58 protein-coding genes and 1 pseudogene (2 of these 59 cut by a window edge) are annotated in these 54604 nt (G+C 66.3%); 28 read left to right on the top strand and 31 right to left on the bottom strand.

Annotated features, from left to right (window positions below):
* The 5 genes in view from MRS60_RS22195 to MRS60_RS22175 are tightly spaced (at most 46 nt apart) and all read left to right on the top strand, a layout consistent with a single transcriptional unit that may run on beyond the window.
* Nucleotides 1-287: the final stretch of a sugar ABC transporter ATP-binding protein gene (locus tag MRS60_RS22195; protein ID WP_034180980.1), read on the top strand. Its footprint begins 1234 nt before the window's first position; only the last 287 of its 1521 coding nucleotides appear in the window; its start codon lies beyond the left edge, outside the window; its stop codon occupies nucleotides 285-287.
* Entirely contained in the window at nucleotides 274-1287 is a 1014-nt protein-coding gene (locus MRS60_RS22190; RefSeq protein ID WP_027789502.1) for an ABC transporter permease, read from the top strand. The genes MRS60_RS22195 and MRS60_RS22190 overlap by 14 nt, the downstream gene beginning before the upstream one ends.
* A 46-nt stretch (nucleotides 1288-1333) precedes the next feature.
* Nucleotides 1334-2422 carry an alcohol dehydrogenase catalytic domain-containing protein gene (locus tag MRS60_RS22185; RefSeq protein WP_243566695.1) on the top strand — a complete coding sequence of 363 codons (1089 nt, stop codon included), beginning with the start codon at nucleotides 1334-1336 and terminating at the stop codon, nucleotides 2420-2422.
* Nucleotides 2423-2451: 29 nt separating this feature from the next.
* The gene (locus MRS60_RS22180) at nucleotides 2452-3999 is read left to right on the top strand and encodes an FGGY-family carbohydrate kinase (RefSeq protein ID WP_243566694.1); all 1548 of its coding nucleotides are present in this window, start codon (nucleotides 2452-2454) and stop codon (nucleotides 3997-3999) included.
* Nucleotides 3996-4760 carry an SDR family oxidoreductase gene (locus tag MRS60_RS22175; RefSeq protein ID WP_243566693.1) on the top strand — a complete coding sequence of 255 codons (765 nt, stop codon included), beginning with the start codon at nucleotides 3996-3998 and terminating at the stop codon, nucleotides 4758-4760. The genes MRS60_RS22180 and MRS60_RS22175 overlap by 4 nt, the downstream gene beginning before the upstream one ends.
* Before the next feature lie 81 nt (nucleotides 4761-4841).
* On the opposite strand, the gene MRS60_RS22170 is transcribed toward MRS60_RS22175, so the two are convergent.
* From MRS60_RS22170 to MRS60_RS22150, 5 genes are all read right to left on the bottom strand, one after another.
* Nucleotides 4842-4985 carry a hypothetical protein gene (locus tag MRS60_RS22170; RefSeq protein WP_165948077.1) on the bottom strand — a complete coding sequence of 48 codons (144 nt, stop codon included), beginning with the start codon at nucleotides 4983-4985 and terminating at the stop codon, nucleotides 4842-4844.
* A gap of 195 nt (nucleotides 4986-5180) precedes the next feature.
* Entirely contained in the window at nucleotides 5181-5765 is a 585-nt protein-coding gene (locus MRS60_RS22165) for a nucleotidyltransferase family protein (protein ID WP_034180482.1), read from the bottom strand.
* A gap of 102 nt (nucleotides 5766-5867) precedes the next feature.
* Nucleotides 5868-6056 carry a M15 family metallopeptidase gene (locus tag MRS60_RS22160; protein ID WP_105392661.1) on the bottom strand — a complete coding sequence of 63 codons (189 nt, stop codon included), beginning with the start codon at nucleotides 6054-6056 and terminating at the stop codon, nucleotides 5868-5870.
* A 107-nt stretch (nucleotides 6057-6163) separates the two neighbouring features.
* Complete coding sequence (locus tag MRS60_RS22155; RefSeq protein ID WP_034180978.1) at nucleotides 6164-6559, bottom strand: type II toxin-antitoxin system VapC family toxin; 396 nt, start codon at nucleotides 6557-6559, stop codon at nucleotides 6164-6166.
* Nucleotides 6556-6795 carry a type II toxin-antitoxin system Phd/YefM family antitoxin gene (locus MRS60_RS22150; protein ID WP_034180481.1) on the bottom strand — a complete coding sequence of 80 codons (240 nt, stop codon included), beginning with the start codon at nucleotides 6793-6795 and terminating at the stop codon, nucleotides 6556-6558. Before MRS60_RS22150 ends, MRS60_RS22155 begins: the two co-directional genes overlap by 4 nt.
* Nucleotides 6796-7000: 205 nt before the next feature.
* On the opposite strand from MRS60_RS22150, the gene MRS60_RS22145 reads away from it, so the two are divergent.
* Nucleotides 7001-7423, top strand: a complete 423-nt coding sequence (locus tag MRS60_RS22145; protein WP_034180480.1) for an amino acid-binding protein — start codon at nucleotides 7001-7003, stop codon at nucleotides 7421-7423.
* 81 nt (nucleotides 7424-7504) lie between these two features.
* Here the strand turns inward: MRS60_RS22145 and MRS60_RS22140 are convergent, their stop codons facing one another.
* From MRS60_RS22140 to MRS60_RS22130, 3 genes are read right to left on the bottom strand one after another with little or no spacing between them, the layout of a single operon-like run.
* The gene (locus tag MRS60_RS22140) at nucleotides 7505-8188 is read right to left on the bottom strand and encodes a Fe2+-dependent dioxygenase (RefSeq protein ID WP_243566692.1); all 684 of its coding nucleotides are present in this window, start codon (nucleotides 8186-8188) and stop codon (nucleotides 7505-7507) included.
* Entirely contained in the window at nucleotides 8185-8940 is a 756-nt protein-coding gene (locus MRS60_RS22135; protein WP_243566691.1) for a tetratricopeptide repeat protein, read from the bottom strand. The genes MRS60_RS22140 and MRS60_RS22135 overlap by 4 nt, the downstream gene beginning before the upstream one ends.
* 3 nt (nucleotides 8941-8943) lie before the next feature.
* Entirely contained in the window at nucleotides 8944-11184 is a 2241-nt protein-coding gene (locus tag MRS60_RS22130) for a TonB-dependent receptor (RefSeq protein ID WP_243566690.1), read from the bottom strand.
* A 310-nt stretch (nucleotides 11185-11494) separates the two neighbouring features.
* On the opposite strand from MRS60_RS22130, the gene MRS60_RS22125 reads away from it, so the two are divergent.
* Entirely contained in the window at nucleotides 11495-11734 is a 240-nt protein-coding gene (locus MRS60_RS22125; protein ID WP_034180974.1) for a FitA-like ribbon-helix-helix domain-containing protein, read from the top strand.
* Nucleotides 11731-12150, top strand: coding sequence for a PIN domain-containing protein (locus tag MRS60_RS22120; protein WP_243566689.1), 420 nt, complete (start codon nucleotides 11731-11733; stop codon nucleotides 12148-12150). The genes MRS60_RS22125 and MRS60_RS22120 overlap by 4 nt, the downstream gene beginning before the upstream one ends.
* A 132-nt stretch (nucleotides 12151-12282) precedes the next feature.
* Here MRS60_RS22120 and MRS60_RS22115 read toward each other — a convergent pair whose 3' ends face one another.
* Nucleotides 12283-13578: an aspartate carbamoyltransferase gene (locus tag MRS60_RS22115; protein ID WP_034180473.1), complete on the bottom strand. Its 1296-nt coding sequence runs from the start codon at nucleotides 13576-13578 to the stop codon at nucleotides 12283-12285.
* A gap of 233 nt (nucleotides 13579-13811) precedes the next feature.
* On the opposite strand from MRS60_RS22115, the gene MRS60_RS22110 reads away from it, so the two are divergent.
* Complete coding sequence (locus tag MRS60_RS22110) at nucleotides 13812-13946, top strand: entericidin A/B family lipoprotein (protein WP_021158165.1); 135 nt, start codon at nucleotides 13812-13814, stop codon at nucleotides 13944-13946.
* 378 nt (nucleotides 13947-14324) lie between these two features.
* On the opposite strand, the gene MRS60_RS22105 is transcribed toward MRS60_RS22110, so the two are convergent.
* From MRS60_RS22105 to MRS60_RS22070, 9 genes are all read right to left on the bottom strand, one after another.
* Nucleotides 14325-15179: a restriction endonuclease gene (locus MRS60_RS22105; protein WP_243566688.1), complete on the bottom strand. Its 855-nt coding sequence runs from the start codon at nucleotides 15177-15179 to the stop codon at nucleotides 14325-14327.
* Nucleotides 15180-15470: 291 nt separating this feature from the next.
* Nucleotides 15471-15788 carry a DUF2326 domain-containing protein gene (locus MRS60_RS35200; protein WP_432207859.1) on the bottom strand — a complete coding sequence of 106 codons (318 nt, stop codon included), beginning with the start codon at nucleotides 15786-15788 and terminating at the stop codon, nucleotides 15471-15473.
* The gene (locus MRS60_RS22100) at nucleotides 15671-16510 is read right to left on the bottom strand and encodes a hypothetical protein (protein ID WP_243566687.1); all 840 of its coding nucleotides are present in this window, start codon (nucleotides 16508-16510) and stop codon (nucleotides 15671-15673) included. Before MRS60_RS22100 ends, MRS60_RS35200 begins: the two co-directional genes overlap by 118 nt.
* Nucleotides 16507-17085 (bottom strand): hypothetical protein, encoded by a 579-nt coding sequence (locus MRS60_RS22095; RefSeq protein ID WP_243566686.1) that lies wholly within the window; start codon nucleotides 17083-17085, stop codon nucleotides 16507-16509. The genes MRS60_RS22100 and MRS60_RS22095 overlap by 4 nt, the downstream gene beginning before the upstream one ends.
* On the bottom strand, nucleotides 17075-17248 hold the full coding sequence (locus MRS60_RS35195) for an ABC-three component system middle component 7 (RefSeq protein ID WP_432207858.1): 174 nt from the start codon (nucleotides 17246-17248) through the stop codon (nucleotides 17075-17077). The genes MRS60_RS22095 and MRS60_RS35195 overlap by 11 nt, the downstream gene beginning before the upstream one ends.
* Nucleotides 17249-17282: 34 nt before the next feature.
* Complete coding sequence (locus MRS60_RS22090) at nucleotides 17283-18062, bottom strand: ABC-three component system protein (protein ID WP_243566685.1); 780 nt, start codon at nucleotides 18060-18062, stop codon at nucleotides 17283-17285.
* Between the two features lie 646 nt (nucleotides 18063-18708).
* A complete protein-coding gene (locus MRS60_RS22085; protein ID WP_217587805.1) occupies nucleotides 18709-19281 on the bottom strand; it encodes a permease in 573 nt (190 codons plus the stop codon).
* A gap of 197 nt (nucleotides 19282-19478) precedes the next feature.
* Entirely contained in the window at nucleotides 19479-20453 is a 975-nt protein-coding gene (locus tag MRS60_RS22080; RefSeq protein ID WP_243566684.1) for a DMT family transporter, read from the bottom strand.
* A 291-nt stretch (nucleotides 20454-20744) separates the two neighbouring features.
* The gene (locus MRS60_RS22070) at nucleotides 20745-21539 is read right to left on the bottom strand and encodes an AraC family transcriptional regulator (protein ID WP_131946927.1); all 795 of its coding nucleotides are present in this window, start codon (nucleotides 21537-21539) and stop codon (nucleotides 20745-20747) included.
* A gap of 119 nt (nucleotides 21540-21658) precedes the next feature.
* Between MRS60_RS22070 and MRS60_RS22065 the strand changes: the two genes are divergently transcribed.
* The gene (locus MRS60_RS22065; protein ID WP_432207848.1) at nucleotides 21659-22543 is read left to right on the top strand and encodes a MoaF C-terminal domain-containing protein; all 885 of its coding nucleotides are present in this window, start codon (nucleotides 21659-21661) and stop codon (nucleotides 22541-22543) included.
* Nucleotides 22540-23349 (top strand): SDR family oxidoreductase, encoded by an 810-nt coding sequence (locus tag MRS60_RS22060; protein WP_243566683.1) that lies wholly within the window; start codon nucleotides 22540-22542, stop codon nucleotides 23347-23349. Before MRS60_RS22065 ends, MRS60_RS22060 begins: the two co-directional genes overlap by 4 nt.
* 98 nt (nucleotides 23350-23447) lie before the next feature.
* Here the strand turns inward: MRS60_RS22060 and MRS60_RS22055 are convergent, their stop codons facing one another.
* Nucleotides 23448-24155, bottom strand: a complete 708-nt coding sequence (locus MRS60_RS22055; protein ID WP_243566682.1) for a dihydrodipicolinate reductase C-terminal domain-containing protein — start codon at nucleotides 24153-24155, stop codon at nucleotides 23448-23450.
* Between the two features lie 160 nt (nucleotides 24156-24315).
* On the opposite strand from MRS60_RS22055, the gene MRS60_RS34970 reads away from it, so the two are divergent.
* From MRS60_RS34970 to creD, 5 genes are all read left to right on the top strand, one after another.
* Nucleotides 24316-24438 carry a hypothetical protein gene (locus tag MRS60_RS34970; RefSeq protein ID WP_279388975.1) on the top strand — a complete coding sequence of 41 codons (123 nt, stop codon included), beginning with the start codon at nucleotides 24316-24318 and terminating at the stop codon, nucleotides 24436-24438.
* Between the two features lie 106 nt (nucleotides 24439-24544).
* Nucleotides 24545-25258, top strand: coding sequence for an SDR family NAD(P)-dependent oxidoreductase (locus MRS60_RS22050; RefSeq protein ID WP_243566681.1), 714 nt, complete (start codon nucleotides 24545-24547; stop codon nucleotides 25256-25258).
* Between the two features lie 94 nt (nucleotides 25259-25352).
* Nucleotides 25353-26063: a two-component system response regulator CreB gene (creB, locus tag MRS60_RS22045; RefSeq protein ID WP_243566680.1), complete on the top strand. Its 711-nt coding sequence runs from the start codon at nucleotides 25353-25355 to the stop codon at nucleotides 26061-26063.
* A gap of 14 nt (nucleotides 26064-26077) precedes the next feature.
* On the top strand, nucleotides 26078-27529 hold the full coding sequence (gene creC / locus MRS60_RS22040) for a two-component system sensor histidine kinase CreC (protein WP_034180465.1): 1452 nt from the start codon (nucleotides 26078-26080) through the stop codon (nucleotides 27527-27529).
* A gap of 103 nt (nucleotides 27530-27632) precedes the next feature.
* Nucleotides 27633-29024, top strand: coding sequence for a cell envelope integrity protein CreD (creD, locus tag MRS60_RS22035; protein WP_243566679.1), 1392 nt, complete (start codon nucleotides 27633-27635; stop codon nucleotides 29022-29024).
* Nucleotides 29025-29097: 73 nt separating this feature from the next.
* On the opposite strand, the pseudogene MRS60_RS22030 reads toward creD, so the two are convergent.
* Nucleotides 29098-29333 (bottom strand): annotated as a pseudogene (locus MRS60_RS22030) (Rid family hydrolase); the annotation flags it as partial.
* Between the two features lie 76 nt (nucleotides 29334-29409).
* On the opposite strand from MRS60_RS22030, the gene MRS60_RS22025 reads away from it, so the two are divergent.
* Entirely contained in the window at nucleotides 29410-29616 is a 207-nt protein-coding gene (locus tag MRS60_RS22025; protein WP_034180463.1) for an oxidoreductase-like domain-containing protein, read from the top strand.
* Between the two features lie 75 nt (nucleotides 29617-29691).
* On the opposite strand, the gene MRS60_RS22020 is transcribed toward MRS60_RS22025, so the two are convergent.
* Nucleotides 29692-31152, bottom strand: coding sequence for an MFS transporter (locus tag MRS60_RS22020; protein ID WP_243566678.1), 1461 nt, complete (start codon nucleotides 31150-31152; stop codon nucleotides 29692-29694).
* 147 nt (nucleotides 31153-31299) lie between these two features.
* On the opposite strand from MRS60_RS22020, the gene MRS60_RS22015 reads away from it, so the two are divergent.
* Nucleotides 31300-32172, top strand: a complete 873-nt coding sequence (locus tag MRS60_RS22015; protein ID WP_243566677.1) for a LysR family transcriptional regulator — start codon at nucleotides 31300-31302, stop codon at nucleotides 32170-32172.
* A 65-nt stretch (nucleotides 32173-32237) separates the two neighbouring features.
* Entirely contained in the window at nucleotides 32238-32558 is a 321-nt protein-coding gene (locus tag MRS60_RS22010) for a DUF7660 family protein (protein ID WP_152865561.1), read from the top strand.
* Nucleotides 32559-32582: 24 nt separating this feature from the next.
* Here the strand turns inward: MRS60_RS22010 and MRS60_RS22005 are convergent, their stop codons facing one another.
* The gene (locus MRS60_RS22005) at nucleotides 32583-33485 is read right to left on the bottom strand and encodes a LysR family transcriptional regulator (RefSeq protein WP_243566676.1); all 903 of its coding nucleotides are present in this window, start codon (nucleotides 33483-33485) and stop codon (nucleotides 32583-32585) included.
* Between the two features lie 98 nt (nucleotides 33486-33583).
* Here MRS60_RS22005 and MRS60_RS22000 point away from each other — a divergent pair, with 98 nt between their 5' ends.
* Nucleotides 33584-34564 (top strand): NAD-dependent epimerase/dehydratase family protein, encoded by a 981-nt coding sequence (locus MRS60_RS22000; RefSeq protein WP_243566675.1) that lies wholly within the window; start codon nucleotides 33584-33586, stop codon nucleotides 34562-34564.
* A gap of 98 nt (nucleotides 34565-34662) precedes the next feature.
* Here MRS60_RS22000 and MRS60_RS21995 read toward each other — a convergent pair whose 3' ends face one another.
* From MRS60_RS21995 to MRS60_RS21975, 5 genes are all read right to left on the bottom strand, one after another.
* Nucleotides 34663-35364 carry a DUF2848 domain-containing protein gene (locus MRS60_RS21995; RefSeq protein WP_243566674.1) on the bottom strand — a complete coding sequence of 234 codons (702 nt, stop codon included), beginning with the start codon at nucleotides 35362-35364 and terminating at the stop codon, nucleotides 34663-34665.
* A gap of 49 nt (nucleotides 35365-35413) precedes the next feature.
* Nucleotides 35414-36721 (bottom strand): MFS transporter, encoded by a 1308-nt coding sequence (locus MRS60_RS21990; protein WP_105392637.1) that lies wholly within the window; start codon nucleotides 36719-36721, stop codon nucleotides 35414-35416.
* A gap of 95 nt (nucleotides 36722-36816) precedes the next feature.
* Nucleotides 36817-37509 (bottom strand): DUF4286 family protein, encoded by a 693-nt coding sequence (locus MRS60_RS21985; RefSeq protein ID WP_243566673.1) that lies wholly within the window; start codon nucleotides 37507-37509, stop codon nucleotides 36817-36819.
* Between the two features lie 100 nt (nucleotides 37510-37609).
* Nucleotides 37610-38656 (bottom strand): LysR family transcriptional regulator, encoded by a 1047-nt coding sequence (locus tag MRS60_RS21980; protein ID WP_243566672.1) that lies wholly within the window; start codon nucleotides 38654-38656, stop codon nucleotides 37610-37612.
* 185 nt (nucleotides 38657-38841) lie between these two features.
* Nucleotides 38842-39633, bottom strand: coding sequence for an SDR family NAD(P)-dependent oxidoreductase (locus tag MRS60_RS21975; RefSeq protein ID WP_243566671.1), 792 nt, complete (start codon nucleotides 39631-39633; stop codon nucleotides 38842-38844).
* 383 nt (nucleotides 39634-40016) lie between these two features.
* Between MRS60_RS21975 and ypfJ the strand changes: the two genes are divergently transcribed.
* The 8 genes from ypfJ (at nucleotide 40017) to MRS60_RS21935 (ending at nucleotide 49585) form a co-directional block, all read left to right on the top strand.
* Nucleotides 40017-40898 carry a KPN_02809 family neutral zinc metallopeptidase gene (ypfJ, locus tag MRS60_RS21970; protein ID WP_217587786.1) on the top strand — a complete coding sequence of 294 codons (882 nt, stop codon included), beginning with the start codon at nucleotides 40017-40019 and terminating at the stop codon, nucleotides 40896-40898.
* A 157-nt stretch (nucleotides 40899-41055) separates the two neighbouring features.
* Nucleotides 41056-41796: a helix-turn-helix transcriptional regulator gene (locus tag MRS60_RS21965; RefSeq protein ID WP_243566670.1), complete on the top strand. Its 741-nt coding sequence runs from the start codon at nucleotides 41056-41058 to the stop codon at nucleotides 41794-41796.
* A gap of 164 nt (nucleotides 41797-41960) precedes the next feature.
* Nucleotides 41961-43463 (top strand): aldehyde dehydrogenase family protein, encoded by a 1503-nt coding sequence (locus tag MRS60_RS21960; protein ID WP_243566669.1) that lies wholly within the window; start codon nucleotides 41961-41963, stop codon nucleotides 43461-43463.
* A 70-nt stretch (nucleotides 43464-43533) separates the two neighbouring features.
* The gene (locus MRS60_RS21955) at nucleotides 43534-44874 is read left to right on the top strand and encodes an aspartate aminotransferase family protein (protein ID WP_243566668.1); all 1341 of its coding nucleotides are present in this window, start codon (nucleotides 43534-43536) and stop codon (nucleotides 44872-44874) included.
* A 252-nt stretch (nucleotides 44875-45126) separates the two neighbouring features.
* Nucleotides 45127-46629 (top strand): APC family permease, encoded by a 1503-nt coding sequence (locus MRS60_RS21950; protein ID WP_243566667.1) that lies wholly within the window; start codon nucleotides 45127-45129, stop codon nucleotides 46627-46629.
* Nucleotides 46626-47213 carry a DUF3156 family protein gene (locus MRS60_RS21945; protein WP_243566666.1) on the top strand — a complete coding sequence of 196 codons (588 nt, stop codon included), beginning with the start codon at nucleotides 46626-46628 and terminating at the stop codon, nucleotides 47211-47213. Before MRS60_RS21950 ends, MRS60_RS21945 begins: the two co-directional genes overlap by 4 nt.
* Before the next feature lie 68 nt (nucleotides 47214-47281).
* Nucleotides 47282-48220 carry a helix-turn-helix domain-containing protein gene (locus MRS60_RS21940; RefSeq protein ID WP_034180446.1) on the top strand — a complete coding sequence of 313 codons (939 nt, stop codon included), beginning with the start codon at nucleotides 47282-47284 and terminating at the stop codon, nucleotides 48218-48220.
* A gap of 156 nt (nucleotides 48221-48376) precedes the next feature.
* Nucleotides 48377-49585 (top strand): porin, encoded by a 1209-nt coding sequence (locus MRS60_RS21935; protein ID WP_243566665.1) that lies wholly within the window; start codon nucleotides 48377-48379, stop codon nucleotides 49583-49585.
* A 44-nt stretch (nucleotides 49586-49629) separates the two neighbouring features.
* Here the strand turns inward: MRS60_RS21935 and MRS60_RS21930 are convergent, their stop codons facing one another.
* The 4 genes from MRS60_RS21930 to MRS60_RS21915 all read right to left on the bottom strand — a co-directional run.
* Nucleotides 49630-50634 carry a fimbrial protein gene (locus MRS60_RS21930; protein ID WP_243566664.1) on the bottom strand — a complete coding sequence of 335 codons (1005 nt, stop codon included), beginning with the start codon at nucleotides 50632-50634 and terminating at the stop codon, nucleotides 49630-49632.
* Nucleotides 50635-50684: 50 nt separating this feature from the next.
* Nucleotides 50685-53306, bottom strand: a complete 2622-nt coding sequence (locus tag MRS60_RS21925; RefSeq protein ID WP_243566663.1) for a fimbria/pilus outer membrane usher protein — start codon at nucleotides 53304-53306, stop codon at nucleotides 50685-50687.
* Between the two features lie 233 nt (nucleotides 53307-53539).
* On the bottom strand, nucleotides 53540-54283 hold the full coding sequence (locus tag MRS60_RS21920) for a fimbrial biogenesis chaperone (protein ID WP_131946521.1): 744 nt from the start codon (nucleotides 54281-54283) through the stop codon (nucleotides 53540-53542).
* Nucleotides 54284-54375: 92 nt separating this feature from the next.
* Nucleotides 54376-54604: the final stretch of a fimbrial protein gene (locus MRS60_RS21915; RefSeq protein ID WP_131946522.1), read on the bottom strand. It continues 335 nt past the right edge of the window; the window shows 229 of its 564 coding nt (coding positions 336-564); its start codon lies off the right edge, out of view — the gene reads right to left on this strand; the stop codon is at nucleotides 54376-54378.

The raw sequence follows: 54604 nt of genomic DNA, 5'->3' as shown, positions 1-54604 counted from the left end.
GGCTGAACCATCACACGTCGGTGCTGATCTTCGACGAGCCGACGCGCGGCATCGACGTCGGCGCGAAAGCGGAAATCTACGGGCTGATGCGCGAACTCACCGCGCGCGGCTACGCCATCATCATGATCTCGTCCGAGCTGCCGGAAATCGTCGGCATGTGCGATCGCGTCGCCGTGTTCCGGCAGGGCCGCATCGAGGCGACACTCGAAGGCGACGAGATCGATCCCGACACGGTCATGACCCATGCCACGGCCGGCACGCGAGGAGCGACCCATGAACCTGCCTGATTCTTCTTCCACACCCTCCACGACGCTCGCGGCCAACGCCGGAAACGGCGATGCGCCGCCGCCCCGCGCGATGTGGGCGCAGTTGCGGCGCTCGACGCTGTTCTATCCGCTCGTCGGCCTCGTCGTCGTGTGCATCGCGATGATGATCGCGAGCCCGAGCTTCCTGTCCGCCGCGAACCTCGAGAACGTGCTGCGCCAGGTGTCGATCAACGCGATCATCGCGGTGGGCATGACCTGCGTGATCCTGACGGGCGGGATCGACCTGTCGGTCGGCTCGGTGATGGCGCTGTCGGGCACGCTCGCGGCCGGGCTGATGGTCGCGGGCGTCAACGCGGTCGCCGCGCTCGCGATCGGGATTGCGGTCGGCTTCGGGTTCGGCTTCCTGAACGGCGTGTTCGTCGCGTTCGCGGGGATGCCGCCGATCATCGTCACGCTCGCGACGATGGGTATCGCGCGCGGCCTCGCGCTGATCTACACGGGCGGTTATCCGATCGACGGGCTGCCCGACTGGGTTGCGTTCTTCGGCAGCGGCAAGGTGCTCGGCATCCAGGCGCCCGTGCTGATCATGCTGGTGGTCTACGCGATCGCGTGGCTGCTGCTCGATCGCATGCCGTTCGGCCGCTACGTGTATGCGATCGGCGGCAACGAGCAGGCGACGCGGCTCACCGGCGTGCGCGTCGCGCGCGTGAAGCTGATCGTCTACACGCTGGCCGGGCTCACGTCGGCGCTCGCCGCGATCGTGCTGACCGGGCGGCTGATGAGCGGGCAGCCGAACGCGGGCGTGGGCTTCGAACTCGACGCGATCGCGGCCGTCGTGATGGGCGGCACGTCGATCTCCGGCGGGCGCGGCGCGATTCTCGGCACGCTGGTCGGCGCGTTGCTGCTCGGCGTGCTCAACAACGGGCTGAACATGATCGGCGTGAACCCGTATGTGCAGAACGTGATCAAGGGCGGAATCATCCTGCTTGCGATTTATATCAGCCGTGAACGGTCGCGGTAACGCGTGATCGATCAGGCATCCGAATCATCAACGAAAGAGACAACTCATGACGACACCCGAAGCCCAGCCGCGGATGACCGCGGTCGTCTGCCACGGCCCCGAGGACTATCGCGTCGAACAGGTCGCGAAGCCGCGCCCCGGCGCGAACGAGCTCGTGATCCGCATCGCCGCGTGCGGGATCTGCGCAAGCGACTGCAAGTGCTATACGGGCGCGAAGATGTTCTGGGGCGGCCCGAACCCGTGGGTGAAGGCGCCCGTGATTCCCGGCCATGAATTTTTCGGCCATGTCGAAGCGCTCGGCGACGGCGCGGCCGAGCATTTCGGCGTGGCATTGGGCGACCGCGTGATCGCCGAGCAGATCGTGCCGTGCGGCAAGTGCCGCTATTGCAAGTCGGGGCAGTACTGGATGTGCGAAGTGCACAACATCTTCGGCTTCCAGCGCGACGTCGCCGACGGCGGGATGGCCGAATACATGCGCATTCCGCCGACCGCGATCGTCCACAGGATCCCGCTCGGCGTATCGCTCGAGGATGCCGCGATCATCGAGCCGCTGTCGTGCGCGATCCATACGGTGAATCGCGGCGACGTCCAGCTCGACGACGTCGTCGTGATCGCGGGCGCGGGCCCGCTCGGGCTGATGATGACGCAGGTCGCGCACCTGAAGACGCCGAAGAAGCTCGTCGTGATCGACCTGATCGACGAACGGCTCGAACTCGCGCGCGAGTACGGCGCCGACGTGACGATCAACCCGCGGCGCGACGATGCGCGAGAGATCGTCCGCGCGCTGACCGACGGCTACGGCTGCGACGTGTACATCGAGACGACCGGTGCGCCGGTCGGCGTGAACCAGGGGCTCGACCTGATCCGCAAGCTCGGCCGCTTCGTCGAATTCAGCGTGTTCGGCGAGGACGCGACCGTCGACTGGTCGATCATCGGCGATCGCAAGGAGCTCGACGTGCGCGGCGCGCACCTCGGGCCATACTGCTATCCGGTCGCGATCGACCTGCTAGCGCGCGGGCTCGTCACGTCGAAAGGCATCGTCACGCACGGTTTCGCGCTCGAGGACTGGGACGACGCGATCCGCGTCGCGAAATCGCCCGAATCGATCAAGGTGCTGTTGAAGCCGGCCCGTTGACGGCCGGCGTGCGCCTCACCGGAGACATCATGGAATACGTGATAGGCGTCGACATCGGCACGCAGAGCACCAAGGCGCTGCTCGTCGACCGGCACGGCACGATCGTCGCGCGGCGCTCGGCCGGCTACCAGCCCGATACGCCGCGCCCGCTGTGGGCCGAGCAATGGCCGCAGGTGTGGTTCGACGCGGTGCTCGAATGCGTCGCCGGCTGCGTGAGCGATGCGCGCGCGCAGGGCGTGCCGGCCGATGCGATCCGCGCGGTGTGCGTGAGCAGCCTGTACGGCGGCTCGGGCATTCCGGTCGACAGCGACATGCGGCCGCTCCATCCGTGCCTGATCTGGATGGACCGGCGCGCGACCGCGCAAGTCGACTGGGTCGGCGAGCACGTGAACGTCGAGCGGCTGCGCGTGATCACGGGCAACGGCGTCGACAGCTACTACGGCTTCACGAAGATGCTGTGGCTGCGCGACCAGCGGCCGGACGTGTGGGCGAACGTGCGCTATTTCCTGCCGCCGAACGCATACGTGATCTACCTGCTGACCGGCGAAGTCGCGGTCGATCACAGTTCGGCCGGCAATATCGGCGGCGTGTACGACGTCGCGCGCCGCGAGTGGTCCGACGATGCGCTCGACATGCTCGGCATTCCGGCGACGATGATGCCGGAGCGGCTCGTCGATTCGACGGAGATCGTCGGCGGGCTGCTGTCGCAATGGACCGAACAGCTCGGGCTGCCGGCCGGCACGCCCGTGGTCGCGGGCGGCGTCGATGCGGCCGTCGCGACCTTCGCGGCCGGCGCGACGCGTACCGGGCAGCATGTCGCGATGATCGGCACCAGCATGTGCTGGGGCTATGTGAGCCGGCACGTCGATGCGCGGCACGGGCTCGTCAGCATGCCGCACGTGTTCGACGGGCAGCGCGACCTGTACGTGTTCGGCGGTGCGATCACGGCCGGTGCATCGGTCGCGTGGTTTCGCGACCAGTTCTGTCATGCGGAAATCGATGCAGCACGCCTGCTGCCGCACGGCGATCCGCACGTGCTGCTCGAGGAGGCGGCCGAACGCGTGCCGGCCGGTGCCGACGGCGTGCTGTTCCTGCCGTACCTGATGGGCGAGCGCAGCCCGGTGTGGGATGCGCAGGCGAGCGGCGCGTTCGTCGGGCTGAGTCTCGCGCATACGCGGGCGCATCTTTATCGCGCGGTGCTCGAAGGCGTCGCGTTCGCGTTGCGGCACAACATCGAGGCCGGCCGCCGCGGCGCGGTGGCGCTGGACGACCGGCTGATCGTCGTCGGCGGTGCCGCGCATTCGGCGCTGTGGATGCAGATCATCGCGGACGTGACGGGCTTTCCGGTGTGGACGATCGAGCAGGATGTCGAAGCCGCGATGGGGGCGGCATTGCTCGCGGGTGTCGGGGCGGGGCTCGTGTCGCACGACGACGCACAGGGCGGTTGGGTCACGCTCGTCGAGCGCGCGCGACCCGATGCCGAACGCGCGCAAGCGTATGCGGTGCGCTTCGGGCTTTACACGGCGCTGTATCCGGCGCTCAAGCCGATCATGCACGAACTGCACACATCATCATGAAGACACGATTCGATTTCAGCGGCTCGCGGATGCTCGTCACGGGCGCATCGAGCGGCATCGGGCGCGCATGCGCGGTTGCGCTGGCGCAGGCGGGCGCGCGGGTCGTCGCGGCAGCGCGCGACATGGCCGCGCTCGATGCGCTCGCCGGCGAGACCGGGTGCGATACGTTGCGCCTCGATGTCGGCGGCGACGAACACGCGATCGATGCCGCGCTCGCCGCGCACGATGTGTTCGACGGCCTCGTCAATTGCGCGGGGATCGCGTCGCTCGAACCGGCGCTCGACGTCAGCGCCGGGCATTTCGACCGCGTGATGGCCGTCAATGCGCGCGGCGCGGCACTCGTGGCGCGGGCGGTTGCACGGAAGATGATCGTGCGCGACGGGCGGGGCGCCACGCATGCGCATGCGCGGGGCAGCATCGTCAACGTATCGAGCCAGGCCGCGCTCGTCGGCTTGCCCGCGCATCTGAGCTATTGCGCGTCGAAGGCGGCGATGGACGCGATCACGCGCGTGCTGTGCATCGAGCTCGGCCCGCACGGCATTCGTGTGAACAGCGTGAACCCGACCGTCACGCTCACGCCGATGGCGCAGTTCGCGTGGAGCGAACCGGAGAAGCGCGCGCCGATGCTGGCGGCGATTCCGCTCGGGCGATTTGCGGAGCCGGACGAGGTCGTCGAGCCGATCCTGTTCTTGCTGAGCGATGCGGCGTCGATGATCAGCGGCGTGTCGCTGCCGATCGACGGCGGGTATACGGCACGATAGGCCACGTCATGCGGTGACGAGTTGTCGCCTGCAGAGCATGACGGGAAATAGGGGCGAATGTGCGGAGCGGCCGACGTGCGGCTACACCGGGTCTTTGCTCGGCGGTCCGTCCGGTTGCTGCGGGTTGTCGTGGTGATGCCCCGGCGGCGACGACAGCGGGTCGTCTTCCGGATCGCGGTTCGGGTCGGCCGGTGGCTCGGGTGTCGGGGTCGTGTGATCGGTCATGGAGAGCTCGCGCGATGCGTGATGGCGGCGGCGCGGAGGGCGCGCCTCGTCTTCGTTATAGGCAATCGGGCGAGCGTTTGCTGCGGGATTCTTGCGGCGGCTTGTCGATCGTCGGTGAAATCCATGAATTCGCGATTGTCGACCGTCGGGCGGGATTCCGTATTGCAATGTATTGCGTGGTCCGCGCGATCGCGGTCAGCGCAGATCCTGCGGCGTGTCGACATCGCGCAGGATGCCGGGATCGTCGACGTCCAGCAGTTTCACCGGCGCGCTGGCGAACAGCGCGCGGGCGCCCGTGTCGCCGTCGAGGGCGGCGAGCGCATCGAAGTGGTGCGCGGCGAAGCCGACCGGATGGCCGCGCACGCCGCGATGCGCGGGCGCGACGATCGACGCATCGTCGGCGTCGAGCGCGCGCGTGACGGCTTCATAGGTCGATGCCGCGATCCACGGCATGTCGCCGAGCGCGACGAGCCAGCCGTTCGAATCGGGCGTGGCGCGCACGCCGGCCGCGAGGCTTGCGCCCATGCCGCGCGACGCGTCGGGCGCATAGACGACCTGGCAACCGGCTTCGTTCAGCAGGATCGCGAGTTTTTCGGCACCGGGACGCACGACGGCGATCACGTCGGCCGTGGCCGCCGCGAGACGATGGGCGGCCGCGACCGCGATCGGCGTGCCGTCGGGAAGCCGCGCGAGCAGCTTGCTCTGCAGACCGCTTGGATCGAAGCGTTGACCGAGACCGCCGGCGAGCAGGACGCCGGTGACGAGTGACGCATAGGACATCGGCGCGGGGGGAGTGAGACAGGTGCTGCGATTGTGCGGGAGCGGGCGGGGATCGGCAAGTGAGGATGTTACCGAGTCGCGCCCGTCAGGTCGGAATGACTGTCATCGCGCACCTTCGTCGAGCATGTTTTCCTCGACGGGGCCGTAAATCGCGTGCGATTCACGCTGCATGACGGCCCAATAGCGGTCGCCGAACGACCAGTGCCACCATTCGGACGGGTAATTCGTGAAGCCGGCGCCGGTCAGTGCGGCGATCAGTACGTGGCGGTTTCGTGCGGCCCGGCGGCTGATGGATGCGTTGTACCTGCAAGCTTATGGTCGATCTGGTCAGACGAAACGCCGACATGTCGGAGTTGGCGCGGGCGTGCGGTGTGGATTGGCCTGCGACTGCGAGAGGATTACCACAGCGTCTTCACATGCGCATAAGCGCGGATTTTTTCGTCGCGGGTGACGAGCGGTGCGCCGAGCCGCCGCGCGGTGGCGACGATCATCCGGTCGGCCGGATCCTTGTGGAACGTGCCGGGCAGGGCAGTGGATTTCGCGGCGATGTCGGCGTCGACGGGCACGAAGCGCATGCCGTCGATCTGTGCGACGGTGGCGAGCCACGCGTCGACATCCATCGTCAGTGCGAGACGGTCGTTGCGCACCAGCATCGCAATCTCCCACGCGGAGATCGCGGATGCCGCGAGTGAGCCTTCGCCCCGCGCGCGGTCGATCGCACTTCGCGCTTTCTTGCTGAGCGAAGGATCGCCCGCCACCCACCACACCAATGCATGCGTATCCAGCACGATCACCGCGACGCCTCCCAATCATCTTCCGCAATCGGATCGACAGGATTGTCGTAGCGCATGACCGAGCCGCGCAATATGTCCAACGGCTGAGCCTCGCGTGCGTGATACGGCCGGATCTCGAGCGTCGGCTTGCCGTGATCGGTGACGATCAGGCTTTCGCCCGACGACTCGACGAGCCGGAAGTATTCGAGTGCGCGAGCCTTGAATTCGGATTTCGAAACGGGAGCGTGCGGCATCATGATATGAGCATGGTCATTTGACGATGGTCATTTTATGGCGGTGCGGCGGAGGAAGGCAAGTCGCGAAGGCCAGGCGTCACCCGATGCATGCAAAGCGCGACAGGGGGCGTCGATGCCGGGGGCCGGAAGGCGCTGTCCGCCTTGCTCGCGCGCTTGCTGTGATCTAGATTTTTTCTATCGGGGTTCTCAGGCGGGAGGGACGGCCATGGAACTGAGCGTAGAACGTGTCGATGTCTGGGCGGCGACCATCGAGGACAAGCCGGGCGGCCTCGCGACAGTATTAAGCGCCCTGCGGACTGCCGGCGCAGACTTGCAGTTCATCGTTGCACGCCGCACATCGGAGACGCCGGGCAAGGGCGTCGTGTTTGTCGCGCCACTGCAGGGAGATGCGGTGATTCGCGCGGCCACGCAGGTGGGGTTCAGCGTCACCCCGAGCGTTCACTCCGTCCGCGTAATGGGTTTGGATCAAATGGGCATCATCGGGCAACTGGCCCAGATGCTCGCGGACGGCGCGATCAATCTCCGTGGCGTCTCGGCCGCCGTGTTGGGTTCCCAGTTCATTGCCTATTTCGCGGTCGATTCGGCGGACGATGCAGACAAGGCGATCGATCTCCTGCAGCGGGCATAAGGCGGCTGCGCTGGACGGTGGACTGGCATTGGCCGGAAGGGGGCATGCGTTTCAGGATGTTGCGGGGCGCCGCCAGATGGCTCACGCATCCGCCCACCGTCTCAGCAGGTTGTGATAGATCCCGGTGAGCGCGATCACGCCCCGGTCGTGCGCACCTTTGTCCGCGGAAAGCTGCTGAATCTGCGTATCGAGTTGAAATAGCAGCGTGCGGTCGGCGTCGTCGCGCACCATGCTCTGAATCCAGAAGAACGACGCGACGCGCTCGCCGCGCGTAACGGGCGTCACGTGATGCAGGCTCGACGCCGGATACAGCACGAGATCGCCGGCCGGCAGCTTCGCGCGATGCACGCCGTAGGTATCCTCGACACACAGCTCGCCGCCGTCGTACGCATCGGGTTCCTCGAGAAACAGCGTCGCCGACAGATCGCTGCGCACGCGGAAATCCGTGCCGCGCAGCAGCCGGATCGCGTTGTCGACGTGCGTGCCGAATGTCTCGCCGCCTTCATAGCGGTTGAACAGCGGCGGAAACACCTTGAGCGGCAGCGCCGCCGAAAAGAACAGCGGATGGCGTGCGAGCGCATCCTGGATCGCGTCGCCGACCGCGCGCGCGGCCGGTGAGCCTTCCGGCAGTTGCCGGTTGCGTTTGGCAAGCGCCGACTGCGCGCCGGACGTCGCGTTGCCGTCGACCCATTCGGCCGCATCGAGCAGGTCGCGGCATTGCGCGACCTGCGTCTTGGTCAATACGCCGGGGATATGAAGCATCATGTTGCTGATTCCATTGCATGCGGCGGCAATTGCAGCGCCGCAGAGCGAAATGCGTCGAGCGGCGACGACGCGAGATACGCGCGCATTTTCGCGATGAACGCGGGTGTTGCGGTGGCCGGCACGCGCGCGAGCCAGACGAGCGCTTCGTCGATGCGCCCGCGCTCGGCAAGCAGCCGCGCAAAGTTGAACTGGCCACGGAAGTCGCCGGCAGCGGCTGCGCGGCGATAGTGGTCGAACGCGGCATCGGTGTCGACGGATACGACCCAGCCGTCCTCGTAGAAGCCGCCGATCAGGTTGATCGATTTCGCGTGGCCGAGCGTGGCCGCGCGGCGGAACCAGTCGAGCGCGTCGGCGCGGTTCTCATCGACGCCGTTGCCGAGCGCGAGCGCCGTCGCGTAGTTGTACATGCCCCAGTCGAGCCCCGCCTGCGCGGCGAGCCGGTACCAGTACACGGCGACCGGCGCGCACGCGGCCGTACCCCAGCCGAACTCGTAGCAGCGGCCGAGCATGTTCATCGCCATCGGGTGGCCGGCCCGCGCGGCGTGCCGGAACCAGTTGAACGCGGCAGCCGGATCGCGCGCGACGCCATGGCCGTCGAGCAGGTACTGCCCGTAGACGGCCTGCGCATCGACGATGCCGTTGTCGGCCGCCGCCGCGACCCACGCGGCGGCGCGCTCGGGCGGCCCGGCCAGGATGTCGGCGAACTCGCGCGGCGATACCGACGCGAGCGCCTTCAGCGACACGGCCTCCATCGATCAGTAGCGCGCGTTCAGCGTGACGAACGCCGAGCGGCCCGGTGCGATCGATGCGTAGTGCGCCGGATACGCCTGATCGAAGTACGTGCGGTTGAACAAGTTGTTCACGTTCAGCTGCAGGTCGAGCTTCTTGTTGATCCGGTACTGCGCCATCGCATCGAAGCGCCAGTACGACGGCACGGCGCGCTGGTTCGCGGGATCGCCGAATACTTCCGACATGTAGAACGCGCCGCCGCCGACCGTGAACTTCGGCGTCACGTCGTAGTTCGACCACATCGTGAGGCTGTGCTTCGGCGTATTCGGGAAGCGGTTGCCGTTGTTCGCCGCATCCTTGCCGTTGTCGCGCAGCGCGCTCTTCATGTACGTATAGCCGCCGAACACCTGCCACTGCTTCGTGATCTGCCCTGCGACGCCGAGCTCGAGACCCTGCACGCGCTTGTTGCCGACCATCGCGTACTGGTTGTTCGGCAGCGTCACGCGCGCGTTCGTCGTGTCGATCTGGAACAGCGCGGCGGTCAGCGCGAGCTTGTCGTTCAGCACGTTCCACTTGGTGCCGAGCTCGATGCTGCGGTTCTTTTCGGGCGACATCTGGTCGGCGTTCGGGCCGACGCCGCCGCGGCCCGGCGTGAGCGACTGCGTTTCGCTGCCTTCGCCGAGCAGCATGCCGGCCGGTGTCGACGACGTCGCATACGACGCGTAGATGCTGCCGTTCTGCGCGGGCTTGAACACGAGGCCGGCCTGCCAGTTCACGAGCGTGTCGTCGCGCGTATAGGTTTTGCTGCCGTTGGCCTTGGTGTCGGTGAAACGCGTCGAGTAGTCGTCGACCCGCACGCCGGCATTGACCTGCCAGCGCGGCGTGATCTCGATCGTGTCGAAGCCGTAGATCGATTTCGTCGTGGTGCGCGCATGCGCGTAGTCGTTGTTGCGCGTGATCGAGCCGGCCCACGGATCGTTGGGATTAGGCGACCACAGGCTCGTGCAGTTGTAGCCCGACGCCGCGCCGATGCCTTGCTGGCAGATCTTGCCGTTATCCGTCGCGACCTTGTACGTGTCGCGCTTGCCCCATTCGCGCGTCAGCTCGATGCCGGTCGTGAAGCTGTGCTTGAACGGGCCGGTGCGGAATTCGCCGAACAGCTCGGTCAGGTTCGCGATGCTGTTGATCGAGCTGTTGCGGTTGTTGTTGCGCCGCCAGACCTTGCCGTTCACCACGTTGCCCTGGCTGTCGTCCGGCTGCGTCCAGATGTAGTCCTGCGTCGATTCCGTGTAACGCGTGGTGTTGCGGATCGTCAGCGACGACGTGATGTCGTGCTCGATCTTGATCGTGCTGATGTCCGACGTGGTCTTGCGGAAGTCGCGGTCGATCAGCCCGTAGAAGTTGTGGCGATCGACGTTTGCCGGGCCGTCGGTGACGCCCTTCGGGATGTTGAAGCCGTAGACGTACGGAATGCCGCCGTCCGGCATGTCGTCGGTCGACAGGTGGTAGTAGCTCGCGGTCACGCGCGTCGGCGTGCCGAGGCCGAATGCGATCGACGGTGCGACGCCCCAGCGCTCGTTGTTGACGGCGTCGCGGCCGGCGACGTCGTTGTTGTGGCTCATCAGGTTCAGGCGGAATGCGGCGTGATCGGCGAACTGCCAGTTGCCGTCGGCCGTGAAGCGGCGATAGCGGTCGGTGCCGAGGCCGGCGCTCGCGCTGGCCGTCGTGCCGAGGTGCGGGGCTTTCGTGATCAGGTTGATGCTGCCGCCGGCGCCGCCGCGGCCGCCGTACGCGCCGTCGGAACCCTTGGTGATCTCGACGCGTTCGGTGTTGAAGATCTCGCGCGTCGTGGCGCCCGTGTCGCGCATGCCGTCGACGAACATGCTGCCCTGCGTGTCGTAGCCGCGGATGAACGGACGGTCGCCGAGCGGGTTGCCGCCTTCGCCGGCGCCGAACGTGATGCCGGGCACGGTGCGCAGCGCTTCGGTCAGCGTCGACGCGCCGCTGTTCCGGATCAGTTCCTGCGGAATCACGGTGACGGATTTCGGCGTGTCGACGAGCGGCGCGGTGAATTTCGCGGAAGCGGAAAAGTCGGCCTTGTAGCTGTGCTCGGTCTTGCCCTGGATCTCGATCGGCGCGAGATGGCCTTCGGTGCTGGACGGCGGCGGCGAAGGCGGCGTGCCGTCGGCGAATGCAGGGCTCGCGGCGAGCACGCTGCACAGGGTGGTGAATTTGCCGAGCTTCAACTCGTCGGAACGGGACTTCATGATGCGCTTGGACCTCGCGATGTGGCCCCGGGGAGGTGCGCTACGGAAATGTGCATGCCGCCGGGAATTATTACGATTTGTTTTCAGCCGGCATTCTATGTAATTTTTTGTTGAATGAGAAGCGTTCTTGTTATCAATAAAAAAGCAAGTGTTGACGAATGTTACGGGGTGGATGGGCGGTGGATGATGGCCGATTGGCCAGATGTGACGGGCTAGTCGGGCCGGTTAGAGTGGCAGTGTCGTGATTCACTCGGTATGACAGCAAGGTGCTAATATGACTGCATTGAAAGCAATCTTGGCGAGGCGCATCATGCCGGTGATCACCGTTCGAAATTTGCCTGATGAAGTGCATCGCGCACTTCGGATTCGCGCGGCCCAGCACGGACGCAGCACCGAAGCCGAGGTACGTGACATTCTCGAGCAGGCCGTCCTGCCAGGCGGGCGGCTCAAGCTGGGAACGTTGCTGGCGGAAATCGGGCGGGAGGCTGGTGGAGTCGATTTCGACGTCCAGCGCGACAAGACGTCAACCGATCCGATGAGCTTCGAATGATCCTTGTTGATACGAACGTCATTTTCGAACCGCTGCGACGCGAGCCGAGCGCGGCCGTGATCGAGTGGCTCGATGCCCAGAACGTCGAGACGCTGTTTCTTGCTGCAATCAGTCTCGCGGAGATGCGATTCGGCGTGGCTGTATTGCCGGAAGGGCGCAGGCGCGAGTGGCTGCATCAAAGCATCGAACGACGTGTCGTGCCGCTGTTTCGAGGCCGGATCCTGCCGTTCGATGATGCAGCGAGCAAAGCGTATGCGAGCCTTCGGGCGCGGGCCCGTGCCGCAGGTAGCGCGATCGCGCCTGTCGATTGTTTTATCGCCGCCACGGCCGAGGCGAACGGCCTGATCGTGGCCACGCGCGATGTCGCGCCGTTCGAGGCGGTGGGGCTTCGCGTGATCGATCCGTGGGCGCGGTAGCTCCTGACTGCGAAGCTCCATCACCTGCGCCGAAATTGAAAAACGCGCTGTGCAATGCGGCGCGTTCTGCGTCAGGCAAGCGCGCCCGGCCCATGAAGCAATGGTAGGCGGGCGCGAGACCTCCGGTGCGGCTCAATCGACTCCGTGAAACACCGCGTCCTCCGGCCCGAGGTATGCCGGCGGGCGCCACGTCGCGTCGCGCATCGAATGCTGCACGAGGTTTTCGACGCCGAGCAGCACCGCGAAGATCGCCATTCGCACCGGAATGCCGTTGTCGGTCTGCCGGAAGATCGCGAGGCGCGGGTCGCGGTTCAGGTCGACCGACAGGTCGTTCGCGCCGGGCCGGCTGTCGCGCGGCAGCGGGTGCATGATCAGCGTGTCGGGCTTGCAGACCGAGTCGACGAGCGCCTGGTTGATCTGGAAATCCGGCGTATAGCCTTCGAACGACTCGTCGGTGAAGCGCTCTTTCTGGATCCGCGTCGCGTAGACGACGTCCGCGCCGCGCAGCCCGGCCGCGAGGTCGGTCGTCTGTTCGACCACATGGCCGTTCGTCGAGATCTGGTCGACGATGTAGGCCGGCATTTCGAGCATCGGCGGCGACACGAGCGTGAACTTGAGCCCGCGGTACAGCGCGAGCAGCTTGACGAGCGAGTGCACGGTGCGGCCGTACTTGAGATCGCCGACCAGCGCGATGTGCGCGCCGTCGACGATCTTGCCGAGCCGCGAGAACTCGCGCTGGATCGTATAGAGATCGAGCAGCGCCTGGCTCGGGTGCTCGCCGGGGCCGTCGCCGCCGTTGATCACGGGCAGGTTGGTCGCGCGCGCGAACTCGGCCACCGAGCCTTTCTCCGGGTGGCGGATCACGAGCGCATCGACGTAGCCGGCCATCACGCGGCTCGTGTCGTAGATCGATTCGCCCTTGGCCATCGACGAGAACGTGAAGCCCGTCGTGTCGCACACCGAGCCGCCGAGCCGGCAGAACGCCGCGCCGAACGACACGCGCGTGCGCGTGCTCGCCTCGAAGAACAGGTTGCCGAGCACGGCGCCTTCCAGCACGCGCGAAATCTTGTGGCGCCGCGCGATCGGCTGCATCACGTCAGCCACGCGAAACAGCGCCTCGACCGATTCCCGCGAGAACTGGTCGACCGACAGCAGTTGCGGCTTGCCTTCGAACAGGAACTGCTTCGCGAGTCCTTGATTGTCTACGCTTTGCGTATAGACTCCACCTTCTGGTGCCGAACGCTCGACGATTTCCGACACGAAGCGCTCGACGATCTCGGGCATCCCGCGCGATTCCTGCGAATCGTCGGGCAGCAGCCAGGTATCCAGTGCGCGCCGGCTGACGCCGATGCGATTGGCGAACGCTTCGCGAGTCATGTTGAGGCGGCGCATCGCGTCGCGGAGGAAGGCTTGCTGGGGAACGGTCATCGGCGGCTCCTGGCGGAAAATATACGCGGTGCGTATATTAGTTCCTGGCGCACTGAAGTCAAGGAAAATTTGCGCGATCGGGCTGTGCGGTGCGTGTGACACTCGGCGGGCTCGCACTGGCGCGCGGCGTCCGCCTCCGTATAATCAGGTCAGGCCCCGTGCCCTGCATCGGCAGGGCGCCATGCCGAAAACGATTCGCCCGGTCGGGCTTGTTGATTCGAAGGAGAATGAGAATGACGCGTACGATTGCTGCAATGTTGCTGGTTGTGACCGCCGCGCTCGCCGGCTGCAATACGGTCGCCGGCGTGGGCCAGGACATTTCGAAGGGCGGCCAGGCGATCAGCGATACGGCCGAAAAGGCCAAGTAAGCCGACCGGTTTCGGAATGCAGAAAGCGCCGGGCCGTCCCGCGATTGCGGGACGGCCCGGCGCTTTTTTTTGGTTCTTTGCGGAATTCCGTGGATGGTGCTTGCCGACCCGCAGCCGCCGGTCGCGCTATTAGGAGTTCAACGGCAGGTAACAGAGTGGTCCGGTCATCCAAGCCGACTTCGCGCGGACGGCAGGTCGGCTATTGCTGACATTGAGGTGAGCTGAGTTATAGATCAGCAAGGTGACGGATTGCTCACGGTGACGGTGCTGCTCAAGCATCTGTAATCGGGGTCCGCGCGCCGCGTCGCCCCTGATGGTCGCAGTTTTGTAGCACATCAAGCTGCGAGCATCGTTCCCACCAGAGGATAGCGGTCTAACTCAAACGCGCACGATACCGGTTCCCGGAACACGAAGCTTCGAGAGCCACTTCTTAAGACCTTCATGCTCAACTTCCTCAATCGGATATCCCCGTGTCTGAATCGTAGTCCGAGCCCCTGGGCTTAATTCTGACGTGGTAACTATTAGACCGCGTTTCGCGTTCTCGTAAACGACGTCAGCATGAAGTCCTTTGACGACAACCTTTTCCACTTTGGCCTTGGTCCGCTTGCACTGTACAAGACATAGCGGACTGTTCCCATCACCTTCATCCGGCCCCCAGATACGGATATCGACTCCATCGTCGTTTCCGCCGGGCCCGATCTCCACGCGATAGCCTTCTCTGACAAAGAACTCCGAAGTCAGCTCTTCGAACTTGCGCCAGTGCATGGTTGCCAATTTCTCTGGATTCTTGTAAAGAAAATTGATGTATCTTTGGTCGATAAAAACGCCGACCTCCGGAGGCGAATCAGTGCCTACAAACAAGCCGTCCAAGGACAACGCATAGTCCCACTCCACGTACCGTTGAACGGAGTGCGGGTTCAATTGCACGCTCCGGGCGAATATATCGATGTATTCAATCGCAATCGTTGCCCCTAACCTGCCGTACTTCTTGAGAGCTTCTCGTACGATTGGACTCGGTTCAATCGCTGTGTTTCCTTTTCGAGCCTGTTCTACTAGTTGCGGCCATAAGGCATTAAAAATCTCAAGGGTACCCATGTACTCGGCCAAGGCATGCTTTTTGTACTTGTGGTAAAGCCTCCCGCTTTCGACGGCGAATCCTTGAAATTGCACTTCAGTGAATCCTATCCCATTGAGCAAGGAATAAAATAAATCCTCGTATTCCTCTGATCGCATCCGTCCTCCGCTCTTCTCCGATGCGCGCACAATGTCGGGATACCTTGTACCCAAGAGCGAATCGCACAACTGCTCAACCGATAAGGTGAGGCCGGCTTTGTATCCTGCCGTTTCCGAAAGGGTGTCAGGTAACTCTCGCGGTCCGAATGATATGCTTCCCAATTCCTTAACTCCTTGCAGTCATACGGCGTCTTGTTCGAAGTTATCCATCTGGTCAGAGCCTTGCGCCCAACGCTTTGGCCGGACTGAATCAGACGACGCGGCGCAGCCAATGAGATATTCAGTCCCTCTCTATTGCCGTACCCTCCAATCCTCATTGTACAACTGGTCATCGTCGCTTAGTTTCAGGACGGTGTGCTTGCGCAGCAGTCGCTCTGCAACAGTGCCAAATTTCGCGGCTTCGTCGAACGCAAGAAATATTTGCTTGCGTCTAACCGCTGCCAAAATTCGGAGAATTCGCCTTGTCGCGGGGACTTCAATGTTCTTGTAGATCACCGAGTCGTGGATGATAAACGGCAGTTGGGTAAGTGCGAACATTGCGAGATCGAAGCCGACAAGACCTGCATAAGATTTCCCCGTGCCTGTATCCTCGGGGAAGTAAAACTGTATGAACTCGCGCTCTTGATCCGAAGCCGCGAAGCGTTTCGATTCGGACCATACACGACTTTGTTGAAATTTTTTAATTTTGCATTAAGCGCGGCTTCGATATCTAGAAAAATACTGTCGTAGACTGAGCCTAGTCGCTCCTTCGACAGAGAAACTTCCTTTTCAACGGATGCCTTCTGATCGAAAACACGATTTTCATCGGCAGCTTTGTCAACTAATCCTTTAAGCTCAAAGACGCGTGCAAATAGGTCATCCGGTGTTCCCTTGGCAGCAAGATCGACACGCATGATGTTTTCAATATTAGCTATATCCATATTAAGCTCGGATTCGCGTTTCGTATAGAGCGTCAATTCCGCTCTAAGCTCCTTTTGCACCAGTTTGGAAATTTTATGGTGAAACGCTTCAACCTGCTCCAATCGCTGAACATTCACATCAGGAAAGAACTCTGTAACCAGAGATATGTTGGCGCTCAGCCTCGGCGTTATTCCTGAAAGGTCACGCTTTACACGTGCAATCTTCGTGAGTAATTCTTCTCTTTGCGTGACCAAGTCGTTTTTCTGTTGCAGCAAGGCACGAAGGCCTTCGTCGAATAGTGCCTCGTAAGCGCTCAGTGCGCCATTGAACCCTTGCTTTAATCCTTCGATCGCGCGCGTGTTGTCCGCGATAGTCTTCTGATTTTCCTTATATTGCGACTTGTTGATCTTAGGTATGATGTTGGCGTTCATCGATTTGGAGATAAGTTACGCTCAAGATGAGCATCCAAAACCGCCTTCTCGTCCTCGATGTCTCCAATTCGCCCGAAGAAGTCAATGAGTCGCTCAACGGCGACTGCCGCGGCCTCTTTGAGATCGTTCGAGAATGGTTGATCAGCCTCTAAACCGCCCTTGTTCCAGATTCGGGCAAAGGGACCCACGAGCGATCGGAAGCTGGATTTGTGGCCATCTAAGCTGTAGAGGGCCTTTAACCTAGATCGATATTCTTCCACAAGAATTTCCTCTGTGGAAGCATAGTTTCTATCGCAAACCTGTATTGAGCCGGACGTGTCGGTTGCGCGCTTAAAGAAGTAGCGCGTGTTTTGGAAAACGAATTCGATACTGTATGTGTGGTGTCCAAGCGCAGTGATGGCGCCGGCTTTGTCTTCCAACAGGGAATCACCACCCATGGCAAAGTCGATAACCAACAGGGCTAACGATTTGCCAATGGAATTCCTTGCATCATCGTCACCAAGGATTATGTTCAGCCCTGAGTGAAAAGAGATCTCGTCGTGTTTGAAAAACGGGCAGCCGATCCTACGTAGCATATTTAACCACTCCGGTTGAAGCTTCGATATCCAGTGCTCCGAGGACATATAGAACGTCTACGGCCCATAGAAACTCAGACGCGTCTTGGAAACTGCCCGCGGTTCGGGCTAGCAAATCTGGGATAGTCTCATCGTCTCGCTTATATTCCAAGATGGCGCGCATTTTGAAAATAGTTGACTCTTCAAGGGCCGTGAATTTAGTTGGTATCAGCATCGAAAACCTCGCAATTTTGAACAAAAAATGCAGTCAGAACTTTTGAGGCCATGATCGATTTACCTGTTTTCAGGCTTATCCACTGTGCGATGTGGTTGAAAACTATATCTTTGTTATCCGGGTTCTGCTTATGCATTACGAGGTAATACGAGTTAATCTGGTTCTGCAAGATTCTTATTGCCGCTTGGTCGCGCTGTTCAATGAGGCGGATCTGATTCCTTATCGGCACGAAGAAATCAATCGCGTTTGAGCGGATCTCTCTTTTCTGAAGAGGGCTTATGCCGGTCTTAAGCTTCTCGTCAAGCGAGTTTACGTTAAGTTCAGTCTCCGAGAGCTCGCCGCACTCGGTGTCATTGCTGACTATTAGATCCAGTATCTCGCGCACTTCTTCCTGAAGCGCATGTTGGGAGGCTGTGAGTTTCGCCTTCGCGTCGCTGAGATATTGGTTCTTGATTTCAAGCAATCTCAAATACTCGTCGATCTTGAAGTCTTTGTCATATTTTGTATGACAGCTCGGGCACAAAAGGATTACATTTTCCAACGCATTGATCTCTGCTGGCACCGCATACTCTTTCAGGGTATTTTCCTGAGAGGTGTTAGGATTCAACGGGTAAATATGCGCAATCTCATAGCCGATTGTCGGATGCGTTGAAGTCGCCTTCTTAAACATCATTGGTAACCCGCAGAGCGGACAGGCCCCCCCGGTTTCGCCGTAGAGAATACTATGTTCGTTGCGATGGTACTTGACCCGTATATTTGCCATTTATGGAAAATTTTCTAATTAACTCAGATTCAGTAGCGCCAGCCTTCGCGACGTTAGGGTAAATGACGCCTCACTGGCCTTCGTTGAGTGCGTCATCGGCGTTGATTACCACCTGCGGGCACCGAGCCAATCAGGAACCTTACAGCCCATGCCGGATTTTATAGGAGCGAAGACGCGTTATGGAACGACCACTGAAAATATCGGTGTGCGGCATCGACTCTCGACCCTACCGTCTTCGAAAGGAAGAAGGTCGTTGGGGCAGTATATAGGGGCCAAGGTTCCACGCTTCCAGCAGTTCGGCTTGGATCCTCGGGTAAGTGTCCTCTGAACGAGGTGGGTAGGATCGATACCGCTTCCTGCGGGTGTCCGCGAGACGCTTGATATCCGCTGTTCGACGTGATCGTGCGACGAACGGCCGATCTGGATCGTTGAACGGCCGTCGCACCATCAATCGACGAACGTAGGCAAAGGCCGAATTGTGCGCGTAGTTCGTCCGTCAGGTTCCAGAGTACTGCGGCCGTTCAAACGGCAAGTTTCCCCGCTTGTTGAACGGCAGATTGTGGCCGATCGCCGACAGTCTGCCCCGCGTTCCCCGGTAATCCACGATGAACATTTTTTGGACAGCGCGGCGTTGACGCCGGTGGCGTCACGCGCGTTCGACGAACGCGTAGCGGCCTTCGACCTTGCGCGGCGTAAACCAGCCGTAATCGGGGAACATCCGGTTGCGCACGAACCAGACGTAGCCCACCAGCACCAGCGTGACCGCGAGGCCCGGCAGCGCCGTCGACGGATCGCGCCCGAGCTCGGCGACGGTCTTCGGCAACTGCAGCAGCGACAGCAGGATGAACGCGTGATACGCGCCGACGCGATGGGTCGCGAAGCCCCAGATGAACAGCAGCGACAGCGGCACGGTCAGCGCGAGGAACACGACGACGAGGCCATTGCCGAGTGCGCCCGACACGCCAACGTCGCCGGCAGCGGCGGAGAAGTAATACGCGAGCATCAGGCTGATCGCCAGCTGGAGGGTGCCGAGCGCGACCAGGATCCAGGTGTGTACCTTGTTCTTGCGACAGCGTTCCGGATCGGGCCGCGACGCGATCAGGCTTGCGATCACGCGATCCTTGAGCCCCTGTCCGGACAGTTCGGCCAGCACGTCGGCCTTCCTCGTTCCCGCGGACAGCAGCACCGCGATTCTTGTTTTGGCATCCTTCCTGTTCATTGCTTGGCGGCTTGTTGTTAGATGGTTGTCAAAGGTTCCGGCCACGCGAATATTGCATCTTGTGCGGTGGTGCGCAACGGTTTTGCGGCGCGCGGACACATTCCTACAGTCGCCGACGGCTTTGCGAGAGTAGGGGGATCGACCGGCCATGTGACGGAAATGCGCGGCCGTCGTTTTTGCATGAGCGCGAGTTCGGGTCAGTCGGTGGCGGTTTGCGTCGACGGCGCGGGGCTGGCAGGCTGTATCGAGTTCACCGGCTTCGTATCGCGCGTGGTGGTATGCGCGGGCGGTTCGCGCCGCCGCGTCGCGCCGACGAGCATGCCCGCGACGACGAGCGCGATGCCGGCGACACGCGTGCCGGTCAGCGTTTCGTCGAACAGCGCGACCGCGAACAGCACGGCCGAGACCGGTGCGACCGCCGTGAACAGCGCGGCCTCGGTGCCGCTCGTGCGCGCAGAGCCGGCATACCAGCACAGGTAGCCGAGCACGGTCGGCACCAGCGCGTAGTAGGCGATCGCCGACACGGCGCCGACGGTCCAGCCGGTTGCCGCCGCGCGCCATTCGAACGCGGCCGGCACGAGAGCGAGCACGAAGCCGAGGCCAGACATCGCGGTGGACAGCGCGAGCGGCGGCAACGGTGCGGCAAGCCGTCGGTTCAGCAGGATGAAGACGGCTTCGCACGCGACGGCGGCCAGCACCAGCGCATCGCCGGCAAGCGTCTGGAGCGACGGCATCGTCTGGCCGGGCGCGAACGCGACGAACAGCACGCCGGCCGTGGCGAGCGCGGCGGCCACCCAGTCGCGCGGCGTCTGCCGCTCGCGCAGCACGACGGCCGCGATCAGCGTCGACATCGCCGGCAGCGTGCCGAGCATCACGCCCGCATCGAGCGGCGACGACAGCTTCGTGCCGCTGATCAGCAGCACCGTATAACCGACGCCGCCCGCCGCGGCCTGGATGACGAGCAGCACGGCGTCGCGCGGGGAAATGCGCGGCCAGCGCATTCGCTGCGCGCGCATCAGCGCGAACAGCAGCGGCGTCGCGATCAGGAAGCGCAGCGCCGTGGCCGCGAACGGCGGCAGGCCGCCGGCCGCGAGACGGCTCGCGATGACGGTGCTGCCGACGCCCGCCATCGCGGCGGCGAGATAGAGATAGCCAATCAGTCGTGTTTTCATGCGCGCATCGTCGCGTACGGCGACGGTGCGCGTCTTGAATGAAATTGCAGCGGGCGCGTGGGGATGCCGAGGGCGGTGCGTGGGGCCGCCTTGCGAGCATGCGTCAGTGTTAGCGTCTGCCGAAGCCGAAGCCGAAGCCGAAGCCGAAGCCGAAGCCGAAGCCGAAGCCGAAGCCGAAGCCGAAGCCGAAGCCGAAGCGGTAGCGGTAGCGGTAGCGGTAGCCGCAGCGTCAGCCACCATCGTCGACGCGGGACCCGCCTTCGATCGCCTTGCGCGCGGCCACCACCGGCGTCAACCGGCCTGCGTAAACCGCCCCGGCGTGATGCCGAACTGGCGCGCGAATGCGCGCGTCAGGTGGCTCTGATCGGCGAAACCGGCTTCGGCCGCGGCATCCGCGATCGGCAGGCCGCTGGCGAGCAGCGTGCGCGCCAGCCGCGCGCGCGACTGGATCAGGTACGCGTGCGGCGTGATACCGAGCTCGCGTGCAAACCCGCGCAGCAACTGGAAGCGGCTCACGCCGCTCAGGTCGGCCAGTTCGGCGAGCGAAACGGGCGCGGCCGGCGCCGCGTCCAGCCGTTCTCGGGCGACACGAATCGCCGGCGCGACGCCGGCCGCCGGCAGCGTGCGGTTCGCGTGCCGGGCGAGCAACCCTGCGACGAGCATCACGAGCGCCTCGTCGCGGGCGAGCGGCTGGGTTTCCCCGGCGACGATGCGCGCATGCAATCGGCCGACGGCGGCCGTGAGCCGCGCGTCGCGCACCGCCGGATGCGCAAGCTCGACGCCGCCGAGGCCTTCTTCCGCCGCGACGCCCGCGACCAGCGCGGGCGCGAGGTACAGCATCCGCCAGCGCCGGCCCGTGCCGGCATCGATCGGCGAGCCGTCGTGCATTTCGCCCGGGTTGACCATGATCGCGTCGCCGGCCAGCGCGTCGACCTGCCCGCGGCCGCTCCACGACCGGTGCGCACCGCTGACGATCACGCCGACCCCGAATTCGTCGTGCGCGTGGCGCGGAAACGCGCGGTCGGATTCGAGGCTGATTGCCTCGATGCCTTCGCCGGTCCGTCGGTAGTGGGTGACACGGTGCATGTGCGCTCCTCGCGCCGGCTGCGGCGCGGATCACGTGCACTTTAGCGCGTTCCGCCGCCGCGCGCCCTTCATCCTTTTGGCCGATACCGCGCGGCGCGCGCAGCCCGCACCATGTACACATGAGCAGCGTATACGGCCCGCCGGGCCTGAAGCTGCGCGGGAGGCGGCAGGTGGAACGACAGGATCCGGTATTCATTCAGGTTGGCGCGCTCGCGGACGGCTTCGCGCCGGAAGCGAACATCCTCGCGCCCGTCGACGCGCTCGCGGGGCGCACGCTGGCGCTCGGCGATGCATCGGGCGCGTGGCGCGTCTATACGTTCGAGCAAGGCGCGCTGCAGTGGCACGACGCGGCGACCGACACGGGCGGCCGCGAGCCGTGCCGCGTGACGCGGCTGCGCGACGCGCTGTACTTCGTCGACTACATCGACACGCCCGCCCGCGCGACGTCGGTCAGTCTCGTGATCGATCTCGACAGCGGCGTATGGACGTCGGTCGTCGGCGTGCTGCCGACCGAAGCCGACACGCGCATCGACGCGTTCACGCGCGTCGCGCGCGGGCTGCCGCTGACGGCCGTCGACGCGGCGTTCCGGCACGGCACGCTCGGCGGTCACGCACGGCCGGGGCCGCTGCACGGGCCGACGCGCGAACTGATCGGCAAGCGGACGATGTACCGCTACAGCCCGACCGAATGCTACGAGCACATCTACCTGAACGAGAACTTCTACGCGTGGCAGTGCCTGCAGGGCGTCGAAGGCGGGCTGGCCGACGTCGACCGCTGCCATTACTTCAGGATCGACGATGAGCTGTATCTGTTCGTGTGGCGCGAAAAGGTGGTGCCGACGCTCGGCGTCGTGCTGATCGACCTCGTGCAGTGCAAGACCGACGGCAAGATCTTCGGCTACCAGGGTGGTGATTTCGGCACGCTGTCGAACTTCCAGATCGGCGCCCATGCGCAGGTGCTGAACGAAACCGTGCATCCGCTCGGCGGCGAGGCGCAGCGATGAATGCCGTGCCGGGCAGCGGCCGCCTGCGTGCGGATTTCAGCGGGCGTGTCGTGCTCGTCACGGGCGCCGCGCAAGGGATCGGCGCGGCGATCGCGCGCCGTTTCGCGGAATCCGGCGCGTTCGTCGCGCTCGCCGACCTGAACGGTGGGGCCGCCACCGCGCAGGCCGATGCACTCGCCGGCGCGGGCGGCGCTGCACGCGCGTATCGGGTGGACGCCGCCAGCCGCGACGAATTGCGCGCGCTGGTCGCAGCGGTCGAGCGCGACGGCAGCCGGCTCGATGTCGTCGTCCACAATGCCGCGTATTTTCCGCTGACGCCGTTCGCGCAGATCGACGAGCCGATGCTCGAGCGGACGCTGTCGGTCAACCTGTCGGCGCTGTTCTGGCTCGCGCAGGCTGCGTTGCCGGCATTCGAGCGCGCGGGGGCCGGGCGGCTGCTCGTCACGTCGTCGGTGACGGGGCCGCGCGTCGCCTATCCGGGGCTCGCGCACTACGCGGCGTCGAAGGCCGGCGTGAACGGCTTCATTCGTGCGGCGGCGCTGGAGCTCGCGCGCCGCAACGTGACGGTCAACGGTGTCGAGCCGGGGATGATCCGCACGCCGGCGGCCGGCAATCTCGGCGACGCGTCGGTCGCGGCGCAGATCGCGCGCGACATTCCGCTCGCGCGGATGGGCGAGCCGGAGGACATCGCGAACGCGATGCTGTTTCTCGCCTCGGCCGATGCTGCGTACATCACGGGGCAGACGATCGTCGTCGACGGCGGCGCGACCTTGCCGGAGAGCGGTGCGGTGCTGGGAGACGCGTGACGGCGGTGTCGAACCGGCACCCGATGTGGCCGCGGCGGGACCGCGGCCGGCAGGTTCCTGTGGCGGCGCCGTCGCAGGCCCGCCGCACGTCGCCGCGACTACAGCCAGCCGTTGCGGATGAACTCGACGATCGAATAGCGGCGGTTCTCGAGATCGTGCTGGCGGACGGCCTCGACGATGCGCGACACACCATCCGCATAGGGCGTCGCACCGTACACGCGCGATTCGAACTGCAGGCTGCACGCGCCGTCGTCGATGCGTATCCGGTGAACCGCATGGCGGCCGAGCTGATCGTCGGGGATCGCGAATTCGCTGCGCTGCACGTCCGGGTCGCGCACCGAGCGGATGTCTTCCGGCCGCACGCCGAGCGACTGGCCGATGCCGACGGCCGTGCCGGGGACGGACGTCTTGCCTGCCTGATGCGACTCCGTCAGGCTGATCTCGCAGTCGCGAAACAGGTGGCCGCTGGTTTCCAGCATGCTCATGAACTTGAGCATCAGGATATTCGTGTTCGGACACAGCACGACCGGGAAGCCGTGCGTTCCGGTTTCGACGTCGGAGCCGGTAGACAGTTCGACGAGCGGCGACGCGGTGGCCTCGCAGAACGCGATCACGGCGGGGAGTTCGCGGCCGGAACCGGCATGCACGACGATCGATCGGGCGTCGCTACGTCGGGCGTCGCTACGTCGGGCGTCGGTTCGTGCACGGTCCGACCAAGGCATCACGCGACAGGTTGCCGGGTCGAGCTTGTGCGAGCCGAGCAGCTCATTGGCCAGCTTGCCGGTTCCAACGACGAGTACTTGCATGGGATTGACGGGTTGAGGTTCAGTATTTGATACGGGATCGGCGTAGGCGTCGGGTAGCCCGGCACGGCCCGGTCGCGGCACGCGCCACGCCGAACGGGCCTCGTGCATTATGCCCGGCTGTCCGCATGCGTGCCCGCCGGGCCTCGCGTGCGGAGTCGCGATGGCCCACGGCGTGTGGACCGCGTTCCGCTGCGCGATGCCGCCGGACTGGCGCCCTTGCGACCAGCGCGAAATGACGGAGGAACTGCGCCGCAGCTTCGTCGCCGCGCGCACGCAGGCGTGAACGGCGCTACGCTGTCGAAACGCCGGCCGCGCACGTCCGTGCCGCGGCCGGCATGACTCATGCATCACGCATCAACCACCCATCTTCGATCCAGGAGAGCACATCGATGGAACACGACCTGAAAGGCAAGGTAGTCGCGATCACCGGCGGATTCGGTCATTTGGGCGTCGCGACGGCCGCATGGCTGGGCCAGCGCGGCGCACGCGTCGCACTGATCGGCCGCGGCGCCGCGCCGGCTGCGCAGACGCTGCCCGGCGTGCCGGCCGACGCGCTGCGCATCGGCGGCATCGACCTCGTCGACCCGCAGGCCGCCGCACAGGCGCTCGAATCGGTAAACCGCGAATTCGGCCGGGTCGACGCGCTGCTGAACATCGCCGGTGCGTTCGTATGGCAGACGATCGCCGACGGCGACGCCGCCACGTGGGACCGCATGTACGAGCTGAACGTGAAGACCGCGCTGAACGCGTCGAAGGCCGCGCTGCCGTACCTGGTCGCGAGCCCGGCCGGCCGTATCGTCAACATCGGCGCGGGCGCGGCGTTCAAGGCCGGCGCGGGCATGGGCGCTTATGCGGCCGCGAAGGCCGGCGTCGCGCGTCTCACCGAGGCGCTGGCGGCCGAACTGCTCGACCGCGGCGTGACGGTGAACGCGATCCTGCCGAGCATCATCGATACGCCGCCGAACCGCGCGGACATGCCCGACGCGGATTTCACGCGCTGGGTCCGGCCGGAACAGATCGCGGCGACGATCGGGTTCCTGCTGTCGGCCGACGCACAGGCGATCACCGGCGCGTCGATTCCGGTGAACGGCCGCGTGGCGTAGCGCGCGCGGGCGGGGCTCGCCGCATTGCGGCTCGCGCCGCGGCCGGCCGTGCGTACAATGTCGCACCGGAAACGCGCGAGCCCAGACTGAGACCATGAATCAGCCCAAGATCCTGATCGTCGAAGATGAAACGGCGATCGCGGACACGATCGTCTATGCCCTCGGCACCGACGGCATGCAGACCGTCCACTGCACGCTCGGGCAGGCGGCGCTCGATCATCTGCGCGAGTCGCGCTTCGACCTGGTCGTGCTCGACGTCGGCCTGCCGGACCTCAGCGGCTTTGAAGTCTGCCGGCGGCTGCGCACGTTCACCGACGTGCCGGTCATCTTCCTGACCGCGCGGCACGACGAGATCGACCGGATCGTCGGGCTCGAAATCGGCGCCGACGATTACGTGGTCAAGCCGTTTTCGCCGCGCGAGCTGGCCGCGCGGGTGCGCGTGATCCTGCGGCGCTTCCACCGGGCGGCCGCGCCGCAAACGGCGCCCGCGCCGACAGATGCGCAGGCCGCGACAACCGCGCCGGGCTTCGTGCTCGACACCGACGGCGCGCGCGTGTCGTGGCTCGGCCACGCGCTGGACCTCACGCGCTACGAATTCGGCCTGCTGGCGTTGCTCGTCCGGCATCCGGGGCGCATCTATTCGCGCGAGCAGTTGATGGACCTCGTGTGGCACGAGGCGCTCGATTCGGCCGACCGCACGGTCGACACGCACATCAAGACGCTGCGCGCGAAACTGCGCGCGATCGATCCCGAGCGCGACCCGATCCGCACGCATCGCGGGATGGGTTATTCGCTGCAACCGTAACGACCGGCACCGCCATGCATATCGGCCTGCGCATCTTCTTCGGTTTTTTCCTGATCGTCGGTCTTGCCGCGCTGATCACGCTGCGCGTGTTCGTGCAGGAGGTGAAACCGGGGGTGCGCGAGGCGATGGAGGACACGCTCGTCGACGTCGCGCAGGTGCTGGCGACGCTGGCCGCCGCCGACATGGCGAACGGGCATATCGCCGACGGCGCCTTCGCGCGGCAGCTCGAAAAACTTCACGAGAACCCGGTCAGCGCGAACGTGTGGGGCATGCACAAGAACACGATCAGCTATCGCATCTACATCACCGATGCGCACGGCATCGTGCGCTACGACTCGACCGGCAGCGCAGTGGGGCAGGACTATTCGCGCTGGAACGACGTGTACCGGACGCTGCGCGGCGAATACGGCGCACGCAGCACGCGTGCCGATCCGAACGACGACAGTAGCACCGTGATGCACGTCGCGGCGCCGATCCGGCGCGGGAACGAGATCATCGGCGTGCTGACGATCGCGAAACCGAACCAGACGGTCGAGCCGTTCATCGTGCGCAGCCAGCGCAAGATCATGCTGTATGGCGCGTTGCTGATGGGCGGCGCGATCCTGATCGGCACCGCCTGCACATGGTGGCTGGTGCTCGGGCTGCGGCGGCTGCAACGCTATGCGCGCGCAATCGCGGCCGGCGAGCGCGCGGCGATGCCGCTGCAGGGCGCGAACGAGCTGGCCGAGCTCGGGCGCGCGGTGGAGAGCATGCACCAGCGTCTGGAGGACCGGCAGTACGTCGAAACCTACATCCACACGCTCACGCACGAGATGAAAAGCCCGCTGGCCGCGATCAGCGGCGCGGCGGAGCTGCTGCAGGAAGAGATGCCGGTCGCGAACCGGCGGCGCTTCACCGAAAACATCCGCCGCCAGGCCGGCCGACTCGAACAGATGATCCGCAAGCTGCTCGCGCTGGCCGAAGTCGAGCAGAAGCAGCGCCTGTCGGTACACGAGCCGGTCGCGCTGCTGCCGGTGCTCGAACAGCTCGTCGAGGATATCGAGCCGCGCGCGCGGCAGCGCGGCGTGAGCCTGCGGATCGACGCGAACGACGCTTCCGATCCGGCAGTCGTCGAAGGCGATCCGTTCCTGCTGCGCCAGGCGCTCGGCAACCTGCTCGACAACGCGCTGGATTTCGCGCCGCAACGCAGCACGATCCGGATCGCGCTCGAACGGCAGCCGGCGGGCAGGGCGCATGTCGCGGTCGTGCGCGTGACCGACGACGGCCCCGGCGTTCCCGACTACGCGTTGTCGCGCGTGTTCGAACGCTTCTATTCGCTGCCGCGCCCCGACGGGCAGGATCGCAGCACGGGCCTCGGGCTGTGTTTCGTCCGCGAAGTCGCGATGCTGCATCGCGGCCAGGTCGCGCTCGCGAACCGCGACGAAGGCGGCGCGTGCGCGACGCTCACGCTGCCGTCGCCGGGCTGAGCGCGCTTCACGCTCGCCACACATTCGCTTCACACCGGCTTCAATCGCCGTTCACCGGGCCCGCTCATGCTGACCGCATCTTCCACTCCGGTATCCGTCAGCAATGAATCGAGTCCTGTTGTTCAAGTCCGTGATCACCGCGTTTCTCGCGCTGTCGATCCTGATCCCGCTGCACATGGTTCAAAGCATCGTGCGGGAACGTGCGGAGTATCGCGAGAGCGCATTGCAGAGCATCTGGGCGAGCTACGCCGGGCCGCAGACGGTGACGGGCCCGGTGCTCGTCGTGCATTACACGGAAGTCACGCGCGTGCGCGACGACACGCCGGCCGGAGGCGCGGCGAAAACGAGCCTGAGAAGCGAGACGAAGCGCCTGCTCGTGTTTCCGAAGACGTTGAACGTCGACGGTACGCTCAAGGTCGACGTGCGCTATCGCGGCATCCACAAGGCGCTCGTGTACGGGCTGGATAGCCGGCTGACGGGCACGCTGGCGCTGCCGGACCTGAAGAAGCTGCCGCAGGCCGACGGCCACGTGAGCTTCGCGGTCGACAGCGCGTATGTCGCGATCGGTATCGGCGATATTCGCGGGCTGAAGGCGCAGCCCGACCTGCGCCTCGGCGGCAAGCGGTTCGACGTGGAGCAGGGCACGCGGCTGGACAGCCTGCGCCAGGGCGTGCACGCGAATATCGATCTCGCGGCGCTGGCGGACGCAAACGCAGGGGCTGTCGTGCCGTTCAGCATCGGCCTGCCGCTGGCGGGCGCGGAATCCGTCGCGTTCGCGCCGGTGGCCGACCAGAACGATTTCTCGCTGAAATCGACGTGGCCGCATCCGAGCTTCGGCGGCGCGTTCCTGCCGGGCGAGCGCACGATCGATGCGCAGGGTTTCACCAGCAACTGGCACGTGACGTCGTTCAACACGAAGGCGCGCGAGCAGGTCGCGACCGGCAACGGGGAGGGTGCGATCGAGATGGCGTCGGTATCGGTGATCGAACCTGTGAACGTCTATCTGCAGGCCGAACGCGCGACGAAGTACGGTGCGCTGTTCGTGATGCTCACGTTCGCGAGCTTCTTCATGTACGAACTCGCGAAGCGGCTGCGCATTCACCCGATCCAGTACCTGCTGGTCGGCCTGTCGCTCGCGCTGTTCTTCCTGCTGCTGCTGAGCCTGTCCGAGCACATCGCGTTCGGTCATGCGTATCTCGCGGCGAGCGGCGCGTGCATCGGGCTGCTCGGCTTCTACCTGTCGTTCGTGCTGCACAGCGTGAAGCGCGGCGCGACGTTCGCGGCGCTGCTCGCGATGCTGTACGCGGCGCTCTACGGGCTGCTGCTGTCGGAGGACAACGCGCTGATGCTCGGTTCGCTGCTGCTGTTCGCGATCCTCGCCGGCATCATGACGCTCACGCGCCGTATCGACTGGTATGCGCTCGGCGCCGCGTGGCAGCCGCTGGGCGACAAGTCGGGCGCGGATGCCGTGAAGCCGGGCGCGCCGGCGAAGTAAGCGCGGGTTTCACGTGCGCTGCCGGCCGGGTACGCCCTGGCCGGCGCGCAACGCAGCGTGGGACGGCCGCGATTCACGCGTGAGGCGACCGCCCGCGAAACCGCACCAGCGGAATTTCGGCGACGGCCGCGATCTCGATCAGCAGATCCGGATGGCAGAGACGCTCGACCTGGACCACCGTCGTCACCGGACCGGACCGGACCGGACCGGACAAGGCTCGGCGAAGCAGGTGTTGCGGATATCGCCGGCCTGCATGAACGCATCGATGTCGGTCGCGTGATGGACGAGCGAGATCACATCGCGCATCTGCGGACGGATGTGACGCTGCCGGCAGGCCGGGCGGCATCCCCTTATACTGGACGTACTTCGTCATTCGATCTTCGCCGTGCCCACGCCTGCCCCCACCGATCCATCCGATCCGTCCGCCGACGATCCCCGCCCGATTCCGCCCGAACAGCCTGAACTGGAAGACTGCTGCAACAGCGGCTGCTCGCCGTGCGTCTTCGACCTGTACGACGAAGCGCTGGCGCGCTATCGCGTCGAGCTGGCCGAGTGGGAAGCGCGGCAGGCGCAACGCAAAAAACACCGATGAGTCGAATGCCGGCGAGCGGCTGCGCATTCACCTTTCCGCCGCAGATCCCGTCGGCGGTGCGATCCACGCCCCGCGTCACGCACCTGCATGCAGCCTCCGATGCAGCGGCCCGAGCGCGGTCGACAGTGCGATGCACGCAAGCAATACGACCGTCAGCGTGAACATCGACGTCCGGAACCCCTGCACGTAATCGAGCGCGACCGGACGCACGCCGAGCCGCGCGAAGAACACGCCGCCGATCGTCGCGGCGCCGACGGCCGCGCCGATCTGCAGCATTGCGCTGACCATTCCTGACGCGACGCCCGCGCGGGCCGCATCGACTTCCGCGAGCACGATCCGCACGACCGACGGCAGCACGAGGCCTTGCCCGATGCCGATCGCCGCGATGCCCGCGTAGAAGCCGGGCCCCGGCGCGCCTTCGCGGGCGAGCGCGGCGGCGGTCGCGACGCCTGCGGCGAGCATGACGAAGCCGAGCGTCAGCACGCGATAACCGCCGAACCGGCCGACGAGGCGCGGCATCAGCAGCGGGCTCGCGAGGAAGCCGAGCCCGAGCGGCAGAATCGCGAACCCGGACGCGAGCGGCGACCAGTTCAGGCAGCCCTGCAGATAGATCCCGTAGCTAAGGAAGAATGCGCTCAGCGTGTAGAACAGGAACGCGAGCATCAGACCGAGCGCGACGACCGGGTTGCGGAACAGGCGCACGTCGAGCAGCGGATCGCGGCCGCGCGCGAGTCGGCCCGCTTCGACCGCCAGCAGCGCACCGAGCATCGGCAGCGCGCCGACGACGCACGCGATCATCCACAGCGGCCAACCGGCCTCGCGGCCCTGCGTGAGCGGATACACGAGCATCAGCAGGAACAGCGACATCAGCACCGTGCCCGGTACGTCGATGCGCTGGCCGCGCGGCGGCCGGTTTTCCGGGATGAAGCGCCAGCTGCCGATCAGCGCAAGGATGCCGATCGGCAGATTGACGAGGAAGATCGCGCGCCAGCCGAGTCCGAACGGATGCAGGCTGATCAGCGCGCCGCCGCCGAGCTGGCCGATCACGGCCGCGAGGCCGAACGCGAAACCGTAGAAGCCCATCACGCGCACCTGTTCCTGCGGGCTGAACACGCTGCGGATCGTCGCGAGCACCTGCGGTGCGAGGATCGCGGCGAACAGGCCCTGCAGCACGCGGCCGCCGACGAGCACCGCGCCGCTGCCGGCGAGCCCGCACAGCGTCGACGCGAGCACGAAGCCGGCCATGCCCAGCATGAACATGCGCTTGCGGCCGTACAGGTCGCCGAGGCGGCCGCCCGTGATCTGCACGACCGCGTTCGCACACGCATAGGCCGACACGACGAGCTGGAGCTCGGCCGGGCGCGCGCCGATGCCGTCGCGGATGGCCGGCAGCGCGAGATTCACGATGAAGTAGTCGAGCGGCGGCAGAATGGCGCCGACCAGCAGGACCACGAGCGCCCAGCCGTGATGGCTGCGCGGCGTCGCCGCGGCAGCCGCGCCGGCCGGCGCGCAGGGGGCAAGGGTGGGGTTCGTCATGAACGAAGGGTCCGAAAAGTATGAGGGCCGTATGCGCGAACGGCGCGGGCCGGCCATTGACCCCGTATTCTGGATGCGGTCAACGAATCGGAAAAGCGGGAAAGAGTGGTAGCATCCATCGGGTTAATCGATGGATGGAGAACGGCGATGCGCGGTTTCGACCTGGACCAGTTGCGCACTTTCGCGGTGGTCGCGGACGCCGGCAGCCTGACGGCCGCCGCGCCGCTGCTGCATTTGTCGCAGTCGACGGTCAGCGAGCAGGTGCGCAAGCTCGAATTGCGCGCCGGCATGCCGCTGTTCGTGCGCAGCAAGCGCGGCGTCGAGCCGACGCCGGCCGGCACGCGGCTGCTGCAGCACGCCCGGCGCATCGTCGCGCTGAACGAGGCCGCGTTCGACGAGCTGCGCGGGCAGGCGATCAAGGGCGAGCTGCGCGTCGCGATCACCGACTATTACCGGACGAATGAAGTCGCGGGCCTGCTGGCGCGGCTGCGGGAGTGCTACCCGCAACTGAGCCTGCACGTGAGCGCGATGAAGAGCGTGGACATCGAGGCGGCGCACGCGAGAGGGCAGATCGATCTCGGCGTCGTGATGAACCTGTCGAGCGGGCCGTTCCGGCCGGCGTCGGCCGACACGCGCTGGGTGCTGCGGCGCGAGCCGCTGTCATGGGTCGCGTCGCCGGCGCTGGTCGAGCAATTACCCGAGCCGCTGCCGCTCGTGCTGCTGCCGGACGACTGCATGATGCATCAGATCGCGGTGCGCTCGCTCGACGAGCAGCACACGCCGTACGTGCTCGTGCACAGCGCGTCGGGTGTCGCGGGGCTGCAGTCGATGCTCGCGGCGGGGCTCGGTGTCGGCTGCCTGTGCGCGTCGGCGATCGGCGACGGCATGATGCGGCTCGGCGCGAAATACCGTCTGCCGCCGCTGCCCGACGCGGTGTTTTCGCTGACGCCGCCGATGCCGGGCGAACGCGAAACCGTCACGCAGGCGCGCGAGGTGCTGTCGCGGCAATTGCTGATGTAGAAACGCGCCGCGCGACAGGCAGCGGCGCGTATTCGAGAGACGCGGGAGAGGGCCTACGCATGAGCATGAACGACGAACTGAAGCAGCAGATGGCCGACAGGCTGCAGGACGCGTTGGAGCGGGTGGTCGACGAGCGCTCGCTGATCCATTTCCTGCGCGTGCTCGGCCATGACTGGAACACGGAGCGGCAGCTCGAAGCCGACGTGCCGCCGTCGCCATACGCGCGCGCCGCGCTCGGCTGGGAAAACCGCTCGATCGGCGAGTACCTGGAGGCGATGGTCGACTGGGCCGAAGCGTCGGAGGACGGGCTGCGCTTCTACGACGTGCCCGACAATCCGTGGCGGCGCATCGCGGACATCCTGTTCGCCGGGAAAATCTACGAGTAGTACCGTCCGGGCGATTCGCGCCTTTTACTCGGCAGTTTCTCCGTCGGCATACGCGCGCAGCCCGTCCGCCAGCGCATCGAATACGGCCCGGCAGCGCGGGCTCGTCCGCAGGTCCTCATGCATCACGACCCAGGTTTCCAGCTTCATCGCGGGCCCGTCCGGCAGCACGCGCACGAGCCTCGCGTCGCGCTTCGCGAGCCCCGTCTGGCAGAAACCGACGCCGTAGCCGGCGCGGATCATCGCGAGTTGCGCGAGGTTGCTGTCGGTGCGCAGCGCGAACGCATCGCGATTCCACAACGGCATCCCGCGCCCCGCCGAGCGGATGAACGGCGTGACCGTATCGAAGCCGATCAGCGCGTGATGCGCGAGTTCGTCGATCGTCGCGGGCGCGCCGTTGCGCGCCACGTAGTCGTCGCGCGCATACAGCCCGACCTCGATCGCGCCGACGCGCCGCGCGACGAGCGCGTCCTGCGCGGGCGGCGCCATCCGCACCGCGATGTCGGCTTCGCGGTTCAGCACGTCCTGGATGCGGTCGGTCGGCACCAGTTCGATGACGAGCCCCGGATGATCGCGCCGCAATTGCGCGAGCATGGGCGGCAGCACCTCGACGGCGATCACGTCGCTGGCCGAGATCCGCACGGTGCCGCGCACGCCGGCGCCGTGGCTCGCGGCCGCGCGCTCGAACGCGGCCGCCGCGCTGCGCAGCGCCTCCGCATGGCCGCGCAGTGCGAGCGCCGCCTCGGTCGGCAGCAGGCCCGACGGCGAGCGCGTGAACAGCGTCTGGCCGAACGCGGCCTCGAGCGCCGCGACGTGGCGGCCGGCCGTCGGCTGCGTGATGCCGAGCGCGCGCGCCGCGCCGGACAGCGAGCCTTCCGTCAGCACCGCGAGGAAGGTGCGGTAGCGTTCCCAGTTCAGATCGGTGGTCATGCATAAATGTATAGCTGATATCCGATGTTAGACAATTCCTTGTTAGCTGTCGGCGCGCCAGAATGCATCTCACGACGATTCATTCACGGAGAGCGGCGATGACGACGAACGCAGGCGGGACGCAACGACAGGCACTCGTGCTCGGCGCGAGCGGCGGGATTGGCGGGGAAGTCGCGCGGCAGTTGCGCGATGCCGGCTGGCAGGTGCGTGCGCTCAAGCGCGGGCTCGACGCCGAAGTCGTGGAGCGCGACGGCATCACCTGGATGCGCGGCGACGCGCTGGATCGCGAGGCGGTCGTGCGAGCCGCGCGCGGCTGCAGCGTGATCGTGCACGCGGTGAACCCGCCCGGCTACCGGAACTGGCCGACGCAGGTGCTGCCGATGATCGACAACACCATCGCGGCGGCGACGGTGGCGCAGGCGACCGTCGTGCTGCCCGGCACGGTCTACAACTACGGCGCCGACGCGTTTCCGGTGCTGCGCGAAGACGCGCCGCAGCATCCGGCGACCCGCAAGGGCGCAATCCGCGTCGAACTGGAGCGGCGGCTGCAGGAAGCGACCGCGCAGGGCGTCCGCACGATCATCGTGCGCGCGGGCGATTTCTTCGGGGTGCGTGCCGGCAACAACTGGTTTGCGCAGGGGCTGATCAAGCCGGGGCGGCCCGTCTCGACGATTCGCGTGCCGGGGCGGCCGGGCGTCGGCCATCAGTGGGCGTATCTGCCGGACGTCGCGCGCTCGATGGTCGAACTGATCGAGCGGCGCGACACGCTGGAGCCGTTTGCCCGCTTCCATTTCGGCGGGCATTGGGACGCGGACGGCACGCAGATGGCCGAGGCCATCAGTCGCGTGGCGCAGCGGCACGGAATGCGGCCTGCGGTGCGGCGCTTTCCGTGGTGGCTCGTGTGGGCCGCGGCGCCGTTCGTCACGACGCTGCGCGAGATGCTGGAGATGCGCTATCTGTGGCGCGAGCCGCTCAGGATGGACAACGCGCGGGTGACGGCGGTGCTCGGCCGCGAGCCGTTGACGCCGCTCGATACGGCGGTGGAGGCGACGCTGGCGGGGTTGGGTTGCTTGCGGTGAACGGCGGCGCGAGAGGCGGAGGCCAACGAAACGTGTCGGCACGAAAGCATGTGTGCAGAGCCTTTCACTTCGGCATCCGTCAGGCCCGCCGTCCCCCGTCACGCCACGATCGGCAACACCTCGACCGCATACCGGTGCCGAAGGCTGCGCCCGAGCACCGGATCATGCAGTTCCATCTCGAACGCGTCGCCGTCGCCCATCGCGGCGATCGAGCCATGCACGGCGACGGTGCCGCCATACATCGCGCAGCGCGCGGGCATCGTGCAGCGGTCGTCGAAGCGTTGCCACAGTGCGTCCGGCGCGAGCAGGCCGCTGACCGCGCCGTGCTGATATTCAATGCGTTCGCCGTCACGCGCGATCAACCACGAACGCATCTCGATTGCATCCCAGTGATCGGCGATATCCGCGTAAAGCCACGCGTCGCACCCGAGCGGCTTCGCGCACACCTGTTTCGACACCGCGACGCCGTACGCCTCGACTTCGCGATCCGTATGATCGGAGCCGACCGTGACCAGCGTGCCGGCCGGGCTGTCGACCAGCACGCATTCGATCTCGCCGCCCGAGCGTGCACCGAGTACATCGATCGACGGCGCCTGCGTCAGCAGCGTGGACGACACGCGATAGAAGCACGGCGTGGTCGACGGCGGCGCGACGCCGAGCGCCGCGAGTTCGTCGATGTGCGCGCGGATCGCCGCCGGATCGCGGCCGGCCCAGCCGGCAATCACGACGCGCTCGATCTCGACGTCGACGGAAGCCGGCGCGCGCTGCAGGGAAATCATGTTGAACGACAGGGCTTGCATGCAGATATCCGTTTGAAGTGCGAAGGAATGAATCGGCTTGCGGCGGCGCTCATTCCGCGAGCGGCCGGTGCGCGGTCTCGCGTGCGGCGAGGAGTGCGATCGAGGTGACGACGAGCGCGGCGGTGACGTACAGCGACACGGCCGTCGTCGTACCCGTCTGCCGGAACAGCGTGGCGATCACGAGCGGCGCGAAGCCGCCGCCGACGATGCCGGCGAGCGTGTACGCGAGCGACGAGCCCGCATAGCGCACGCGCGTCGGGAACTGTTCGGTCACGAATGCGCCTTGCGGGCCATACATCACCGCATGGATCACGAGGCCGATCGCGACGGCCGCGACGATCGCACCGGGGCGCGCCGAGTCGAGCATCACGAAGAACACGAACGCCCACACGACACCGGCGATCGCGCCGGCGAGATAGACGGGCCGGCGGCCGAAGCGGTCCGACAGCGCGCCGAAGAACGGCACCGCGAGCGCGTTGCAGGCCGTGCCGACCATCACGGCCGTCAGCGCGACGGGGCGCGACAGGTGCAGCACGGTCGTCACGTAGGTCAGCGTGAACACGACGATCAGCGCATACAGCACGTCCGAGCCGATCCGTGCGCCGCCCGCGATCAGCAGGCGCCGCCAGTGGTACTTCAGCACGTCGGCGACGGGCACCTCGGCGGTCGCGTGCGATTCGGCGAGCTGCTCGAACTGCGGCGTTTCGTCGACGCCGCGCCGCAGCCAGAAGCCGAACACGACGAGCAGCGCGCTGGCCGCGAACGGCACGCGCCAGCCCCACGACAGGAAGTTCGCGGACGTGGTCGACAGCGTCACGAGCGCGATGCAGCCGGTGCCGAGCAGCGTGCCGAACGACGGGCCCATCTGCGTCCACGACGCGGACAGCCCGCGCCGGTTCTGGTCGCCATGCTCGACCGACAGCAGCACCGCGCCGGCCCATTCGCCGCCGAGTGCGACGCCCTGCACGAAGCGCAGTGCGACGAGCAGGATCGGGCTCAGGATGCCGGCCTGCGCATAGGTCGGCAGCGCGCCCATCAGCGCGGTCGTCACGCCCATCAGCACGAGCGTGAGCATCAGCACCGCGCGGCGGCCGATGCGGTCGCCGAGATTGCCGAACACGAAGCCGCCGAGCGGGCGCGACACGTAGCCGACCGCATAGGTCGAGAACGCGAGGATCGTGCCGGCCAGCGGATCGACCGAAGGGAAGAACAGGTGGTTGAAGACGAGCGCGGCGAGCGTGTTGTAGATCGTGAAGTCGTACCACTCGAGCGACGTGCCGATCATGCTCGCGGTCGCGAGTCGGCTGGTGCGGACGCGGCGGGGCGCGTGGGCGGCGGGCTGGGCGAGAGTGCTCATGGGTTCGGGCCTGTCGTGACGGAGAACGGGATCAAGCGCGGGGCCGACGCGTCGGCCGCGTGCGGGGGCTGGTGCGGCGCGGCCGGCGTCGGCGTTCAGGCAGGCAGCGCGGCGGCGGCCGGCTCTGCTTCTGCTTCGGCGTCGCGGCGCGCAACCTGCAGCGGCGCGGCGGCGCGCCACAGCAGGTCGAAGGTGCGTACGTCGTCGTGCCCGGCGAGTGCGGCGGCCACGCGGCGCGTCGCGGCCGCGTCGCTGCCTTCGATCAGCGCGAGCGCGTCGGCGGCCGGGCGGGCGGCCGCATCGGCGCCGATCGGCGCGGACAGGTCGGGCGCGGTGCAGAAGAGTCGCGCCGCGTGAATGCCCGGTTCCTGCATGGCGGCGTCGAAGCGCTCGCGCAGTTGCGGCACGTCGATGCGTTCCGGCGGCAGCACGAACAGCGCGAGTTGCGCGCCTTCGCCGTCGCCGGCCTCGATCGTCAGTTCGCCGACGCGCCGCTGCGTGCCCGTCATGCGTTCGAAGTTCGCGAGCGACCACGCGGTCTGCTGCGTGAACGCGCGCCGGTATGCGTCGCTGCGGAACACGTCGAGCGTGTCGGTCACGTACAGCGCGAGGTACTGGCGCGGACCGCCGTCGTTCGCGCGAAAGCGCCGCGCATGCGTGAAGCCGGGAATCGCGACACGTTCCTGCATGTGTTCGCGGTCGTACCACGCGTTGAAGTCGGCTTCGTGCGCGGGATCGATATCCGTCCAGACGCAAAGCTGGCCGTGCGGAAGGGGAAGACGGGTCATCGCGGGGTTCCTCGTGACGGGGGATGTCAGGAACCGCAGTGTCCCGAAGACGGGCCGCGCCCGTCCAACAAGAAAACAAATTCGCGGTGAACAGGTTTTCTTATGAGCGGCGCGGGCGGCGTTTGGCCGGGGCGGCGGCGGGCGGCGCGGATTTCGCCGTGCGCTTCGCAGTTGCCTTGGTATTTTTCTTTGTTTTGGCCGTCGTACGGGCGGGCGATGCGTCGACGGGTTCTGGGCTGGCCGCTGCAGCCGGTTTCGCGATGCTCGCGGCGGCCGGCATTGCGCGCGCGATCTCGCTCGCCAGTTCCGCGATGCGTGCGGCGACCGGCAGGCCCTGGCTGCGGTATGTTGCGACGAGCGGCAGCGCGGGGAATTCGGGTTCGACGTCGAGCAGTTCGAGCGTGCCTTCGTGCAGCTCGCGACCGATGATCGCGGGCGGCAGCGCGGCCACGCCGAGGCCGTCGGCGACGAGGCGGATCATCGCGGCGACCGACGTGATGCAGTTGATGCTGGCCGGACGTTCGACGGCCGCGAACAGCCGCTCGATCGTCGCGTGCGGACCCGAGTGGCGCGAGAAGCTGATGATCGGAAATTCCGCGAGGCGCGCGACGTCGAGCGGCTGGCCGCCGAGCCCGAGGCGCGGGCTTGCTGCCCAGCGCACCGGGAATTCGCACAGCGGCAGGTTCGTGAAATCGGGGCCCGGCACCGGGTCGGTCTGCAGGATCAGGTCGACGCCGTCGGTGCTGAGCAGGCGAGTCAGGTGCAGCGTGGTGTCGCTCGTGATCTCGACGTCGAGCCGCGGATAGCGCTCGCGCAGTTGCGCCATCAGCGCCGGAAACCAGCTGTGCACGATCGATTCGATCACGCCGATCCGGATCAGGCCGGCATCGCTCGCTGCGTCGATGTCGCGCCGCATTTCGCCGTCGAGCCGCACGATCCGCTCGGCATAGGCCAGCATGCGGCGGCCCGCGGGCGTGAGCGTGGCCGAGCGCGTGTTGCGGTCGAACAGGCGCACGTCGAACGCCTCTTCGAGCGACGCGATGCGGCTTGATACCGCAGCTTGTGTCGTGTGCAGTTTTTCAGCGGTCAGCCGGAAGTTTTCCAGCTTCGCGAGCCAGACGAAGGTTTCAAGAAACCGGATGTTCATCGAAGTCCGAACGGTGAGGCGGTGCCGGGCGGGGCGGCGGGATCGATCGATGGTAGCGGATTTTTGGAGCGGGAAACGAGCTGACGGTGCGATGAGCGTGCCGCAGCGGGCGTCGGAGTGCCGGAAGATGTTGCACGGAACGCCGCCCGCAGCGACGCATCACGCGGGCGGCATGCCCCCGCGCCTCAAAGCTTGTCGAATGCGAGCGTCGGCACGTCGACGACCATCGCACCGCCGTCCGCGACGAGCGTCGCGCCGGTCACGAACGATGCGTCGGGCGACGCGAGGAACGCGCACACGGCCGCGATTTCGTCCGGATCGGCCGCGCGCCGTAGCGGCACGTCGGTGCTGACGCGTGCATACGCATCGTCGAGCGTGTCGCCATGCGCGGCCATTAGCGGTTCCATTTCCGCGTCGGCCATCGGCGTGCGAACCCAGCCCGGACACACGGCGTTCGCGCGCACGCCGTGCGGACCGTAGTCGCGCGCGAGCGACCGTGCGAGCCCGAGCAGCGCGTGCTTGCCGACCGTATAGCCGCATACGCCGGGCCCGGCCGCGAGCGCCGCGATCGACGCGACCAGCACGATGCCGCCGCGCTGCGCGATCAGGTCGGGCAGGCACGCACGCGCGCTGACGAATGCGGTGTCGAGGTTCGCGTGCATTGCGTCGCGCCACTGCGCGTCGCCGGTTGCGTCTGCGCGGCCGATGCCGTGGCCGCCCGCGCACGCGACGAGCGCGTCGACGCGGCCGAAGCGTTCGGCGATTCGCGGCAGGAAGCCGGCCCAGTCGGCGCTGCTCGCGGCGTCGCCGGCGAGCGCGAGGCCGCCCGTCTCGGCGGCCAGCGCGTCGAGCGGCGCCTGACGCCGCCCGATCAGCACGACGCGGTCGCCGCGGCTGGCGAAGCGGCGCACGCACGCGGCGCCGATGCCGGTGCCCGCACCGGTGATCGCGATCGTGCGGGGCTGTGGATGCGTCATGTCGTTCTCCGGAAGGGTGTCGTTTCCGGTCACTTTAGGCGGAGCGGGCGAGCGCCGGTATCAGCCGAAAGGATGAATGCGGACGGCGCCCGGTCGCCGGAACGGTCATGGCCCATTTTGCAAAAGCTGACGATGTCCGGCGCCGAATCGCTCTATCCTGCACATTTTTGGGATAAGTCGCGAAAGCCCGGCAAAATAGCGCGGGCGAGCATGCGTATCGACGCGCGGCGCGTTGGCCGGCCGATTCCGTCGTTCGGGCGGAGCGGCAGGCCGGCGAGATCGGCGCGGGCATCGTGTCTGCCGATGGATCGTGTTGCCACGGCGTATCGCCCGGTTGCGCGCTGGCGCGGCCGGACCATCGACAAGAACAGGGAGAGCCGGCAATGAGGCTGGACGACGAAAGAGAAAGCATGAACGTCGAGGACCGCCGCGGCGCCGGCGGTTTCGGCGGCGGGCGCGGCGCGACGATCGGCATCGGCACGATCGTGGTTGCGCTGGCCGCGTCGTATTTCTTCGGGATCGACCCGCGCGTGGTGCTCGAAGGCGCATCGGCGCTGCAGGGCCGCCAGCAGCAGGCGCAGCCCGCGCCGGCACAGCGCCAGGGTGCGCCGGCGAACGATCCGGGCTCGGTGTTTACGCGCAAGGTGCTCGGCAATATCGAGCGCACGTGGTCGGGCGTGTTCAACACCCAGTTGCATGGGCAGTACGAACCGCCGAAACTCGTGATGTTCACGAACTCGACGCCGACCGCATGCGGCACGGGCCAGACGGCGATGGGGCCGTTCTACTGTCCGGCCGACCGCAAGGTGTATATCGATCTCGGTTTCTACGACGAACTGCGCAAGCGTTTCGGCGCGGGCGGCGATTTTGCGCAGGCTTACGTGATCGCGCACGAAGTCGGCCATCACGTGCAGAACCTGCTCGGCATTTCCGACAAGGTCGACGCGGCGCGCAGGCGTTCGAGCCAGGCGCGCGCGAACGCGCTGTCGGTGCGGATGGAACTGCAGGCCGATTGCTTCGCCGGCGTGTGGGCGAACAACGCGCAGCGTGCGAACCAGCGGCTGATGGAGCCCGGCGATTTCGAGCAGGGGCTGAAGGCGGCCGCCGCGATCGGCGACGATCGGCTGCAGCAGCAAGGGCAGGGTTATGTCGTGCCGGAAAGCTTCACGCACGGCAGCAGCGACCAGCGCGTGTACTGGCTGCGGCGCGGAATGGAAGCGGGCGAGGTGAGCGCCTGCGACACGTTCGCCGCGAACGCGCGCTGACAGAGGGCGCGCGCGCCGTCGCGCGCCCGCATCGTCCCGGCCACACCGGCCGAATCCGCCAGACCGGGACGATTTGCCGATTTGTGCTCACCGGCGCTTTTCGGCGCCGGTAGGCTGGCCCGAACCTAGACGCGTTCGCCCGCCAGCCGATTCCTCCATGCCGACCCCATCCGTTCCCGCCGACCATGACGCCGCCGACTGGCAACGCGCGCTGCGCGTGTGCGTGGACGCGTTCGACGCGTTCGCGAGCCCGTCCGCGATCGTGTTCTACCGGCTCGACCAGAGCGGCGAACCGGCCGATTTCGAGCTGTTCGGGATGCCGGAGTCGATGCATCGAACCTATGTCGCGCGCTACCGGATGCTCGATCCGCTGCATCCGTCGCGTTGCGCGGCGGGCGAGCGCGCGGTCGTCACGCTCGCTTCCCAATTGCCTGACGAAAGGCGCGAGGCGTCCGCGTACTGGACCCGTTTCCTGCGCCGGCACGACGTGACCGACGTCGTCGAGATCTGGCTGCGCGACGCGGGCCGCACGGTCGGCGCATTCTCGTTGCTGCGCTTCGGGATGGGTGAAGCGGGCGGCGGTGCGGCTGGAAATAGCACGGCGGGCCGGTTCGCACCGGGCGAGATCGATGCGCTCGCGCGACTGCAGCCTGTCGCCGAAGCCGCACTGAGCCCGCAACTGCGCGCGCGGCGCGGGATTCACCGGATCGGCTGCGAGGAAAGGCTGACCTATCGCGAGGAACAGATCGCGCGCCTCGTGCGCGACGGCCGTTCGAACAAGGAGATCGCGCGCGATCTCGCGCTCGGCCAACCGACCGTCAAGACGCACCTGATGCGTATGTATCGCAAGCTCGGCGTGTCGAATCGCACCGAGCTGGTCGGGGCGCTGTTCCTGTAACGCCTTCCGTTCGCGATTACGCGGTCCGTTGTTTGCGACTGCACGCGCCTCCCTAACGCGCTGCCAATTTGCGCTCACCGAGCGCGATCCCTCGTCGATACAGTGGTCCGACGCCCGCGTGCCCACGCGCACGCGGTCCAGCCACGACAATCCTCGAGACGCTTATGAGCAACACGAATTTCGTCGCCGTCAGCGACACCGTGCGCACCTTCGTTGCGCGCGATTTCGGCCTCTTCATCGACGGTGAAATGCAGCCCGCGCACGCGACTGCCCGGCTCGACGTGTACGACCCCGCGACGGGCGAGCGGCTCGCAACGGTCGCGGATGCCGACGAGCACGACGTCGACCGCGCGGTCGCCAGCGCGAAGCATGCGTTCGACACGCGCGTGTGGAGCGGCCTGCGCCCGGCCGACCGCGAGCGCATCCTGCTGAAACTCGCCGACCTGATCGAACGCGACGCCGAAACGCTCGCGCAGCTCGAAACGCTGAACCAGGGCAAGTCGATCCACGTGTCGCGCGCGATCGAGGTCGGCGCGAGCGTCGAATACGTGCGCTACATGGCCGGCTGGGCGACCAAGATCACCGGCCAGACGCTCGACGTGTCGATCCCGTTCCCGCCCGGCACGCGCTATACGGCCTATACGCGCAAGGAGCCCGTCGGCGTGGTCGCCGCGATCGTGCCGTGGAATTTCCCGCTGATGATCGCGGTGTGGAAGCTGATTCCCGCGCTCGCGGCCGGCTGCACGATCGTGCTGAAGCCGTCGCCGGAAACGCCGCTCACCGCGCTGCGTCTCGCCGAGCTCGCGCGCGAAGCCGGCGTGCCGCCCGGCGCGTTCAACGTCGTCACGGGCGGCCGCACCTGCGGCGCCGCGCTCGCGAGCCATCCGTCGATCGCGAAGATCTCGTTCACGGGCTCGACCGCGACCGGCAAGCTGGTCGGCGCGGCGGCCGTGCAGAACATGACGCGCTTCTCGCTCGAACTCGGCGGCAAGAACCCGATCGTGATGCTCGACGACATCGACGTCGCGCAGGCGCTCGACGGCGTCGCCGCCGGCGCGTTCTTCAACCAGGGGCAGGTGTGCGCGGCCGCGTCGCGCATCTACGTGCATCGCAGCAAGTTCGCGCAGCTTGCGGACGGCCTCGCGGGCGTCGCGCAGTCGATGAAGCTCGGCGCGGGCCTCGACACGACCGCGCAGATCAACCCGCTCGTCTCCGCGCACCATCGCGACAAGGTCGTCCAGCACATCGAAGGCGCGCGCCGCGCCGGCCTCACGTTCCTTGCGGGCGGCACGCCGGCCGACGACCTGCCCGGCTATTTCGTGAAGCCGGCCGTGATCGCCGATCCGCATCCGGACTGCGCGATCGTGCGCGACGAGGTGTTCGGCCCGGTGATCGTCGTCGTGCCGTTCGACGACGCGGCCGACGCCGTGCGCCTCGCGAACGCGTCGCCGTACGGCCTTGCCGCGAGCATCTGGAGCAACGACCTGAAGCGCGTGATGAACCTCGTGCCGCAGATCGAAGCCGGCACCGTGTGGGTGAACTGCCATATCCCGCTCGACCCGTCGATGCCGTTCGGCGGCTACAAGCAATCGGGCATCGGCCGCGAGTTCGGCCAGTACGCGATCGAAGGCTTCACCGAAACCAAATCCGTCTGCATCGCGCACTGACGCGCGGCGCGAACCACGACCCTTGACCCCGAACGACCCAAGTTCAAACGATCCGACAGTGGAGACTGCAATGAGCTACAACGAAGCAAAATTCTGGCATCCGATGGTGCACCCGAACGAAATGAAGCAGCGCAAGCCGATCCGCATCGTGCGCGGCGACGGCTGCTACGTGTTCGACGAACAGGGCCGCAAGCTCGTCGACGGCGTCGCGGGCCTGTGGAACGTGAACGTCGGCCACAACTGCCAGGAAGTGAAGGACGCGATCGTGCGCCAGCTCGACGAGCTCGAATACTTCCAGCTGTTCGACGGGATCTCGCATCCGCGCGCGGAAGAGCTGTCGAAGAAGGTGATCGACATGCTCGAACCGGAAGGGATGCGCCGCGTACTGTACAGCTCGGGCGGCTCCGACGCGATCGAGACCGCGCTGAAGATCGCGCGCCAGTACTGGAAGGTGCGCGGCCAGGCCGATCGCACGAAGTTCATCTCGTTGAAGCAGGGTTATCACGGCACGCACTTCGGCGGCGCGTCGGTGAACGGCAACACGGTGTTCCGCCGCAACTACGAGCCGAACCTGCCCGGCTGCTTCCACGTCGAGACGCCGTGGCTGTACCGCAACCCGTTCACGCAGGACCCGGAGGAACTCGGCCGGATCTGTGCGGAAATGCTCGAGCGCGAGATCCAGTTCCAGAGCCCCGACACGGTCGCCGCGTTCATCGCGGAGCCGATCCAGGGCGCGGGCGGCGTGATCGTGCCGCCGGCGAACTACTGGCCGCTCGTGCGCGAGGTGTGCGACCGCTACGGCGTGCTGCTGATCGCCGATGAAGTCGTGACGGGCTTCGGCCGCAGCGGCAGCATGTTCGGCAGCCGCGGCTGGGGCGTGCGCCCCGACATCATGTGTCTCGCGAAGGGGATCTCGTCGGGCTACGTGCCGCTCGGCGCGACGGCCGTGAACGCGCGGATCGAGGACGCGTTCGCCGCGAATGCGGACTTCGGCGGCGCGATCATGCACGGCTACACGTATGCGGGCCATCCGGTCGCGTGCGCGGCCGCGATCGCGAGCCTCGACATCGTCGTCAAGGAAGACCTGCCGGCAAATGCGGCGAAGCAGGGTGCGTATCTGCTCGAGGCGCTGCGGCCGTTCGCGGAACGCTTCGCGGCGGTCGGCGAGGTGCGCGGCAAGGGGCTGATGCTCGCGCTCGACCTCGTCGCGAACAAAGAGACGCGCGAGCCGATCGACCCGCTGTCCGGTTATGCGAACGCGGTCGCGGAAGTCGCGCGAGAGAACGGCGTGCTGGTGCGGCCGGTCGGTACGAAGATCATCCTGTCGCCGCCGCTCGTGATCCAGCGCGAACAGCTCGACCGGATCGTCGACGCGCTCGCGGCGGGCTTCGAGGCCGTGCCGTTCGCGTGACGGAATGACGGCATGAGCGCGTGACAGTGTGACCGCAAACCGGCGGTGGGCAGCCTCGCCGCCGCCGGTTTGCCGATTTGCGCTATGACCGGTTTATTTTGCCTGCGTATTTTTTCGACATCGGATCAAGTGTGATCGACAGGAGACCCGGGTGCCGAAGCGCTGAAGCTCCGCCCCCGGGCCGATCGTGAAGCATTCGACTGGAGCAGGGGCCGAAGCGCCGGCACCGGTCGACAAAGGAAGGAGACAACGATGTCGGGATGGTCAGGAGTTACCGGCGCCGCGAGCGATACGCCCGCCGGCACGCCGGCCGAAGCGGGCGGCGGCACGGCGCTGAAGGCGGGTGCGGTCGGTTTTCCGACCGCGCTGGCGAGCGCCGTCGGCCTCATCATGGCAAGCCCGGTGATCCTCACCGCGACGTCGGGCTTCGGGATGGGCGGCTGGGCGTTCGCGGTCGCGATGATCATCGCGTTCGTGATGATGCAGGCGCAGGCGACCACGTTCTCCGAAGCCGCCGCGATGCTGCCGACGGCCGGCTCGGTTTACGATTACCTGTCGTGCGGGCTGGGCCGCTTCTGGGCGATCACCGGCACGATTTCCGCGTATTTCCTCGTGCACGTGTTCGCCGGCACGGCGGAGACGATCCTGAGCGGCATCATGGCGCTCGTCAATTTCGAATCGCTGAACGCCGCGTTCGAGAAGCACAACAGCTCCTGGCTCGTCGGCGTCGGCCTCGTAATCACGTTCGCGATCACCAACATCATCGGCATCAAGGTGTTCAGCAAGCTCGAGATCGTGCTGACGGCCGGCATGTGGCTGTCGCTGATGATCTTCGGGATTCTCGGGCTCGCGGCCGCGCCGGCCGTGCATCTCGACGGCTGGTTCGGCGGCTCGGAAGTCGGCACGTCGGTGCCGGCCGTGCTGTCGCTGGTCGGGATGGCGATGTTCATGTTCGTCGGCTGCGAGTTCGTCACGCCGCTCGCGCCGGAAATGAAGGCGCCGGGCCGCACGATCCCGCGCGCGATGACGATCGGCCTCGTCGGCGTCGCGATCTGCATGTTCCTGTACGGCGCGGCGATCCGCCGTCAGGTCGCGAACGTGCCGGTGAGCCCCGACGGCCTCACGCACCTGCTCGACACGCCGGGCGCGATTCCCGCGTTCGCGCTGCAGGTGCTGGGGCCCTTCGGCCGCATCTGGTTCGGCATCGCGTTCCTGTTCGCGGGCGCCGCGACGATCAACACGCTGATGGCCGGACTGCCGCGCATCCTGTACGGGATGGCGATCGACGGCGCGCTGCCGCGCTGCTTCGCGTACCTGCATCCGCGCTTCAAGACGCCGGTGGTCGGCATCGTCGCGGCGGCCGTCGTGCCGATCTTCCATGCATGGCTGATCAACGGCAATCTCGACAGCATCCTGCACCTCGTGCTCGCCGCGACCTGCGCGTGGGGCACCGCGTATCTTCTCGTCACCGCGTCGGTCGTGATGCTGCGCGTCCGCCGCCCGGACCTGCCGCGCCCGTATCGTTCGCCGCTGTTCCCGCTGCCGCAGATCGTGTCGAGCGTCGGCATCGTGCTCGCGATCTGGTACATCACGCCGCCCGGCATGAACGCGCGCGACATCTACGTGCCGTTCGGCGCGATGCTCGGGCTTACCGCGCTGTACGCGCTGTTCTGGACGCTGGTCGTGCAGCGCCGGCATCCGTTCAAGCCGGTGCCGGTCGAGGAAGTGCTGCGCAACGAGCACGTCGCGTCGTGAGGGCCGCGCTCGCCCGGTGGCGCGCGGCGCCCGATGCGCCGCCGCCCGGCCACCGGCCCGGCGCGATCGCCGCGCGCGTGCTCGCTGACCTGCATGCCGTGCGCGATACCGACGGTGTGGGCAGTCCGACGGTAAGGCTGCCGAACGGTGTGTGCGTAAACGTCGAAGAGCACGTCGAGTGCCAGTTCCTGATGCATACGGTCAGCGTGAAGGTGGCGGTGACCGTATGCGGCCCGGCCGCGCAGGGCCGCGCCCGTGTGCGGCAGACCGGCTGGCTGCGCCGCACGGGTATCGACGCGGCGCCCGCGCCGGGATGCGACCCCGGATTCGTCGCCACGGTGGCTGCGCTGGTTGCCGAGTCGTCGCTGGCCGACGCGCTGCGGCCGCTGCACCTGACCGACTGCGCGATCGACGCGCGCGACGGCCGCTGGACGCTCGCGATCGTGCCGTTCGGCGGCAGCGAGGTCGTGAACCGGATGCCGTCGTTTCGCCGCTACGTCCGGCTGACCGGCGAGCAGGCCGCCGCGCTGTCGGCGGCCTGTCTTGCATTCGAAACGGCACTGCGCAGGTTTTTGCGCGGGTAAGCTGTGGCGTTGCGGCGGGGCGAACGCCTCGGTCGCATCCAGGAATCAGGGTTTTACCGGAGGCGCCGATGTTGTTCCAGTCACGCTCGCACGAAGACGTGCACGACCACGGGCTCGCGATCGCGGGCTGGCATCAGGTCTACCGCCAGATGACGCCGGGCCGCTTCAGGGGCACGGTCACGCAGGTGCTGTACGACGATTTCCACTTCTTCCGCGAAACGACCAACCGGCGCGTCGCGCAAACCGGGCTCGCGCCGGCCGGGCGCACGTCGCTCGCGGTGCCGCTGTCCGTGCCGCTCGCGGGCACGTTCCAGGGCCAGCCGGTCGACGGTTATGCGCTGCTCGCGCTGCGCGCCGGCGAGGATTTCGAATTCCACACGCCGGAAGGGATGGGGCTCGTCGGGATCAGCGCGGCGTCCGACATGGTCGACGAGCTGTGCGAGGCCGAATTCGGCGCGGCCGGCGCGCGCAAGCTGCGGCACGTGACGCGGCTGTCCGACGCGCAGGGCGTCGCGCTCGGCGTGCGGCTGTCGTCGCTGATCGACGATGCGCAGCGCGACCCCGGCCACCTCGAATATGCGGCCACCCGCAAGATGTTCCGCGACGCGATGCTCGGCATGTTCCTCGATGCGCTCGAACAGGGCATCGGCGTCGAGCGCCGCGACATCACGCATGCCACCTACAGCGACATCGTGAGCCGCTGCGAGAAGCATCTGCGCGACCGGCCCGAAGAACCCGTCACCGTGCTCGAACTGTGCCGCGCGCTGCGCTGCAGCCGCCGTACGCTGCAAACCAGCTTCCAGCGCGTTGCCGACGTCACGCCGGTCGGTTATCTGCGCACGATCCGGCTGAACGCGGTGCGGCGCATGCTGCGCACGACGCCGGTACAGCAGCTCGGCGTCGGCGAGGCCGCCGCGAGCTGGGGTTTTACGCATCTCGGCTATTTCGCGCGCGAGTATCGCGACCTGTTCGGCGAGCTGCCCTCCCAGACGACGCGTCCCGACTGACGCACGCGCACCGCGACGATACCGTCGCGGGCAGCGCGATCCACCGTTTGCCGATTTGCGATAGAGGTCCTGAATTTTCGCTGGATAGAGTCCCGTCACTCATATCGACAACATCATCGGTTTGCACTGCGAATCGACGACACCAGAGGACGGGACATGAAGATCGGACGACGACTGGCCGCGGCCGCGGCTACGCTGGGTTGCATGCACGCACACGCGCAGACCTCGGGCAGCGTGACGCTGTACGGCACCGTGGATACCGGCATCATCTACTCGACGAACCAGCAGTTCACGCGTGCCGACGGCAGCACGGGCGGCGGCCATGCGTGGCAGATGGGCGGCGGCAACCTCGTGCCGTCCCGCTTCGGGTTCCAGGGCGCCGAGCCGCTCGGCGGCGGGCTCGACGCGGTGTTCACGCTCGAGCAGCAGTTCCTGTCCGCGAACGGTCAGGCGCTGCAGGGCGGCACCGCATTCAGCCGGCAGGCGTGGGTCGGGCTGCGCCAGGACGGGATCGGCACGCTCGGCCTCGGCCGGCAATACGACTCGTACACGGACATGCTGGGCGCGTATGTGTCGAGCAACAACTGGGCGACGCCGTACGGCTCGCATCTCGGCGACGTCGACAACCTGAACGCCGCGTTCAACTTCAACAACGCGGTGAAGTTCACCAGCGCCGATTTCAACGGCCTCACGTTCGGCGGTACGTTCAGCTTCGGCGGGCAGGCCGGCGATTTTTCCGCGAAGCGCGGTTATGCGGTGGCCGCGACGTATACGCGCGCGCCGGTGGCGTTCTCGGTCGGCTACCTCGACCTGCACCAGCCGCTCGATGCGGCGCTCGGCGGCGCGAGCGGCTATATCGGCGATTTCGCGTGCAGCAATCCGGGCGCGATGTATTGCCTGCTGCAGGACGCCGGCTCGATGCGCGCGTTCGGCGCGGGCGGCTCGGTGACGTTCGGCGCGGCGACGGTTGCGCTTACCTATACGCATACGCGCCTCGGCGACAGCCGCTATTTCTCGACCGCCGCACAGCCGCGCACGCAGGCGTTCACGTTCGACATCGGCGAGCTGAACGTCACGTACATGTTCACGCCCGCGCTGCAGGGCGGCGTCGCGTACATCTTCAACGCCGCGCATACCGACGGGCGCGGCACGACGCGTTTCCACCAGCTGAACGTCGGCACGAACTACAGCCTGTCGAAGCGCACGGCGCTGTATGCGGTCGCGATCGGCCAGATCGCGAGCGGCACGGGGCTCGGCACCGATACGAACAGCAACGCGGCGAACTACGCGCAGATTCCGGTGCTCGCGAACAGCAACTCGAGCCGGCAACTGGCGGTGATGGCCGGGATCCGCGTGAACTTCTGACGGGGCGACGGAACCGACGATACCCGGCGTGGCTGCACGCTCGATCAGTTATAGGACATCGTGAACGTGAGGATCGCATTCGCGCTCCCGGAGCTGATCGTCTGGCTCGTGCGGTAATACGCGGCTTTCATGGGTAATGCGTACGAGCCGCCGGTCGGCGCGACATTGATCGGATAGGGCGAGTCGAACCGGAGTGCCGCGCCGTTCTCGTCCATCAGCTTGAGTGCGAACCCGCGCGCGGTGGAATCGTCGCTCAGCGCAACGACGCCGGCCGCCGCGTCGAGCACGCCGTTGGGCGCCTTGAACTGATAGGTGATCTTCGAGATGCCGGCCGGACAGTTGTTGGCCGCCACCTTGAAACTGACCGGGTTGGATGTTGCGCCGACGCTCTTCATGTCGGCCGCCCGCACGGTGCCCATGTCGACGGTCACGTCCGGGGTTTTGCACGATAGCGCGGCGAAATTGAGGCTGCCTATCGCCTGGACGGTCAAATACGCGTTGCCGCGCAGTTCGAACGAGGCGGTGGGCAGGTCGGTCGCCTCGATGGTTCCACCCGATACGGGGCCCGTCGCAACGAATACGTATGTAAATGTAGTACCCGCACCCATACCCCAGACTGAACCTGCCTTCACTGTGATGCTGGATTGATAGGGAAATGGATCTGTGCTGCTCCCGTAAAGGAACTTGACACCGACGCCGGGCAGGTTGGTCGGATAAACCTTGTCTGAGGTCGGCGGAAGATGGGGTGTTGAAGAGAGTTTTCGGTCGAGAACCATCGTGCCCGCTGTGGAGCAGGACGCGTAGTCCAATCTCTCGGCAAGTGTCATTACCATCTTCCCCAGTTCAGTCCCGACGGCAACGTCGCGCGGAACGTTGATCGTGCCCGACAGCGGCACCATTCCGTAAACGGGCGTTTGGGAAATGACATTGCATTCGGCATGCGCGCCGAACGCCGCGAGCAGCAGCAGGCACGGCGCGAGCATCCGCATTGCGCGGCTGCGGGTTTGCCGATTCCGGTTCGGGGTCCATCGCAAGTTCAGCATCTTCATGGGTGTTCTTTCCGTTTGTCTGGTTGGTCGGCGCACGGCCTTCGAATGGGTCAGTGGGCCGCGACGGTCGCGTCGGGCACGCAGGCGCCCTTGATCGTCTGAAAGCCGGTCGATTTCCGTTCGCTCTTCGCGACCGGCAATTCGTATGTGAGACGACAGGCGGAGAGACTGTCGTCGCCCCATTTCACCGTCAGTGAGCCGTTGTCGTCGATCCCGCGCACGAAGATCCGGCTCGCCTGACCGACGACGCCGACCTGCTTGCCCGTCGCGTCGTAGACGCTTGCACCGAACGGCAGCGGCTTGCCGTCCGCGCGGCGTGCGCGGATCAGCATCGAACGCCCCGTTTCGGTCGCAAACCGGAGGAGCGGCACGGCGCCCGCGCGCGGCGCAACCTGCTGGCTCGTTTCCTTCAACTCGACGTCCATCGAAATACCCTTCGGATCGATCTCGACCGTGTTGAGGTTGTACGGCGTCAGGTACGGCACGATCGCGTAGCCGCGGCTGTCGATCCGCGCGCCCGATGCGTTCGAGATGCGTGCGCCGGCGGCGCCGGGGGCCTCGACGATCGCGAACGTTTCCGACAGCGGCTGCGACAGCGTGACGCCGCCCGGATGCGCGACCACCGCACCGCGAATGCCGATCGAGCCCTGCTGGTAGTCGGTGCTGGCGCCGACGCTCGCATTCAGTTCCGCGAAGCGCGCGCGATACGCGACGTTTGCGCCACCGTTGGTCGACGTGCTGCCCGAGCCGGAGGCGTGATCGACGTTCAAGCCGTACGACAGGGCGTTGTCTTCGCCGAGCGAGCCGGACAGCGCGGACTGGACCCGGCTGCGGCCGAGCGAGTCATGCGTGATGTTGGTCGACAGCATCATGGGGCGCGTGCGGCCGAGCGGGATCGTCACGCCGGCGTAGTAGAGCGTGCTCATGTTGCCGCCGGCGCTGCGCTGGCGCGTCGCGCTCAGGTTGTACGAGATGTTCCTGAACGTGTTGTTGTAGCCGACCGAGTAGTTGACGTCGGAGCCGGGGCGATTCCAGTAGGTCGACGCGGACGCCGTGACACTGAGCTGCCCGCCCTTTTCCCCGAGCCGCTGGCTGAGCGTCAGCGACGCGCGATTGCGCTGGCGCCAGACGTCGTCGAGCCGGCCGCCGTCCCGCACGGTGTCGCGCGCGAGCATCGCGTCGTTCAGGTTGAAATAGCCGCTCGTCGAGTATCGGTACGCGGCAAGCGCGACGTCGGTGCCGGTCGCGAGGATCGATTTCGAGTAGCTCACGCGCAGGCTCGAACCGTGGAAGCGCTTGACGCCGGGAATCGACGTGGCGGCGTGCGTGAAGTCAGCGCCAAATGCACCGATCGACGTATTGAGCGCCGCGCCGACCATCGCCGCGGCGTAGCCGGCCGCGACGGTCACGCCGCCATAGCCGGTCACCAGGTTGGTCAGGCCGCGCTGGTACGTAGCTTGCGCGAACAGCGGGTTGCTCGTGCCCTGCTGGTTGCGCAATGCGCCAGCGGTAAAGCTGTAGCGGCCGATGCCGGGCCGCAACGATAGCGGGACCGCCGCATACGGCACTGCGAACGTATGCACGGAGCCATCGGCTTCCGTAACGGATACGTTCAGGTCGCCGCCATAGCCGGTCGGATACAGGTCGTCGATCTCGAATGCGCCGGGCGCAACCGTCGTCTCGTAAATCGTCACGCCGTTCTGGCGAATCGTCACCTGCGCATTGCTGTTCGCGACGCCGCGAACCGTGGGTGCATAGCCGCGCAGGGAATCGGGCAGCATCCGGTCGTCGGATGCCAGTTGCACGCCGCGGAACTGCGCCGAGTCGAAGAGTTCGCCGGACGTATAGCTTTCGCCGACGACGAGCTGCGACGACAGCGACGGCAGGTCGCGCTGCAGGTAGGTGGCGATATCCTGGTACTGGCTGCCTCCGGGCGACGACCACGTATAGGAGCCGTTGTGGCGGAAGTGCCAATTGCCGATGTTCACGCCGCCGTTCAGGCCGAGATAGCCCTGCATCTGACTTGCGCTGCCTTGATGCTTCGAACCGTAGAGATTGAGGCTGTAGCCGAGCATGCCCATCGGCACGCCTGCATCCCACTGATCGGGATCGACGTAGCCGCGCGGGGTGCTGGTGAGCGATGCCTGCGGAATGCTCAGCGTGAGCGTCTGCTCGGCGAAATCGAACGACGCGCTCGCGTCGTGCACGACCTGACCGATGCGCCGGCATTCGCCATCGACGGCGAGTTCGGCGACGAGGTCGGGCGGCAGCTTGCGAAAGTCGATGCCGATGCGTTTCAGCAGCCGCGCGTCGAAGCAGGGCTGAGCGTCTGGTGTACCTTCGGCTGTCTTGAACGGCACGTCGTAGCGTCCGACCCAGTTCGATCCGGCGTGGATGTCGACGCTATAGACGCCCGGCGGCGTGACGTTGCCGCGCCCGTATCGCGTCACGTCCACTTTCTGGCCCGGGCGGCTGCTCAGGAATCCGGGATCGAATTCGACCTGGGCGAAATCGACGTGCGCGACCCGCGCCTGCGCGGCCCGCGCGGGGGCCGCGACGTCGGCGTGACCGGCGTCGGACCATGCCGCGAGGCTGGACAGGATCAACAGGTAGATTGCTTTGGGACGCGGGTTGTTCGCCGCGTCACGGTGCGCATGTCGAATCGAGGTCATTCCCCGTGCACTCCTGGTGTTGTTTGCATTGCCACGGCGCGCATTTCGGCCCCGCCCGGCGTCGAAGCGGTGGGGTGCACGGATCCGGCGGCGGGAACGGCCGGCGTGGAGTTGGGATCGGAAATGGGCTGGCGCCTTGCCAACCCGTCAGCTCGCTCGAGCTGGAAATCCGGAACCGGGCCCGGCGGCGGGAGACGCCGACGGCGGGCCGAATTGGTGTGATCGCCTGTGGATCAGGGTTTTGAAGAAACAGGTTGCTCGTTGTCGACTGTCGCACCCCAGTCGTCGATGCTGCCGAACTCGACGGTGGCGTTCGCGGCCGGGAGCGCGGCGAGGCCGTTGACCGGGAACCGCTGCTGGCCGCCAGGGAGGATGTAGCCCATCCCTGCGTCATATTTTTGGCCTACCGACTTCAGCGCGACGTTGCCGAGGTTGACGACGTACGGCGTGGGGTTCGTCGCCTGCAGCGCATAGCGATTGCCTTCGGCGGGGACGATGCGCCATTCGAGCTGCTTGCGGGCGGTGTTCGCGCTGCCGGGCAAGCCGGACGGGCGGAACATCACCTTGATGCGCGAGCGGAACGCGATCTGGATGTGATTGCGATCGTCGCCGGCCGATGCCTTCGGCGGAATTTCAAGCACGTTGAGCCAGAACAGCGATTCCTTGTCGGCCGGCAGCGGCTCCTTGGTGTAGATCAGGCGCAACGTCTGGCCTTTGCCCGATTCCATTCGGAACATGGCGGGCGTCAACGTAAACGGGGCCTCGATGTCGTCGGGCGATGCATTCTGTTCGCCGTTGTCGATCCATGCCTGCACCAGTGCGGGCGCCTTTCCTTCGTTCGTGAGCTTGATCGTGACTTCGCGCTCGGTGGAAGGAAACACGACACGCGTGCCCGAGATCACGATGCCCGCGTATGCGTGCGATGTCATCAGGGCGGAAAACAGTGCGAGGATTGGAAGCGACTTGAAGATTTTCATGGCGGCTCGATGATTGGATTCATGTTTTCGCAAATGGATGTGCGGCGAGAGGCCGTAGCCTTCCACGGGAAGGCTACGGATTCGCGCATGACTTACTGGTAAGTCAGCGAGTACTGCACCTTCGAATTGGCGGAGCCTGCGGCGGCTTTGCCGGTTGCGTAGTACTCGGCGAAGTAGTTCAGCTTCGCGCTGCCATCGGCTGCAATATCGATGACCTGGGAGCCTTGGCTGCCCATCGCGCCGAGATGGATCGGCGTCAATGCGTCGTTCAGCACGTTGATCTGAACGTTCTGCGCCGCCGGCTGTTCTTCCGTGCCGGCG

The organism is Burkholderia pyrrocinia (assembly GCF_022809715.1).
Lineage (GTDB): Bacteria > Pseudomonadota > Gammaproteobacteria > Burkholderiales > Burkholderiaceae > Burkholderia > Burkholderia pyrrocinia_C.
This window is presented reverse-complemented; position numbering and strand designations above follow the sequence as displayed.

What these genes read in the sequence shown, in the direction of transcription:
- MRS60_RS22190 (WP_027789502.1), top strand. Translation starts at nt 274, where the DNA reads ATGAACCTGCCTGATTCTTCTTCCACACCCTCCACGACGCTCGCGGCC.
- MRS60_RS22185 (WP_243566695.1), top strand. Translation starts at nt 1,334, where the DNA reads ATGACGACACCCGAAGCCCAGCCGCGGATGACCGCGGTCGTCTGCCAC.
- MRS60_RS22180 (WP_243566694.1), top strand. Translation starts at nt 2,452, where the DNA reads ATGGAATACGTGATAGGCGTCGACATCGGCACGCAGAGCACCAAGGCG.
- MRS60_RS22175 (WP_243566693.1), top strand. Translation starts at nt 3,996, where the DNA reads ATGAAGACACGATTCGATTTCAGCGGCTCGCGGATGCTCGTCACGGGC.
- MRS60_RS22170 (WP_165948077.1), bottom strand. Translation starts at nt 4,985, where the DNA reads ATGACCGATCACACGACCCCGACACCCGAGCCACCGGCCGACCCGAAC.
- MRS60_RS22165 (WP_034180482.1), bottom strand. Translation starts at nt 5,765, where the DNA reads ATGTCCTATGCGTCACTCGTCACCGGCGTCCTGCTCGCCGGCGGTCTC.
- MRS60_RS22150 (WP_034180481.1), bottom strand. Translation starts at nt 6,795, where the DNA reads ATGATGCCGCACGCTCCCGTTTCGAAATCCGAATTCAAGGCTCGCGCA.
- MRS60_RS22145 (WP_034180480.1), top strand. Translation starts at nt 7,001, where the DNA reads ATGGAACTGAGCGTAGAACGTGTCGATGTCTGGGCGGCGACCATCGAG.
- MRS60_RS22140 (WP_243566692.1), bottom strand. Translation starts at nt 8,188, where the DNA reads ATGATGCTTCATATCCCCGGCGTATTGACCAAGACGCAGGTCGCGCAA.
- MRS60_RS22135 (WP_243566691.1), bottom strand. Translation starts at nt 8,940, where the DNA reads ATGGAGGCCGTGTCGCTGAAGGCGCTCGCGTCGGTATCGCCGCGCGAG.
- MRS60_RS22130 (WP_243566690.1), bottom strand. Translation starts at nt 11,184, where the DNA reads ATGAAGTCCCGTTCCGACGAGTTGAAGCTCGGCAAATTCACCACCCTG.
- MRS60_RS22125 (WP_034180974.1), top strand. Translation starts at nt 11,495, where the DNA reads ATGCCGGTGATCACCGTTCGAAATTTGCCTGATGAAGTGCATCGCGCA.
- MRS60_RS22120 (WP_243566689.1), top strand. Translation starts at nt 11,731, where the DNA reads ATGATCCTTGTTGATACGAACGTCATTTTCGAACCGCTGCGACGCGAG.
- MRS60_RS22115 (WP_034180473.1), bottom strand. Translation starts at nt 13,578, where the DNA reads ATGACCGTTCCCCAGCAAGCCTTCCTCCGCGACGCGATGCGCCGCCTC.
- MRS60_RS22110 (WP_021158165.1), top strand. Translation starts at nt 13,812, where the DNA reads ATGACGCGTACGATTGCTGCAATGTTGCTGGTTGTGACCGCCGCGCTC.
- MRS60_RS22105 (WP_243566688.1), bottom strand. Translation starts at nt 15,179, where the DNA reads ATGCGATCAGAGGAATACGAGGATTTATTTTATTCCTTGCTCAATGGG.
- MRS60_RS22100 (WP_243566687.1), bottom strand. Translation starts at nt 16,510, where the DNA reads ATGAACGCCAACATCATACCTAAGATCAACAAGTCGCAATATAAGGAA.
- MRS60_RS22095 (WP_243566686.1), bottom strand. Translation starts at nt 17,085, where the DNA reads ATGCTACGTAGGATCGGCTGCCCGTTTTTCAAACACGACGAGATCTCT.
- MRS60_RS35195 (WP_432207858.1), bottom strand. Translation starts at nt 17,248, where the DNA reads ATGCGCGCCATCTTGGAATATAAGCGAGACGATGAGACTATCCCAGAT.
- MRS60_RS22090 (WP_243566685.1), bottom strand. Translation starts at nt 18,062, where the DNA reads ATGGCAAATATACGGGTCAAGTACCATCGCAACGAACATAGTATTCTC.
- MRS60_RS22085 (WP_217587805.1), bottom strand. Translation starts at nt 19,281, where the DNA reads ATGAACAGGAAGGATGCCAAAACAAGAATCGCGGTGCTGCTGTCCGCG.
- MRS60_RS22080 (WP_243566684.1), bottom strand. Translation starts at nt 20,453, where the DNA reads ATGAAAACACGACTGATTGGCTATCTCTATCTCGCCGCCGCGATGGCG.
- MRS60_RS22070 (WP_131946927.1), bottom strand. Translation starts at nt 21,539, where the DNA reads ATGCACCGTGTCACCCACTACCGACGGACCGGCGAAGGCATCGAGGCA.
- MRS60_RS22065 (WP_432207848.1), top strand. Translation starts at nt 21,659, where the DNA reads ATGAGCAGCGTATACGGCCCGCCGGGCCTGAAGCTGCGCGGGAGGCGG.
- MRS60_RS22060 (WP_243566683.1), top strand. Translation starts at nt 22,540, where the DNA reads ATGAATGCCGTGCCGGGCAGCGGCCGCCTGCGTGCGGATTTCAGCGGG.
- MRS60_RS22055 (WP_243566682.1), bottom strand. Translation starts at nt 24,155, where the DNA reads ATGCAAGTACTCGTCGTTGGAACCGGCAAGCTGGCCAATGAGCTGCTC.
- MRS60_RS34970 (WP_279388975.1), top strand. Translation starts at nt 24,316, where the DNA reads ATGGCCCACGGCGTGTGGACCGCGTTCCGCTGCGCGATGCCGCCGGAC.
- MRS60_RS22050 (WP_243566681.1), top strand. Translation starts at nt 24,545, where the DNA reads ATGGAACACGACCTGAAAGGCAAGGTAGTCGCGATCACCGGCGGATTC.
- creB (WP_243566680.1), top strand. Translation starts at nt 25,353, where the DNA reads ATGAATCAGCCCAAGATCCTGATCGTCGAAGATGAAACGGCGATCGCG.
- creC (WP_034180465.1), top strand. Translation starts at nt 26,078, where the DNA reads ATGCATATCGGCCTGCGCATCTTCTTCGGTTTTTTCCTGATCGTCGGT.
- creD (WP_243566679.1), top strand. Translation starts at nt 27,633, where the DNA reads ATGAATCGAGTCCTGTTGTTCAAGTCCGTGATCACCGCGTTTCTCGCG.
- MRS60_RS22020 (WP_243566678.1), bottom strand. Translation starts at nt 31,152, where the DNA reads ATGACGAACCCCACCCTTGCCCCCTGCGCGCCGGCCGGCGCGGCTGCC.
- MRS60_RS22015 (WP_243566677.1), top strand. Translation starts at nt 31,300, where the DNA reads ATGCGCGGTTTCGACCTGGACCAGTTGCGCACTTTCGCGGTGGTCGCG.
- MRS60_RS22010 (WP_152865561.1), top strand. Translation starts at nt 32,238, where the DNA reads ATGAACGACGAACTGAAGCAGCAGATGGCCGACAGGCTGCAGGACGCG.
- MRS60_RS22005 (WP_243566676.1), bottom strand. Translation starts at nt 33,485, where the DNA reads ATGACCACCGATCTGAACTGGGAACGCTACCGCACCTTCCTCGCGGTG.
- MRS60_RS22000 (WP_243566675.1), top strand. Translation starts at nt 33,584, where the DNA reads ATGACGACGAACGCAGGCGGGACGCAACGACAGGCACTCGTGCTCGGC.
- MRS60_RS21995 (WP_243566674.1), bottom strand. Translation starts at nt 35,364, where the DNA reads ATGCAAGCCCTGTCGTTCAACATGATTTCCCTGCAGCGCGCGCCGGCT.
- MRS60_RS21990 (WP_105392637.1), bottom strand. Translation starts at nt 36,721, where the DNA reads ATGAGCACTCTCGCCCAGCCCGCCGCCCACGCGCCCCGCCGCGTCCGC.
- MRS60_RS21985 (WP_243566673.1), bottom strand. Translation starts at nt 37,509, where the DNA reads ATGACCCGTCTTCCCCTTCCGCACGGCCAGCTTTGCGTCTGGACGGAT.
- MRS60_RS21980 (WP_243566672.1), bottom strand. Translation starts at nt 38,656, where the DNA reads ATGAACATCCGGTTTCTTGAAACCTTCGTCTGGCTCGCGAAGCTGGAA.
- MRS60_RS21975 (WP_243566671.1), bottom strand. Translation starts at nt 39,633, where the DNA reads ATGACGCATCCACAGCCCCGCACGATCGCGATCACCGGTGCGGGCACC.
- ypfJ (WP_217587786.1), top strand. Translation starts at nt 40,017, where the DNA reads ATGAGGCTGGACGACGAAAGAGAAAGCATGAACGTCGAGGACCGCCGC.
- MRS60_RS21965 (WP_243566670.1), top strand. Translation starts at nt 41,056, where the DNA reads ATGCCGACCCCATCCGTTCCCGCCGACCATGACGCCGCCGACTGGCAA.
- MRS60_RS21960 (WP_243566669.1), top strand. Translation starts at nt 41,961, where the DNA reads ATGAGCAACACGAATTTCGTCGCCGTCAGCGACACCGTGCGCACCTTC.
- MRS60_RS21955 (WP_243566668.1), top strand. Translation starts at nt 43,534, where the DNA reads ATGAGCTACAACGAAGCAAAATTCTGGCATCCGATGGTGCACCCGAAC.
- MRS60_RS21950 (WP_243566667.1), top strand. Translation starts at nt 45,127, where the DNA reads ATGTCGGGATGGTCAGGAGTTACCGGCGCCGCGAGCGATACGCCCGCC.
- MRS60_RS21940 (WP_034180446.1), top strand. Translation starts at nt 47,282, where the DNA reads ATGTTGTTCCAGTCACGCTCGCACGAAGACGTGCACGACCACGGGCTC.
- MRS60_RS21935 (WP_243566665.1), top strand. Translation starts at nt 48,377, where the DNA reads ATGAAGATCGGACGACGACTGGCCGCGGCCGCGGCTACGCTGGGTTGC.
- MRS60_RS21930 (WP_243566664.1), bottom strand. Translation starts at nt 50,634, where the DNA reads ATGAAGATGCTGAACTTGCGATGGACCCCGAACCGGAATCGGCAAACC.
- MRS60_RS21925 (WP_243566663.1), bottom strand. Translation starts at nt 53,306, where the DNA reads ATGACCTCGATTCGACATGCGCACCGTGACGCGGCGAACAACCCGCGT.
- MRS60_RS21920 (WP_131946521.1), bottom strand. Translation starts at nt 54,283, where the DNA reads ATGAAAATCTTCAAGTCGCTTCCAATCCTCGCACTGTTTTCCGCCCTG.